The sequence below is a fragment of the Arthrobacter melezitosi genome, assembly GCF_054511055.1.
In genome coordinates this window covers 1-56,452 of the sequence record NZ_JBTNDJ010000006.1, presented here as the reverse complement: position 1 = coordinate 56,452, position 56,452 = coordinate 1, and the positions used below count along the sequence as shown (strand labels likewise).

Sequence of the window (56,452 nt, the reverse complement as noted above, 5' to 3'; positions counted from 1 at the left end):
ATGGCCAGCACCAGGCCGATCGAGCCGACGAGGGTGCGGACCACCTCCTCGGCGAGTTCCCCGCTGGTGAGGGTGTCGATGAGGGCCCGGTCGTAGAGGGACACAAGGATCAGCACGGGCAGGGCCGCACCGGCATACGCGAAGGCGATGGTGTAGACCGTCGAGGCGATGTGGTCGCGGCCGATGCGCATCGCCCCGGCGAACAGCCGCCGGGCCGGGGTGGACGGCGCCAGTTCGTAGAGTTCCCAGACCGCCGAGGATTGGGTGATGGTGACGTCGTTGAGCACGCCCAGGCCCGAGACGATCAGCCCGCACAGGATGATCGAGGAGATGGAGAGCTCATCGGAGGCGTTGACGAGCGCGTAGGCGTTGTCGTCGCCCACCCCCGTCAGGTGGGCCGTCCCGGTGGCCCAGGCCGCCAGCAGCGCGGTGATGCCCAAACCGAAGATCGTGCCGAGCAGTGCCGTTGAGGTGCGGGCGGAGAACCCGTGGGCGAAGTACAGCACCCCGATCATGATGGCCACCGAACCCACGAGGCCCAGCAGCAGGGGCGGTGCGCCCTCCACGAGGCCCGGCAGGATGAACTGGGCCAGGATGAACAGGGCGCCGACCAGCCCCAGCATCGCGCGGAATCCCCGCCAGCGGGCGACGGCGACGACGACGACGGCGTACAGGACGGTCAGGGCAATGATCGGCACGGTGCGGACAAAGTCGACGAACACATACGGCGCCGACCCGCCCTGGATGACGCCCTCGAGGTTCAGGTACCGGATCCGGTCCCCGGCTTCGACGGCGCTGGCCTTGGCCAGTTCCGGGGTCACCTCGACGGGCACCGTCGGGCCGCCGGCGTCGGGCACGGTGAAGGCCACGAGGCAGGTGAGGGCCTTCCCGCCGGCGTCGACGGTGGGCTGGGAGGACGGGCAGTCCTCAAAGGCCGCCCGCTGCACCGTTCCGGTCTCGAAGGCCACGCCCTCGGCCGTCGCATAGGGGTTGGCCACCGAGATCCCCGAGGTGTCGCCCGAGGGCCACAGCAGCCACATCCCGGCGCCCGTCAGCAGCCCCAGGGGGATGAGGATGGCGGCGAGGAGGGTATTTGCGCGGCGCCGGGCGGCAATCATTGGAGCGGTCGGCTCCGAAGAACCGGCAGTCGAGGTGTGGCTGGTACCCACGGACATCCTTCGGTTGGTGCTGGTACGGAAGTTACGGATGAGCAAGCTCTGATACGGAGTCTACGCAGGGTGGACACCGGGCCACGGCCGCCTAGGGTTGAAGTCGAAGCACCGGGCGGGCGGTGGCACGGGGCACCCGGGAGGAAAGAGGGAACCATGGGAGGCGGTGCGGTGGGCGGCAGGAAATCCGGCGGCGGCTCCGGCAGGCCCGGCAGTGGCGGCCGAAGCGGCCGTGCCGGCGTTCCGGCCGACCCGGTCCTGACGGTGCGCGCGCCGCGGGGTCCGGTCACCGCCGTCGCCCTGGTGCTTCACGGCGGCCGGGCCCACAGCTTCGACCCCGTGCGCGGCCGGCACCTCAGCCCCTCCCGGATGATCCCCTTCGTCCAGGTCCTCCACCGCCGGGGCGGTCCGCACGGCCTGGCCGTGATGGCCCTGCGCAACCGGGTGCGCGGCTGGAACGGCCCCGAGATGTCGGCGCTGCAGGACGCCCGGTGGGCCCTCGAGCGCATCCGGCAGCAGCATCCGGGGGTTCCCGTCTACCTGGTGGGTCACTCGATGGGAGGGCTCACCGCGGTCTGCGCGGCGGACGATCCGCAGGTCCGCGCCGTGGCGGCCCTCGCACCGTGGCTCGAGAGCAACACCCCTGTGGCCCCCGTCGCGGACCGGCACCTGCTGATCGTCCATGGCGACGCGGACCGCTGGACCAGCCCCCGGCAGTCCCGCCGGTTCGCCGAACGCGCCCTGCCCCTGGCCGCTTCGGTGCGCTACGTCAGCGTCCGCAGCGCCGGGCACTTCATGTTCCGCAAGGTCGGCCGCTGGCACGGGCTCACTGCCTCGTTCATCCTGGGCCGGTTCGCGGCGGACACCGGAGCCCGCGTCGATCCGGCCCATCTGCGCCTCGCCGAGACCGTGCTGGCCGCCGATGAACCACTGGCCATCCGGGTGTGAGGCGCGCTGTGCCGGCACTGTCCGTGCGGCGGCATGCATTCCGGGGTGGCGCCGCCATCCCGCCAACGAAGGGAACAGGGTAGGAACACGATGGTCTGGAAACCAGAGCAGAGCGACCGGATGTACCGCGCGGTGGTGCGGGCCGGGCTGCTGACCTTCGCGGCGCTGCGGCTGCGGATTGACGTTACGGGCACCGGGAACCTTCCGGCTCCGGACCCCCTTCAGGGCCGGTCCCGCCGCGCGGTGCCCGGGAAGGGCGCCGTCGTGGCCATCACCCACTTCGGGTACCTCGACTTCGCCTTCGCCGAGCTCGTCCTGTGGAAGCACGCGAGGGTCCAGCTGCGCTACCTGATCACCAAGGCGGCGGCGTCCCATCCGGTGGCGGGTCCGCTCGTCCACGGCCTGGGGCACGTCGTCACCGACCGCAGCGCCGGGGCCGAGGCCTACGCCGACGCGCTGGCGAAGCTGCGCGCCGGAGAGTACATCGCCATCCTGCCCGAGGCCGGGGTCAGCCGCAGCTACACCGTGCGCGGGCTCAAGACCGGTGCGGTGCGGCTTGCCGCGGAGGCGGGCGTCCCGATTCTCCCGGTGTCGGTCTGGGGATCGCACCGCCTGATGACCCGCGGCAGGGGGTTTTCCCTGAAGCGGGCGTGGCGCTCACCGGTGCGGGTGCACGTCGGCGAACCCCTCTGGTGCGGCCCCGGCGCTGACGTGGCCGCCGAAACGGAGAGACTGCGCGCCGCGCTGCAGGAGGGCATCGACCGGGGCATCGAATCCTTCCCGCTCGTGCCCGCACCGGGTGAGTGGTGGCAGCCGGCCCACCTCGGCGGCGGTGCGATGACGGAGGCCGAGCGGGCGGAAGCCGACGCCCACGACCTCGCCACCGGGAGGCACAGCAGGGGCTGAGCCGCGGGCGGCCGCTCCCCCGGGCGCCGGGCGCTACCCGGCGACGACGAGCGTGGCCGGGGCGGCCTCCACCGCGGCTCCGGCGGCCAGCAGCGGCTCGACGACGTTCACCAGCGCCGTCATCGAATCGTCGACCTCAAGCTGGACCGGGTAGGTGTGGACGAGCATGGCGAGCAGGGTGGCCACCGCCGCTTCCTGCTCCGATGCCGGAAGGGTCGTGTCGTACCCGAGCAGGACGTCCGCCGGTTCGTCGGTGCGCGCCGAGGTGTAGCTGACGGCGAACGCCGCGATGGCCCCGCCGTCGGCCTTGGGCCGATCCCGCAGCACCACCGCGCCCCCGGCTCCGGCCGCATCCGCAAGGAGCAGCTGCTGGGCCCGGCCGAGCGTCATCTCCGCCCGGTCCCAGCCGTGCACGGCCGTATAGAAGGCGGCGACGGCCCGGGTGAGCTCCACCGAACCGGTCGCGGCCTCCTCCAGCTGCGGCCCGGAGGCGTCCTCGAAGCGCGGCGCCGCCAGGGCGCCCGGCTTCACGACGACGACCCGGGAGCGCTGGATGGGGGCGAAACCGGTGGCCTCCGCGAAGGCCGCACCCGAGGTGCCCGGCTGGACCTTGCTGCGCAGCGCCGTGACGCCCGACGGCGACGCGGCGACCTCGTGGCGCAGCATCGTGAGCAGGGTCGATCCGACGCCGGCGCGGCGGTGGTCGGGCGCCACCTCGACGTAGCACCAGAGCCGGTCGGGGTGGAGGGCGGTCTCATAGGCGAACCCCGCCGCCACCGGGACGCCCTGGTCGAGCGCGGTGATGCACCGGTTCCAGGGTTCCTCGGAGGAGGGGCGGAAGGATCCGCGGAACTGCTCCGACGGGGTGGACTCGGGCCCGCCCCACAACTGGAGCAGTTCAAGGTCGTCGCCGTCCTGCCAGGCGCGGTACTCGAGGGCCATCAGGCGCCCAGCATCCGCTCGGCGAGGTATCCCTGCACCTTGTCCAGGGAGACGCGTTCCTGCGCCATGGTGTCGCGTTCGCGGATCGTGACGGCCTGGTCGTCGAGGGTGTCGAAGTCGATGGTGATGCAGAACGGGGTGCCGATCTCGTCCTGGCGGCGGTAGCGGCGTCCGATCGCCCCGGCGTCGTCGAAGTCGATGTTCCAGTTCCGCCGCAGCTGCGCCGCGAGCTCCTTCGCCTTGGGCGAGAGGTCCTCGTTGCGGCTCAGCGGCAGCACGGCCGCCTTGACCGGGGCGAGGCGCGGGTCGAGCCGAAGCAGGGTGCGCTTGTCCACGCCGCCCTTGGCGTTGGGCGCCTCGTCCTCGGTGTAGGCATCGACGAGGAAGGCCATGAAGGAGCGGGTCAGGCCGGCGGCGGGCTCGATCACGTACGGCGTGTAGCGCTCGTTGGTGGCCTGGTTGAAGTAGCTCAGGTCGGTGCCGGAGTGCTTCGAGTGGGTTGAAAGGTCGAAGTCGGTACGGTTGGCGATGCCCTCGAGCTCGCCCCACTCCGAGCCCTGGAACCCGAAGCGGTATTCGATGTCCGTGGTGCCCTTCGAGTAGTGGCTGAGCTTGTCCAGCGGGTGCTCGAACAGGCGCAGGTTCTCGGGCCGGATGCCGAGGTCGGTGTACCAGTCGTAGCGGGTGGAGATCCAGTACTTGTGCCACTCATCGTCGGTGCCCGGCTCGACGAAGAACTCCATTTCCATCTGCTCGAACTCGCGGGTGCGGAAGATGAAGTTGCCCGGGGTGATCTCGTTCCGGAAGCTCTTGCCGATCTGGCCGATGCCGAACGGCGGTTTCCGCCGGGAGGTGGTGAGCACGTTGTTGAAGTTCACGAAGATGCCCTGGGCGGTCTCGGGGCGCAGGTAGTGCAGCCCCTCCTCGCTGGCGACGGGGCCCAAATAGGTCTTCATCAGCCCGGAGAAGCTCTGGGGCTCGGTCCAGCGGCCCTTGGTGCCGCAGTTGGCGCAGGTGATGTCGAGCAGCCCGTTCTCGGCCGGGCGGCCCTTCTTCTCCTCGAACTCCTCCTCGAGGTGGTCCTGCCGGTAGCGCTTGTGGCAGTTGAGGCACTCGACGAGCGGGTCGCTGAAGACCTCGACGTGGCCCGAGGCCTCCCAGACGTGGCGGGGAAGGATCACCGCGGAGTCGAGGCCGACGACGTCCTCGCGGCCGCGCACCATCGCCTGCCACCACTGGCGCTTGATGTTCTCCTTGAGTTCGACGCCGAGCGGCCCGTAGTCCCACGCGGACCGTGAACCGCCGTAGATCTCCCCGGACTGGAAGACGAAGCCCCTCCGCTTGGAGAGGGAGATGATTGGGTCAAGTGCTGATTTGGGTGCCGCCATGGGGTTCTCCGGTCGTCGGCAGGCCGCTGGGTGCGGTCCGCGGGATGGTGGGTGCGAAAGGTGCGGGTCGTTCCGGAAATCGACGTCGATCCGGAAGCTACAGTCCGGATCCAAGCCTACCGGCAGCGGGGCCGAACCTGCCCTAGGGGCGGGCGGTGGGGGCCCTCAGCTGCCGTCGCCGTCCGGCCGTGGCCCCGGGGCGCCGCGGCCACGGCAGGGTGGTCAGCACGATGGCGACAAGGGTCAGGAGGGTGCCCGCCACGGTGGCGAAGGCCACGACGGATCCGGGGGCCGGGACGAACAGGTCAAGGGCCAGCGACCCCACCAGCTGGCCGCCGATCAGGCCCAGTCCGGTGAGCAGGACCCCGAGGCTGCGCACGAGCAGCGTCCCCAGGCCGATGAAGACACAGCCCATGGGCCCGCCCAGGTAGTACCACCACTCCGACGGCAGGGCGTTGCCGGGGCCGGCGAGCGCCACCTTGATCAGCCAGGCCGCCAGCAGCACCACCGCCCCGGAGACGAAGTTCACGAGGGTGGCGGTGATGGGGGTTCCGTAGTGGTGCGCCGCCGTCCCGTTCATCGCCTGCTGGAAGCTCAGCAGGATGCCCGCGGCGACCGGCAGCAGCACCGGCAGGAGCCAGGACGACGGTTCCCCAGCGGCGTCGAACCGGGGCGAGACCGCCCAGAGCACCGAGATCACCGTCAGCACGACGCCGATGATCCGCATCGGCGTCGCGGACCGCTTGCCCGCCGGGCCGAGGCCGAGGCGGTCGACGACGAGCCCGCTCAGGGACTGGCCCATGACCGCCGCCACGGAAAACAGGGCGACGCCGATGATGCCGATCGTGAACGACTGCGTGAAGACGAAGAACGCCCCGATTCCCCCGGCCGCCAGGTACAGCGGCGGGAACCTGCGTTCCCGCACGGCCGGGAAGATTGAGCGGAAGCCGGACCGGCCGCGGGGCAGGGCCACGGAGATCAGGATCATCACCACCAGCCCGGTGCCGAAGCTCACCAGGGCGGCGGCCAGGCCGTCGTCGAGCCGGGCCCCCAGCGCGCCGTTGATGCGCCCCTGGATGGGGATGGCCAGCCCGGCGACGAGCGCCACCGGGATGCCGATCAGGGGCGAAAGCGGTGCTTTGGAAGTCACCGGTCAAGTTTAGTGGACGCCGGGCTTCAACCGGTCGGGCAGAATTGGACCATGAGCAGCGAACCGAGGGCCGCGTCGGCCGGCGCCAGTGAACTTCCGATCTCCGATGGCATGATCCGGCTGGGCCAGCTGCTGAAGCTTGCCTCGCTGGCCGAGGACGGAGCCGAGGCGAAGACCCTGATCGACAACGGGCTGGTGCAGGTGAACGGCGACATCGAGGAGCGCCGGGGGCGCCAGCTCCACCCCGGCGACGTCGTGAGCGTCAACGGGCAGAGCGTGCGGATCGTCGCCGGCTGAGGCCCGGGTCCAGCGCCGGGCCTCAGCTCCGTTCCGCCGCCCGGGACGGCGCGCGGAGGACTGTCAGGGTGAGGAACTCCCGGACGTGGGCGAGCTCCTGCTGGCTGATGCTGTGCCACATGTTCGAGTAGAGCACCTTGGTCAGGCGGGTGCTCGAGGTGGCCCAGCCGTGCGTGTACTCGATCATCGAGGGCGCGATCACCTCGTCCTCCTGGTCGCGCCCCCAGAAGAAGGGCACCATGTGCTCGGCCAGCGCCTCGTCCTGAAAGAAGGGGTGGCCTTCAGGCGGAACGGCGAAGCCCGACAGTCCAACCACGGCGGCGAAGTCGCCCGGGCGGTGGCGCAGCAGGGACGTGGCGACGCCCATGCCCATGGAGAACCCGAGGAGGCTCACACTGGAGTGCGGGGCCCGCACTGTATCGATCCACTCCGCCAGCGGCGTCAGCGCCTCCACCACGGCCTCCACCGAGTAGTCGGCGCCACGGGACAGCGGGAACCACGAATAGCCCTGCTCCTCGGCGTGCGGAGCGCGGACCGAGACCACCGTGAATTCCTCAGGCAGGTGATCGGCCAGGCCCATCAGGTCGAGTTCGTCGGCCATATAGCCGTGGAAAAGCACAAGGAGCGGGGTTCCGGCCCGCTCGTGCTCCGGCCGGGACCAGAGTGCCACCGGTTCCCAGGCAGGTACGGACAGGGGTGCGGAGCCGCTTGCAGTCATCCCCCAATTCTGGCATGCACGGCGCCCCGGCACGCCCGCCGGGGCACCGGCGGACCGTCGTAACGGGGCAACCTACGTTCGCGTAGGCGGTGCCCGGCTTGGCAGGATGAACGGGTGAGTGAAAAACAGGCAGGCCCGTCGATCGACAATTCGCTGCATATCGAGGGGGTGGCGGTCCCCCACCCGTGGCGGCGGTATGTGGCACTGGGTGATTCGTTCACCGAGGGGATCGGCGACCCCAACCCCGACAGCGTTGGCGGAAACCGGGGCTGGGCCGACCGGGTCGCCGAGGAGCTGAGCCGTGGCTGCGGCAGTTTCTCCTACGCCAACCTTGCAGTGCGGGGGCGCCTGCTCCAGCAGATCGTGGACCAGCAGGTGGAGCCGGCACTGACACTGAAGCCCGACCTCGTGAGCATCTCCGCGGGGGGCAACGACCTGCTGCGGCCCGGGGCCGACCCCGACCAGCTGGCGGCCCGGCTCGACTCCGCCGTCCAGAGCCTGGGCCGTGACGGCGCGACGGTAGTCCTGTTCACCGGGCCCGATGTGCGGGACACGGTGCTGGGCAGGGTCCGCCTGAAAACCGCCGTCTACAACGAGAACCTGCGGGTCATCGCGGCCCGGCACGACGCCGTCATCGCCGACATGTGGGCGCTGCGGGAGCTGTCCGAGCCCCAGATGTGGGCCGGGGACCGCCTCCACTTCTCACCCCTGGGACACCACACCGTGGCGATGATGGTGCTCGACACCCTGGCGGTGAGCCACACCCTCGAACCGATGCACGTCAAGCCGCTCCCGCCGAAGAACTGGCGCCTCGCGCGCACCGAGGACGCCGTGTGGGCCCGGGAGTACTTCGTCCCCTGGGTGCTGCGGCGACTGCGCCACCGTTCCTCCGGCGACGGGATCCTCCCCAAACGCCCGGAGGCCTCCACGATCTTTGGCCCGGCCATGCCGCCCGGGTCGGGCCTCTAGCGGTCCGGGCGAGGGAGGCGGAGGGTCCTACCCGCCGAGGGAGACCTCTCCATTGGCCACCGCGTCAGCACACGCGCTGAGGTCCGGACCGGGCTGGAAGTCGACGAACTGCGGCTGGAGCTTGGCGAAGAGGAATTCGTAGACCTCCTCCCTGCTGCGCCCGCCCAGGGTCTCCACCGCCTCCTTCACCGCCTCCTGCAGCGCCCGGTCCGCATCCAGCAGGATTTTCCCGCGTGCTTCCTCGTTCCAGCCGATGCTGCCCAGATCCATAAGCTTTCCTTTCCTCGGGGAGCCCGCCGGCCGGCCCCGGCCGCCGGGCGCTGGCACCACTGTAGGGTCATCCGGGCCCGCGGGCCCAGCGTTTTTCGGGCCCGCTACCCGGGGTAGAAACGGGCACGCAGGTGTGCGTCGAGCTGGCCGATCTGCGTCAGGAAGGCGTCGTGGCCGATGGGCGAGGAAATGGTGGAGACGGGCACCCGGCCGGGAAGTTCGGCGGCGAGGAGTCCTGCCTGCTCCGGAAGGTACAGCCGGTCCGAGTCCACGGCGGCGATAAGGAACTCGGCGGTTGCCACGCTCAGCGCCTGCCGCAGGCTGCCCCGGCCGCGCGCCGCGTCGTGGCTCATCAACGCCTCGGTCAGGACGACGTAACTGTTGGCGTCGAAGCGCTCCACGAGCTTCGCCGCCTGGTGGTCGAGGTAGCTTTCGACCGAGTAGCGCCCCCGCTCCCCGGGGCGCAGCCCTCCGAAGGGAGATTCGGCGCCCTGGGCGTTCCGGCCGAAGCGGACGGCGAGTTCGCCCTCGGACCGGTAGGTGATGTGGGCGATCCGGCGGGCGAGCCCGAGCCCGGCCGCCGGCGGCGGAGAGCCGTAGTAGTCCCCGCCGGCAAAATGCGGGTCGAGGCGGATCGCCTGCAGCTGCGCCTGCGCAAAGGCGATCTGTTCGGCCGAGCTCGCTGCCGAGCAGGCGATGACGGCGCACCGCTCGACCCGCTCCGGGAACATCAGCGCCCATTCGAGGGCCCGCGCCCCGCCCATCGAGCCGCCGAGCACCGAGTGCCACCGGCGGATGCCGAGGAGGTCGGCGAGCCGCGCCTCGACGCGGACCGAGTCGCGGATCGTGACGAAGGGGAACCGGGAGCCCCATGGCCGGCCGTCGGGGGCCGGCGTGGCCGGCCCGGTCGACCCGTAGCACCCGCCGAGCATATTGGCCGCGACGACGAAGTACCGCTCGGTGTCGATCGTGCGGCCGGGCCCGACGAGGGCGTCCCACCACCCGTCCTCGCCGGATCCGCCCCGGGCCACGTGGGAGCTGCCGGTCAGGGCGTGTTCGATGAGGACAGCGTTCGAGGCATCGGCGTCGAGCACGCCCCAGGTCTCGTAGGCGAGCTCGACCCCGGGCAGCACGCCGCCGGTCTCGAGCGTGAGGGGGCCAAGGCCGGCGGTCCGCAGCACGCCGTCACCCGCGGGCAGGCCCGCCGATGGAGCCCGGCCGGGGTAGGCGGGAAGGTAGGCGGTCACGGGCCGCTAGCTCCCCTTTGCGGCGCGGAATCCGGCGTCGAGGTCGGCGAGGATGTCCTGCAGGTTCTCCAGCCCGACGGCGAGGCGAACGAGTCCCGGGCGGACGCCGGCGGCGAGCTGCGCCTCGGCGCCGAGCTGGCTGTGCGTCGTCGAGGCGGGGTGGATGACCAGCGAGCGGACGTCGCCGACGTTGGCCACGTGTGAATGGAGCTCGAGTCCGTCGACGAAGCGCCTGCCCGCCTCGATGCCGCCGGCGATGTCGAAGGAGACAATGGCCCCGGTGCCGTTCGGCCCGTACTTCAGCCCGCGCTCGTACCAGGGGCTCGACGGCAGGCCCGCATAGGCGACCGATTCGACGTCCTGGTGCATTTCAAGCCACTCGGCGACGCCGCGGGCGTTGGCGATATGGCGCTCCATGCGCAGGCTGAGCGTCTCAAGGCCCTGTGCGATCAGGAAGGCGTTGAACGGGGAGATCGCCGAGCCGAGGTCGCGCAGGAGCTGCACGCGCGCCTTAAGGATGAAGGCGAGGTTCGCCCCGAGGGCACTTCCCACGCCGAGGTCCCGGGCGTAGACCAGCCCGGAATAGCTCTCGTCCGGGGTGTTGAAGCCCGGAAACTTTTCCGGGTCGCGGCCGTAGTCGAAGCGGCCCGAGTCGACGATGACGCCGCCGATGGCCGTGCCGTGGCCGCCGAGGTACTTCGTGGCCGAGTGCACCACGATGTCGGCGCCCCACTCGATGGGCCGGATGAGGTACGGGGTGGACACCGTCGCGTCGGCGATCAACGGGATGCCGTTGTCGTGGGCGATGGCGCTGATTCCCTCAAGGTCGAGCACGTCCTGGCGGGGATTGGAGACGACCTCGCCGAAGAACGCCTTGGTGTTGGGCCGGACCGCGGCGCGCCACTGGTCGAGGTTGTCGGGGTCCTCGACGAAGGTGGTTTCAATCCCGAACTTCTTCAGCGTGTGCCGGAAGAGGTTGTAGGTGCCCCCGTAGAGGCTGGGGCTCGCGACGATGTGGTCGCCCGCCTCGGCGAGGTTGAGGATGGCGTAGGTTTCGGCCGCCTGCCCCGAGGCGAGCAGGAGGGCGCCGACACCGCCGTCGAGCGAGGCGATGCGGTTCTCCACCACCTCCTGGGTGGGGTTGCCGATGCGGGTGTAGATCGGGGCGAGTTCGGTCAGCGCAAACCGGTCCGCCGCGCTCTGGGCACTCGGGAAGACGAAGGAGGTGCTCTGGTAGATGGGCAGGGCCCGGGCGCCGGTGGCGGCGTCCGGCGTCTGCCCTGCGTGGATCTGGCGGGTTTCAAAGGACCAGTGATTGGACATGGCGCTCCCTGTTCGAAAGAGGGGCCCTGCCGCCGCCGTTCCCGACGGCGGGGACCCGCGCTTGCGCAACGCCGACCGGCGCTCCGCCAGGTCTTCACCCGGGGCACCCCGCCGCGGTGGAGGGTTGCCGGCCAGCAAGCCGGGGCTGTGTGCTGGCACTCATGACCTTTTCCCATAAAAGCCGAAAGGTGCGCCCGTGGGCAATTTGTGACTCCGCGTTAAGTAAGGAGACCCTAAGTCGAGACGCGGATCACAAAGTGCCACTATGTAGCCATGCGCTTGGACCATGTATCTTATGCCTGCGAACCCGACGGACTGGCTGCCACCGCGGACCGGATTTCGTCCTCCCTGGGCGTCGAAGCCGTCAAGGGTGGAGTCCACCCCCGCTTCGGGACCCGGAACATGATCGTGCCGCTGGCCAACGGCCAGTACGTCGAGGTGGTCGAGGTGCTCGACCACCCCGCCTCCATCAAGGCCCCCTTCGGCCAGGCCGTCCGTGCGCGCTCCGAAGCCGGCGGCGGCTGGATGGGCTGGGTCGTGGCGGTCAACGACCTCACACCCTTCGAAGAGCGGCTCGGGCGCCAGTCGGTCCCCGGCAACCGGAAGTTCCCCGACGGCCAGGAGCTCACCTGGCAGCAGATCGGCATCAAGGGCCTGATCGCCGACCCGCAGGTGCCCTACCTGCTGCGGTGGGACGACGGGACCGAGGCGCTCCACCCCTCCAACGCCCGCCCGTCGACGGTGCGGCTTGACTCCCTGACCATCGCCGGGTCGCGTGCGCGGGTCACCGAATGGCTCGGCATGCCCGTTGAGGCGCCGCTGGGGGATGTCTCCGTGAAGTGGACCGCCCCCAACGGAACGCCCGGGCTCATGTCGGTCACCTTCGACACCGCCAACGGCAAGGTCGAGATCTAGCCCGCCCCGCGAAGGACAGCCGGGGGAAACCAGTGGATGCGGGACTCGCTGTGGTGGTCCCGGTGTTCAACGAGCCGTCCATCGGCCGGACCCTCGAGGGCCTCTACCGCCAGCACCACCGTGCCGGCGTGCACACCTACGTGGTGGACAACGGATCGACCGACGGCACCCGGGCCCGGATCGCCGAATTCCTTGCCGGCCGCGGCGATTTTCCCCTGACGGTGCTGACCGAGCCCGCCAAGGGCACGGGGGCGGCCTGCGACACCGGGTTCCGCCGCGCCATCGAGGACGGCTTCCCGCTGATCGCCCGAACCGACGGTGACAGCGTTCCCCGGCCGGACTGGACCGGCCGGATCCTCGGGAACTTCGGTGCCCGGCCCGGCCTGGCGCTGCTGGGCGGAACGAGCGTCCCGCTCGATGACGCCTACCGCCGGGCCGGGGACCGGCTGTTCATCCCCACGGCCTTCTTCGTGCTGCGTGCGTCGCTGGCCGCGGGCCACCTCGACAGAAACTACCTGAGGCTCGTCGTCGGCCACAACCTTGCCACCCGCGCCGCCGCCTATGAGCGGGTCGGGGGCTTCCCCCGCACCTCGATCACCGAACGGGACGAGGACATCGAGTACACGCTGCGGGTGGCCAGGGGGCTGGGCCGGGGGGCGGTCCACATCGACCCGGACCTGGTGGTGGCGACGTCGATGCGCCGGATCCGCGCTTACGGCGCCGCGGGGGCGGCCCTGCACCATCTGCTGCCCGGCCTCCGGGGCAGGCTCGGCCGGGACGCCGACGTCCGCTGAGGACCCGGCGACGCCGGGGCGGCGTCCGCGCTTCGTGCGGATGCCCCCGGCGGGCGGTGCGCCCGGCCCGCGGACAGTGCGCCCCTCCCCCTGCCGCATGTCAAGACAACCGGGGCTGGGAAGTATCCGCCCCGATTGATGCCGGAACTGGTTTAGTAGGACGTGGCGCCGAAGTTGTCAAGAAGCGAGCAGTCTGCGGGGTCGGGAGTGGTTGCAGGGCGGAGCCCTGCAACCGTTCTCCGTTAAGGCAGGACCCTGCACGACGGGTCGGCCAGGAGTCCGCGGTGCTGAAGGCGCCGCCCGGGCGCCGGCCGCCTGTCAGCGGCCGCCGGCGCCGCCCGGGCGCCGGCCGCCTGTCAGCGGCCGCCGGCGCCGCCCGGGCGCCGGCCGCCTGTCAGCGGCCGATGCCGATCGCCGGGCCCAGCAGGGCGAAGCCAACAAAGCCGGCGATATCCAGGGCGGCATGGGCGATGACCAGCGGCATCACCCGCCGGGTCCGCAGGTAGGCGTAGCCGAAGACCAGGCCCAGGATCACGTTGCCGATGAACGGCCCGATGCCCTGGTAGAGGTGGTAGCTGCCGCGCAGCACCGCACTGGTCACCAGGACCGCCGGAACGGACCAGCCCAGCCGGCGCAGCCGCTCGAACAGGTACCCCACCACGAGCACCTCCTCGAGCACCGCGTGGCGCAGCGCCGACAGCACGAGCACCGGTACCGTCCACCAGTAGTCGTCGAGGGCCGCCGGGACGATCGCCGTCGTGATGCCAAGGGCCCGCCCGGCCGCGTAGACCCCGAGGGTGCCCACCCCCATGGCGGCCGCCAGCCCGAGCCCCAGCCCGAAGTCCAGGGCGGGGCGCTCGAAGGTGAAGCCGATGCGGCGGAAGGCCGAGGCGCCGCCGGCGCTGAGCAGGAACAGGGCGAGGGCAACCGGGACGAGGGCGAAGAAGATGCCGAGCAGCTGGTAGGCGAGGTCGAAGTACTGCCGGTCGTTGAGCACGGGGTTCAGGGTGGTGGTCTGGCCGGCGAGCGGACCGGAGGTCGCCTTGTCCAGCAGCCGGACGGCCGCGTACACACCGGCCTGCCCGAGGGACAGTCCCATCACGATCAGGACTTCCGCGGTGATCCGCCGCCGTTCCCGCTGGGCCGGCGGGGAGACGCTGGGTGAAAGTGAGCGCATGGGGTTATCTTTCCAGCGCCCGCCCGGGATTCCCAGCGGACCTAGCCGAGCCTTCCTCCGGCGCGCCACACGGCGCCGGTCAGCGGGATTCCGGGGCGGTAAGCGAGGTGCGTGGCCGAGGGGGCGTTGAGCAGCTGCAGGTCGGCCCGGTGCCCGACGGCGAGGGAGCCAACCGCGCGGAGGCCGTCGGCGTCGGTCCCCGCGGCGCGGTCGAGGGACAGGGCGCCGCCGTAGGTCGCGGCCCGGACCGCTTCCTGGACGCTCAGGCCCATCTGCAGCACCGCGGTGGTGACGCAGAACGCCATGGAGGTCGTGTAGGAGGTTCCGGGGTTGCAGTTGCTCGCGAGGGCGAGCTGCACCCCGGCGTCGAGCAGGCGGCGGGCCGGCGGAAAGGGCTGCCGGGTGGAGAGGTCGCACGCGGGCAGGCAGGTGGCCACCGTGCCCGGGGCCGACGCCGGCGGGGCGGCCCCGCCGGACGCCCCGGGCTCCACGGCGCCGGTGGGGTCCCAGCCGGACCAGGAGGAGGCGAGCGCGTCGATGTCGGCGTCGCTGAGGTGGTTGACGTGGTCCACGCTGGCGGCGCCGAACTCGACGGCCAGCGCCGTCCCCTCCCCCGGGCCGAGCTGGTTGCCGTGCACCCGCAGCCCGAGCCCGGCATCCCGGCAGGCGCCCAGTACGGCGCGGCTCTGGTCGGGGGTGAACGCGCCCCGCTCGCAGAAGACATCGGCCCAGCGGACGTAGGGGCGGACGGCGTCGAGCATCGGCCCGCAGACCAGCGCCGTGTACTCGTCGGCGTCGATGCCAGCCGGCACGAGGTGGGCACCGAGGTAGGTCACCTCGTCCACGACGCCGGCGGCGATCCGGGCGCTGCGCGCCTCGTGTTCGACGTCGAGCCCGTAGCCGGTCTTGGTTTCGAGGTAGGTGGTGCCTCCGGCGGCGGCCTCGGCGGCCCGGCCCAGGAGCAGCCGCGTCAGCTCGTAGTCCCCGGCCGCCCGGGTGGCGCCGGTGGTGACCGCGATGCCGCCGGCCTGGTATTCAGCCCCCGCCATCCGGGCCTCGAACTCGGCGGTGCGGTCGCCGGCGAAGACGAGGTGGGTGTGGCTGTCGACCCAGCCGGGCAGGCCCGCCCGGCCCTCGGCGTCGTGCACGGTGTCGGCCGCCGGGGCGTGGGCCGCCGGCCCGATCCAGCTGATCCGCTCCCCCTCGAAGACGACAGCGGCGTCCGTGAGGACCCGCTGGTCCGCATCGCAGGTCGAGAGTTCACCGATATTGGTGATGAGGGTCGAGCTCACTGGATTCCTCCTGCGTTGATGCTGCGGTCGGTGCTGTGGTCGGCGCCGGTGCGGCCGCCGTCCATCCGCTCCAGCACGGCGGTCAGGAGGGCCGCCGGGTCCCCCAGGCGCAGGTGCCGCCCGCGGCGGGCGGCGGGAACCCCGCCGATGACGACGTCGGTGACGTCCTGCGCGGTGGCCGAATACACGAGCTGCTCCGGGTCGCTGCCCAGGGTGCGCACCGAGCCGGGGTCCACCGCCACGAGGTCGCAGACCTCGCCGGGCGCCAGGCCGGCCGGTGGGCGGGCCTGGGAGACGAGCCCGCCCCGGGTCCCGGCGGCGAGCAGCTGGGCGGGGGTGAACTCCGGACGGCGCCCGGAGGCGAGGCGTTCGCCGTGCTCGAGCGCCCGCATCTCGAGCCAGGGGTCGATCACGGCGTGCTGGTCGGTGCCCAGCGCGATCCGGGCCCCGGCGCGCTGCAGCGCCCGGGCGGGGCCGATGCCGTCGGCGAGGTCGGCCTCGGTGGTGGGGCACATGACCACCGTCGCTCCGGCGCCGCCGAGCAGGTCGATGTCCGCGGCGGTGAGGTGGGTGGCGTGCACCGCCGACAGGCGGCAACCCAGCAGGCCGGTGGAGGAGAGCAGGCCGGTCGGGGTCAGCCCGGTCGCCGCGAGGCAGGCCTCGTTCTCGGCGGGCTGTTCGGAGAGGTGGATGTGGACCGGGACCTCCGGCGGCAGGGCGGCGGCGATCTCAGCGAGCGCCTCCGGGGGGACGGCGCGCACCGAATGGACGGCCGCGCCGACGGTCACCGCGGAGGCCGGGAAGCGTTCGGCCACCGCCTCCCGCAGCGAGGCGAAACGCCGCAGCCAGTCCCCGGCGGATGAGTCGGCGAACCGGGCCTGGTCCGGTCCGGGGGGAAGCCCGAAGCCACCGCTGAGGTAACAGGTGTCGAGAAGGGTCAGCCGGATGCCCGCGCGGACGGCCGCGCGGGCCAGGGCCAGCTCCATGGCGTGCGGGCCGTCGGCTCCGACGGCGGGGCTGCCCGTCCCGGTGCCCGTGCCAGGACCGTTGCCAGTGCCGTAGGGGGTTCCGTCGGGGCGGTGGTGGACGTAGTGGAACTCGGCGACGCTGCTCCAGCCCGCCGTGACCATCTCCGCGAAGACGGCGGTGGCCAGCTCCTCGTACAGCTCCGGCGTCAGCTGCCGCGCCGCGGCGTACATCGATTCGCGCCAGGTCCAGAAACTTCCGGGAGCGCCCCCGTGGGTGCGCCCGCGCAGCACCCGGTGGAAGGCATGGGAGTGGGCGTTCGCGGCGGCCGGGAAGACCACCCCGGCAAGCACCGTGTCACCGTCCCGTGCCGGCACCCCGGTCTCGAGGGAGGCCACCGTCCCGTCGGCGGCGGGCACCACCCGGACCCGTTCCACGACGCCGCGGCCCCCGAGCCAGGCCGCCGCGCACCAGAGCGGTCCGGGGGCGGGCTGGTCCGCGGACGCGGGGGCCCGAAGGCCGGTCACAGCAGGTCCTCGAGCACGTCGGCGAGCGCGGCGGCGCCGGCCTCGGCGTCGTCGCGCTCGACGTGTTCCTCCGGGGAGTGGCTGATCCCGGTGGGATTGCGGACGTAGAGCATGGCCGAGGGCACGACGCCGGCGAGCACCGCGGCATCGTGGCCGGCGCCGGTGGGCAGGGACGGCACCCCGCCGAGGGAGTTCGCGAGGCCCCGCTGCAGGGCGCCGTCGAAGGCGACGGTGCCGCTGAAGGATTCCTCGGTGAGGGTGACCGTGCAGCCCTCGAAGGCCGCCGCCTTCTGCGCCTTGCCGTGGATGGCCTCCACCAGGGCGGCGGTGACGGCGTCGTCGGGGTGGCGCACGTCGAGCCAGAGGTCGACGCGGGAGGCAATCACATTGGTGCCTCCGGGCACCGGCGTGAGGCGGCCCACGGTGGCGCGGGCGCCGTCCGTGCGGCGTGCCGCCTCCCGCACCGCCAGCACGATCTGGGCGGCAGCGACCATCGGGTCGGCCCGGTCGGCCATCAGGGTGGTGCCGGCGTGGTTGCCCTGGCCGCGCACCGAGATCCGCCACCGGCCGTGGCCGAGGACGAAGGAGCCGACGGCGACGGCGGCGTCCTGGTCGACCAGGCCGCGGCCCTGCTCGACGTGGAGTTCGATGAAGTCCCCGATGTTCGCCAGCGCCTCCTCGTCGCGGCCCATCCGGGCCGGGTCGAGGCCGGCGGCCCGGGAGGCCTCGGCGAAGGTGGTGCCGTCGGCGTCGGTGAGGCTGCGGGCCCGGTCCGCGTCGAGGGTGCCGGTGAGCAGGCGCGAACCAAGGCAGGCCACCCCGAACCGCGAGCCCTCCTCCTCCGGGAAGACGGCGACGGCGAGGGCGCGGTTGGGCTTGACGCCGCGACCGCGCAGGAGATCCACGGCGGCCAGCGCCGAGGCGACCCCGAGGGGCCCGTCGAAGGCGCCGCCGCCGGGCACCGAGTCGAGGTGGCTGCCGGTGACCAGTGATCCCTTCCGGACCGCACCGGGAACGTCCCACCAGGCCCAGAGGATGCCGTTTCCGTCGGTCTCCACCGCCAGGTCCCGGCGCCGGGCCTCGGCGGTGAACCACTCGCGCAGTTCGCTCTCCGCGCTTGAGTACACGGGACGGGAGTACCCGCCGCGGCGGGCGTCGCGGCCGACGCCGTCGATCGAGTCGAGCAGGGTTGAGACGGATTCCATGGAGCCTCCGGGGCGGGGCGGGGTCGAGGGGGCGGGGTGGAGGGGGTGTGGAGGGGCCGGGGTCGAGGGCGGCAGGGCGCGGCGGACCCCGCCGGAAGGTCGGCAGCGGGGAGCCTGACTGGCGGGCTGCCCGCCGCGTTAGTCCTGCATCGGGATCCGCACGCCGCGCTCGGCGGCGACCTCGACCGCCCGGGGGTAGCCGGCGTCGACGTGGCGGATCACGCCCATGCCCGGGTCGTTGGTCAGCAGCCGCTCGAGCTTCTGGGCCGCGAGGTCGGTGCCGTCGGCCACCGAGACCTGCCCGGCGTGGATGGAGCGGCCGATGCCGACCCCGCCGCCGTGGTGGATCGAAACCCAGGTGGCGCCGGAGGAGGTGTTGAGCAGGGCGTTGAGCAGCGGCCAGTCGGCGACGGCGTCCGAGCCGTCGGCCATGGCTTCGGTCTCCCGGTAGGGCGAGGCGACCGAGCCCGAGTCGAGGTGGTCCCGGCCGATGACGATCGGCGCCGACACCTTCCCCTCTGCGACGAGGCGGTTGAAGAGCAGCCCGGCCTTGGCGCGGTCGCCGTAGCCGAGCCAGCAGATGCGCGCCGGCAGGCCCTCGAACTCGACGTGCTTGGCGGCGGCGTCGAGCCAGCGGTGAAGGTGCGTGTTGTCCGGGAAGAGCTCCTTCAGGGCCGCGTCGGTGACCGCGATGTCGGCCGGGTCGCCGGAGAGGGCGACCCAGCGGAACGGCCCGAGGCCCTCGCAGAACAGGGGGCGGATGTAGGCGGGGACGAAGCCGGGGAAATCGAACGCGCGGGCGTAGCCGCCGGTGCGGGCCTCGTCGCGGATCGAGTTGCCGTAGTCGAAGACCTCGGCGCCGGCGTCCAGGAACCCGACCATCGCCTCGACGTGGCGGGCCATCGAGGCCTGCGCCTTCTTGGTGAAGCCCACCGGATCGGCGTCGGCCTCCCGGGCCCAGTCCGCGAGGGCTACCCCTTCGGGTAGGTAGCTCAGCGGGTCGTGGGCGGAGGTCTGGTCGGTGACGATGTCGATGGCTGTGCCGCGCCGGAGCAGCTCCGGGAAGACCTCGGCGGCGTTGCCTACCACCCCGACGGACAGCGCGCGCTTCTCTTCCTTGGCGGCGAGGACCTGTGCGACGGCGTCGTCCAGCGAGTCCGCGACGGTGTCGAGGTAGCGCTTGGCGACGCGGCGGCGCAGGCGCGATTCATCGACGTCGACGATCAGCACCGCTCCCCCGTTGAGGGTGACGGCCAGCGGCTGGGCCCCGCCCATGCCGCCGCACCCGGCGGTGAGGGTGAGGGTCCCGGCGAGGGTTCCGCCGAAGCGCTTGGCGGCGATGGCGGCGAAGGTCTCGAAGGTGCCCTGCAGGATGCCCTGGGTGCCGATGTAGATCCAGGAGCCGGCGGTCATCTGCCCGTACATCATGAGCCCTTCGGCCTCGAGCCGGCGGAACTCCGGCCAGGTGGCCCAGTCGCCGACGAGGTTGGAGTTCGCCAGCAGCACCCGCGGGGCCCAGGGGTTGGTGTGGAAGATGCCCACGGGCTTGCCCGACTGCACCAGCAGGGTTTCGTCGTCCTCGAGGTCCTCCAGGGAGGCCACGATGGCGTCGTAGGCCTCCCAGCTGCGGGCCGCGCGCCCCGTGCCGCCGTAGACGACGAGGTCCTCGGGGCGTTCGGCCACCTCCGGGTCCAGGTTGTTCATGAGCATGCGCAGCGGCGCCTCGGTCTGCCAGCTCTTGGCCGTGCGTGCCGTGCCGCGGGCGGCGCGGATCTCGCGGGAGGGGTCGGAGGTGGTGGCGCGGGGAGTCGGGGCAGTGGCCTCGGGTGTGCTCATGCTGTTTCTCCTTCGGTTGTTCGGGCGGTGCCGGGGAGGATGGCCGCGGCCTCGCGGGCCACCTGCTTCCCGATTCCGGCGGCTTCGTCTTCGCTGATGCGGTAGCTGGGGACGACGACGCTGAGCGCGGCGGCGATCCGGCCGCCGGCGTGCACCGGGGCGGCGATGGCGGTGACGTCGGCCTCGACGCCGTCACGCACCACGACGAACCCGGCCGGCGGCGTCGCTCCGGAGAGCACTGCGCCAACGGCGGTCCCCTTGAGGGGAATGCTGCGGCCGACCCAGCTCGCGTGCCGGACCGAGTGGGTGCCCTCCCGGACGGCGAGGTAGATGCCGTGTGCGTCGTGGGAGGGCACGCTGAGGTAGGCCGACTCACCGGTGAGGCGGACCAGCCGGTCGAGGGAACCCTCGGCGAGGGAGACCAGCGACTCGGAGCTCAGGGCCTGGGCGCCGAGCTGTACGACCCGCAGGCCCGGTCGGTAGCCTCCGGCGTCGTCCCGGCGGACGAATCCCGTCGACTCGAGGGTCCGCAGCAGGCGCAGGGCGGTGGAGGCGGAGAGTCCCGCGTCCCGGGCGGCCTCCGCCAGGGTGAGAGTGCCCCGTTCGCAGACGGCGCCCAGGAGCTGCAGCGCCCGCTCGACGGTCCGGGTCGAAGTATCGGCCACCGGTATCCCCTTGCGTCCAGGTCGGATGTGTATTTCACTTATTGAAACTCCATTTTCACTCAATGGCAATACTCAGGAGCAATCCCTTGAGTGCCACGCAAAGCGAGGCCACCGAATGACTGCAGAGCACTCCGCCACCGGCACCCTTCCCGCAGGCACCGCCTCCACCGGCGCTGCTCCGACGGGCACCGTCCTCCTCGGCACCGGCCCGCTGGCGCCGTCGGAGGTCGTCTCCATCGCCCGGCACGGCGCACCGGTGGCCCTCACCTCCGGGGCGCTGGAGGCCATGGCCGCCTCCCGGCAGGTCGTGGAGCAGCTCGCCGGGGACACCACCCCGCACTACGGGGTCTCAACGGGGTTCGGTGCCCTTGCCACGAAGCACATCCCCCCGGCCCAGCGCACGCAGCTGCAGCGCAGCCTCATCCGCAGCCACGCCGCCTCCTCCGGCGCGGAGGTCGACCGGGAGGTGGTGCGCGGGCTGATGCTCGGGCGCCTCTCCACGATGGCCACCGGGCGCACCGGCGTCCGGCCCGTCGTCGCCGAGACCTATGCGGCGATGCTCAACGCGGGCATCACCCCGGTGATCGGCGAGTACGGCTCCCTCGGCTGCTCGGGGGACCTCGCCCCGCTTTCCCACGTGGCGCTGGCCCTGATGGGCGAGGGATCGGTGCGCACCCGCGGGGGGGTCCTCACCACCGCCGCCGAGGCCCTCGCCGCTGCCGGCATCGCGCCGGTCGAACTGCGGGAGAAGGAGGGCCTGGCCCTGATCAACGGCACCGACGGCATGCTGGGCATGCTGGTGCTCGCCTCGGCCGACCTGCACCGGCTGCTGAAGACGGCCGACCTCGCCGCCGCCATGAGCGTTGAGGGCCTGCTGTGCACCGACGCCGTCTTCGCCGCCGACCTGCACGACCTGCGCCCGCACCCCGGCCAGCGCGACTCCGCCGCGAACATCCGAGCCCTCCTTGCGGACTCGGCACTGATCGCCGGGGAACTGACCGCCGAAACCGGACGCCACCGCTTCACCCGGGTCCAGGACGCCTACTCGCTGCGGTGCGCCCCGCAGGTCCACGGCGCCGCACGGGCCACCCTCGCCCACGGCGAGTACGTGGCCGGCATCGAGCTCGGGTCGGCCATCGACAACCCCGTGATCACGCCGGACGGCAGGATCGAGTCCAACGGCAACTTCCATGGCGCACCGGTCGGCTACGTCCTCGACTTCCTCGCCATCGCCGTCGCCGACGTCGCCTCGATGAGCGAACGCCGCACCGACCGGTTCCTCGACAAGGCCCGCAACCACGGCCTGAATGCGTTCCTCGCCGACGACCCCGGCGTCGACTCGGGCCACATGATCGCCCAGTACACCCAGGCCGGCATCGTCTCGGAACTCAAGCGGCTCGCCAACCCGGCGTCGGTCGACTCCATCCCCTCCTCGGCCATGCAGGAGGACCATGTTTCCATGGGCTGGTCCGCCGGACTGAAGCTGCGCCGCTCCCTCGACGGGCTCACCCGGGTCCTGGCCATCGAAATCCTCACCGCGGCCCGCGCCCTCGACCTGCGCGACGGCGGCCTCGCCACGGCACGCAGCTCCGCGGCCATCACCGCCGCGCGCCAGGTGCTGCGCCGGGACATCGAAGGCCCGGGCACCGACCGCTACCTTGCGCCGGAGATCGAGGCGGCACGCGTGCTCGTCGACAACGGATCGCTGATCGCCGCCGTCGAGGAAACGATCGGGGCCGCACTGGCGTAGACCCGGGAACGGCGGCGGGCTGCGGGCGGCGGGTTTGTTAGGGTTGGCTTACCAATCCCTCCCGGAAGCGAGCCGTACCCCATGAGCGCACCCGCCATTCGAAAGCCCCGCCCCCAGGTGGTGCTCAGCGTCCTTGAGACGATCCGGCTCGGCCCGCATCTGGTCCGCGTCATCGCCGGCGGCGAGGCCTTTCCCAAGCTCCTCGAGAACGATCACACCGACCGGTACGTCAAGCTGCTCTTCGCACGCCCGGAGCTTGGGCTCGTTCCCCCCTACGACCTCGAGGCGCTCGCTGGGCAGCTTCCGCCCGGGGACCTGCCCGTCAAGCGGACCTACACCGTGCGGTGGATGGACCGGGAGCGGCAACTGCTCGCCATCGACTTCGTCGTCCACGGCGACGAGGGAATCGCCGGACCGTGGGCGGCCCGCGCCCGGCCCGGGGACCCGCTGGTGCTGATGGGCCCCTCGGGGGCGTGGACGCCGAAGCCAGACGCCGACTGGTACCTCTTCGCCGGCGACGAGGCGGCCCTTCCCGCCATCGCCGCGGGCCTCGAGGCGCTCCCGGAGACCGCCACCGGCATCGCGTGGCTCGAGGTGGACGACGAGGCGGACATCCTCCCGCTCCAGGCCCCGGCCGGCGTCGACCTGCGCTGGCTGTTCCGGCGCGGCCGGCCGGCCGGGACGACGTCGCTGCTCGCCGACGCGGTCGCCGACGCCCGGTGGCCCGAGGGCCGGGTCGAGGCGTTCGTCCACGGTGAGCGCGGGGCCATGAAGGCGCTGCGCGATGTCCTGTTCACCCAGCGCGGCCTCGAGCGCGCCCAGGTCTCCCTCTCGGGCTACTGGGCCTACGGCCGGGCCGAGGACCGGTTCCAGGCCGAGAAGCGGGAACCGATCGGCAGAATCTTCGACTGAGGGCGGGCCCGCCGGGCGCGAGGGGTCAGCGGCCGGCCGGGATCCCATCGGCACGGCCGGTTTTCGGATCCGTGCGGCGCATCAGCCGGTCCATCACCGGCTCGGCCAGCCGGGCCAGGACCGGCCCGAGGATCGCCATGATCAGCACGTAGGTCGTTGCCAGCGCGGCGATCTCCGGAACCACCGCGCCGGAGGCCACGGCCAGCCCGGCGATCACGATGGAGAACTCGCCGCGGGCCACCAGCGCCGTCCCCGCCCGTGCCCGGCCCCGGGGCTTGATGCCGCGGCGGGCCGCGGCCCACCAGCCGGTGGCGATCTTCGTCGCGGCCGTGACAACCGCCAGCACGACGGCCCACCCCAGGACGGGCGGGATCGATGACGGATCGGTGTTCAGGCCGAAGACCACGAAGAAGATCGCGGCGAAGAGGTCGCGCAGGGGCTCAAGCACGCGTGAGGCGTTTTCGGCCGTCGCCCCCGAAATGGCGATGCCCAGCAGGAAGGCGCCCACGGCGGCCGACACCTGCAGGGTCGAGGCGAGGCCGGCTACGAGCAGTGCGGCCCCGATGAGGGTCAGCAGGAAGACCTCGCGGTCTTTGCTGTCGACGATCGCCGAAACCACGTTGCCCCAGCGCAGGGCGACGACCAGGACGAGGGTCACCACCACCAGGGAGATCCCCACGGCCTGGAGCCCGCCGGCAAAGCTGAGTCCGGCGAGCACCGCGGTGAGCACCGGCAGGTAGATCGCCATGGCGAGGTCCTCGAACACGAGGATCGCCAGGACCGTCGGGGTTTCCCTGTTGCCGAGGCGGCCGAGGTCGGAGATCACCTTCGCCGCGATGCCCGAGGAGGAAATATAGGTCACCCCGCCCATCACCAGGGCGCCGACCGGGCCCCAGCCAAGCAGGAGCGCGACTGCGGCCCCGGGGACGGCGTTCAGGACAATATCGAGGACGCCGGCCATCCAGGACTGCCGCATCCCGGTGACGAGTTCCTTCGCCGAGTACTCAAGGCCCAGCATCAGCAGCAGAAGCACCACCCCGATTTCGCTGGCCACCTCACTGAAGCGTTCGAGGCCCTCGAGGGCAAGGAACCCGCCCTGGCCGAAGAAGAGTCCCCCGACCAGGTACAGCGGGATCGGCGACAGTCCGAAGCGTGCGGCCAGGCGGCCGAGGGCGCCAAGGCACAGCAGGACAGCGCCGAGTTCAATCAGCGTTATTGCGGTTGTGTGCACCGATCAGCCGTGCCGGAGAATTTTCGCGGCGGTGTCCAAGCCTTCGGAGGTGCCGACAACGACCAGGAGGTCGCCGGCGGCGAGGACGAAATCCGGAGTCGGCGAGGCCTGGACCTCACCGGAACTGAGCACCGCCACCACCGACGCGCCGGACCGCGAGCGCATGCGCGTCTCGCCGAGGGATCGCCCGTCGAAGGGCGAGCCGCGCTCCACCAGGAACTGGCGGGTGGTGACCCCGGGCAGGTCGCGGTGTTCCTCGGTCAGCCGGGCCACGAGCTGCCGTGCGCCCAGCAGGTTCCCGATTGTCGCGGCCTCATCGGGGGTCAGGGGGATCGAGGCGACGCAGGCGTCGGGGTCGTTGGCCGCCGAGATAATGAGGTCAAGGCTCCCCTCGCGGTGCGCGACAATGCCGATCCGGCGGCCTGACGAGGTTTCGATATCCCTGCGGACCCCGATCCCGGGCAGTGGGACTTCATCAACGTTCATTCGACAATCCTATGCCTGTGCCGCGGTGCCGCCGCCCGGCCCGGAACCCCGATGGCGAGGTCGGCAGCCAGCGCCGCAACGATGGCTGTGGTCCCGCCGCTTGAAGACATGATTCGATCCCGTTCCCTCGAATGCTGAGGCCCGTGCCGGCCCACGGTACCAACGGCCGGACCGCCGGTACGTCTTGGGGCATTACTTTACGGAACTTTCCGCCGGTCGGGGGGCCCATCGGGGCTGAGGCGGGCGGGCGCGAGTTCGAGCCCGGCCGGCGCGTCCTCCGGCTCCCGCCCTGTCAGCTGCGCCGCGGCGAGCTCGGCGATGGCCGAGGATGTCTGGAAGCCGTAGCCGCCCTGGCCCGCCAGCCAGAAGAAGCCGTCGGCGTCCGGGTCGAACCCGACCACGGGAACGCCATCGGCCGGGGAGGTCCGCAGCCCGGTCCACGAGCGGAGGACGCCGGCGATGCCGAGGGCCGTGAACCGGTTGAGCCGCCGGATCAGCGCCTCGACCTCCTCCGGGTCGGGGCGGGCATCCTCGGCGGCGCTGGGGACGCTCTCACACGGTGAGATCAGCACGCCGGCGTCGTCCCGGCGGAAGTAGAAGGAGTCATCGGCCGAGGCGACCATCGGCGTGCCCGGCAGCGGCTGCGAGGCCACCCGGACGATCGCCGCGGTGCGCCGGTAGGGCACCAGGCCGCGGGGCTGCGCCCCGCACAGCTCCGCGAGCCCGTCGGCCCAGGCGCCCGCGGCGTTGACCACGACGCCGGCGCTGATGTCCTGCTCCCCCACCCGGACCCGCCACCCCCCTCCGGTCCGGCCGGCCGCCGTGACCCGGGCTCCGGTGAGGATGCCCGCCCCGGCCGAGACGGCGGCAGACCGGTGGTATTCAAGCAGGGCGTCGGTGTCCGTCCCCACGCAGCTGGTGTCGACCGCCGCAGCCTCGAAGGTTTCCGGCAGCAGCTGCGGACACAGCCGCAGGGCCTCGGCGGACGGTATCCGGTGCATCGATCCCCCGGCCCGGGCGGCGACGTCGGTCTCGCTGCCGATCAGCAGGTAGCTCCGCGGCGCGGTGAGCGCGAGGCCGGTCCGCGCCTGGACACCGTCGAGGAGCCCCAGCGTGCGGGCGGTGAGCCGGCGCACCACCGGTGGACCATAGCTGGGGTTCAACTGCCGGGCCGACCTCGACGAGGTGTGGTAGCCGAGCGTCGGTTCCGCCTCCGCCAGCACCACCGTGGGGCCGCCCGTGGTGGCCAGTTCCGACGCCAGCGACAGGCCCGCGATGCCGCCGCCGACAATGAGGACATCGCAGGTAAGGCTCATGGCGCCATCCTAGGCACATCCCGCCGGCGTCCGGGGGCATTCTTCGCCGGCCCGGGCGGGCCCCGACGGTGGGGACCGCCCGGCGGCGGCCGCTAGCCGGCCGCGGCCTCGGAGCGGGCGGCGACGAACGCCCGGACGCAGGCCTCGATGTCCTCGCTGCTGTGCGCCGCGGAAAGCTGCACGCGGATCCGTGCCGCACCCTTGGGCACCACCGGGTAGCTGAAGGCCGTGACGAAGACCCCGTGGGCCAGCATGGCGTCGGCGGTCTTCGCCGCCAGCACGGCGTCGCCGAACATGACCGGAACGATGGCGTGCTCGCCCTCGAGCAGTTCGAAGCCCTCCTCCGTCATGCGGCGGCGGAAGTGGGCGGCGTTGCCGGCGAGGGTGGCGCGCAGTTCGGCGCTGTTCTGGACCAGGTCGAGGGCGGTCAGGGTCGCGGCGACGATGGAGGGCGCCAGCGAGTTGGAGAACAGGTAGGGCCGGGCGCGCTGGCGGAGCACCTCGACGATCTCCCGGCGGGCCGCGACATAACCGCCCGACGCCCCGCCCAGGGCCTTGCCGAAGGTCCCGGTGTAGATGTCGACCCGGTGCCCGACGCCTGCGTGTTCCGGGGTGCCGGCACCGGTGGGGCCCATGAAGCCGACGGCGTGGGAGTCATCGACCATGACCATCGCGTCGTACTTCTCGGCGAGGTCGCAGATGGCCTCCAGCGGTGCGAGGTAGCCGTCCATGGAGAAGATGCCGTCGGTGACGATGAGGCGGCGCCGCGCCGAGGAGGTTTCCTGGAGCTTCGCCTCGAGGTCGGCCATGTCCCGGTTGGCGTACCGGAACCGCTGGGCCTTGCTCAGCCGGATGCCGTCGATGATCGAGGCGTGGTTCAGCGCGTCGGAGATGACGGCGTCCTCGGCCGAGAGCAGGGATTCGAACACTCCCCCGTTGGCGTCGAAGCAGGAGGAGAAGAGGATGGTGTCGTCGGTGCCCAGGAACTGCGACACCCGCCGTTCGAGCTCGAGGTGGAGGTCCTGGGTGCCGCAGATGAAGCGCACCGAGGCCATGCCGAACCCGCGCTCGTCCAGCGCGGTCTTGGCGGCCTCGATGATCCGGGGGTGGTCCGCAAGGCCCAGGTAGTTGTTGGCGCAGAAGTTGAGGACATCGGCGGATCCACCGGTGCGCAGCCCGGCCCGGATGTGGCTGGACTGGGGCGAGGAGATGGTGCGCTCCTGCTTGAACAGCCCCGCGCTGCGGATCTCCTCAAGCTCGCCGGTGAGCTGGTCGCGGATGGAGGTGTACATGTCGCTGCTCCTTGGAGGATGGGACGGCCGGGGACTGGTTGGAATGTCTAGGTTGGGATGGCTGGGTTTGGACGGCTGGCCGGGGTCCGGGCCCGTGGGAGCGCCGCTGCGCCCGCCGGGTCCTGGGCGCCGGCCGGGTTCTAGACGGCGGTCCAGTCGAGGACCACCTTGCCGCTTGCGCCGCGGCGGGCGGTGTCGAACCCTGCCTGCCACTCCGAGGCAGGCAGGGTGTCCGTGACGACGCTGGCGACGGCGTCGCGCAGGGCCGGGTTGGACTGCAGCATGGCGCTCATCGCGTACCAGGTCTCGAACATCTCGCGCCCGTAGATTCCCTTGAGGGTGAGCATGTGGGTGACGACCTTGCCCCAGTCGATGGAGATCGGCGACGACGGAAGCCCGAGCATGGCGATGCGCCCGCCGTGGGTCATGTTGTCGATCATTTCGGGCAGGGCCGAGGGGTGGCCCGACATCTCCATGCCGACATCGAAGCCTTCCTTCATCCCGAGTTCGCCCTGTGCCTCAGCGATGCGCATACGGCCGACGTCGATGGCGATGTCCGCTCCGACCGAGCGGGCAAGCTCCAGCCGGGGTTCGGCGATGTCGGTGATGGCGATCTTCCGCGCGCCGGCGTGGCGGGCCACGGCGACGGCCATCAGTCCGATCGGCCCGGCACCGGTGATGAGGACGTCCTCCCCGACCAGCGGAAAGCTCAGGGCGGTGTGGACGGCATTGCCGAAGGGGTCGAAGACGGCGCCGAGCTCGGGGGTGATTTCGTCGTGGTGCACCCAGACGTTGGTTTCGGGAAGGACCACGTATTCGGCGAATGCGCCGTCGCGCTGGACGCCGACGCTTGAGGTGCGGATGCACATCTGGCGCCGTCCGGCCCGGCAGTTGCGGCAGATGCCGCACACGATGTGGCCCTCGCCCGAGACCCGGTCGCCGATCTTCACGTCGCGCACGCCGCCGCCGAGTTCGACCACCTCACCGTAGAACTCGTGCCCGGGGATGAGGGGGGCGTTGATCATCCCCTGCGCCCAGGGGTCCCAGGACTCGATGTGGAGGTCGGTTCCGCAGATCCCGGTGGTCAGGACCCGGATCTTCACTTCTCCGAGGCCCGCCGTCGGCTCCGGGCGGTCGACCAGTTCGAAACCGGGATGTGCCCCGGACTTATAAAGCGCCTTCACTCCATGTTCCTTCCGCACCCGCCATGCCGGCCCGGCTGGATCTGCCGGCGGGGAGGTGGTGCAACTCGGGTGGCTGTTGTGACAGCCACCGCAAGATTATCAGTGGTCCTTGTCAACGGCCGTCCGCTCCCCGGGGCGGGCCAGCGGGTGCCCGCTACCTCCGGCTGCCGCTGCTCGAGGCACCGACTCTCCTACCCACTGACCAGCACCGGGAGACAAAACTGCCCACCGACAGGGTGCTGTCGGTGGGCAGTTCGGAACGGCTGAAGGGCGGAGCGTCAGCCCTCGACGCCGAGGCGCTGCAGGATCAGCTCGCGCACGCGGCCGGCGTCGGCCTGTCCGCGGGTCGCCTTCATGACGCCGCCCACGATCGCTCCAACGGCCTGGACCTTGCCGCCGCGGATCTTGTCGGCGACGTCCGGCTGGGCCGCCAGGGCCCCGTCGATCGCCTCAAGCAGCGGCCCGTCGTCGGAGACGACCTCAAGTCCGCGTGCCTCGACGACCTCGGCGGGGGTGCCCTCGCCGGCGAGGACGCCGTCGAGCACCTCGCGGGAGAGCTTGTCGTTGATCCTGCCCGACTCGATCAGGGCGTTCAGCTCGACGATCAGCTCGGGCGTGACGCCCAGTTCGGCGGGTTCGACGTCGGCGAGCTTGGCGCGGCGGGAGATCTCGCCCATCCACCACTTGCGCGCGACGGCGGGGGTGACGCCGGCGGCGACCGTGTCCTCGATCGAGGACATCACGCCGGCGTTGACGACGTCGCGGAACTCGGCGTCGGAGTAGCCCCAGTCGGCCTGGAGGCGCTTGCGGCGCTCGGCGGGTGGTTCGGGCAGCTCGGAGCGCAGCTTCTCGATCCAGGCGTCGTTCGTGACGACCGGGACGAGGTCGGGCTCCGGGAAGTAGCGGTAGTCGTCGGCGTCGGACTTGGGCCGGCCGGCGGTCGTGGAGCGGGTGTCCTCGTGCCAGTGGCGGGTCTCCTGCACGATGGCGGCCCCGGAGTCCAGGACGGCGGCGTGGCGCTGGATCTCGTAGGTCACGGCGTGCTCGACCGAACGCAGGGAGTTCACGTTCTTGGTCTCCGTGCGGGTCCCGAGGGTGGTGCTGCCCTTGGGCATCAGGGAGACGTTCGCGTCGCAGCGGACATTGCCGCGCTCCATCCGGGCGTCGGAGACCCCGAGGTTCTTGACGATCTCCCGGATGGCCGCCACGTAGGCCTTTGCCAGCTCCGGTGCGCGCCGGCCCGCGCCCAGGATGGGCTTGGTGACGATCTCCACCAGCGGCACGCCCGCCCGGTTGTAGTCGACGAGGGAGAACTCGGCGCCCTGGATGCGGCCGGTGGCCCCGCCCATGTGGGTCAGCTTCCCGGCGTCCTCCTCCATGTGGGCCCGCTCGATCTCCACGGTGAACACGGTGCCGTCGGCCAGTTCGATGTCGATGGCGCCGTCGTAGGCGATCGGCTCGTCGTACTGGGAGGTCTGGAAGTTCTTCGGGGTGTCGGGGTAGAAGTAGTTCTTCCGGGCGAAGTGGCTGCGCTCGGCGATCTTGCAGCCCAGGGCCAGCCCGATCTTGATCGAGGACTCAACGGCGACCCGGTTGACCACCGGAAGCACCCCGGGCAGGCCGAGGTCCACCGGGGTGATGTTGGTGTTCGGGGTGTCCCCGAAGCCGTTGGGGGCCGAGGAGAACATCTTGGTCCGGGTGTTCAGCTCGACGTGCACCTCGAAGCCGAGCGCCGGGTCGTACTTTTCCATGGCCTCGTCGAAGGACAGGACCTCGTCGTGTACAGCAGTCATTACTTCACTCCCGCAATCTCGGGGGCCTGGGCCAGCAGCGGTCCGCCCCACTTGTCTTCAAGCAGTGATTCGAGCACGGCGCCGACCCGGTAGAGCCGGGCGTCCTGGCGCGCAGGGGCCAGCAGCTGGATGCCGACCGGCAGGTTGTCCTCGTCGGCGAGCCCGTTGGGCAGGGACAGCCCCGGGATGCCCGCCATGTTCGCGGGGATGGTGGCGACGTCGTTGAGGTACATCGCCAGCGGGTCGTCGAGCTTCTCGCCCAGGCGGAACGCTGTGGTGGGCGCCGTCGGGGAGATCAGGACGTCGGCCTGGGTGAAAGCGGCGTCGAAGTCGCGCTGGATCAGGGTGCGCACCTTCTGGGCCGAGCCGTAGTAGGCGTCGTAGTAGCCGGCACTCAGGGCGTAGGTGCCCAGGATGATGCGGCGCTTGACCTCGTCGCCGAAGCCGGCGGCGCGGGTGGCTCCCATGACGCGCTCGATCGTCGGGGCGCCCTCGGGCACCACGCGAAGGCCGAAGCGCACGCCGTCGTACTTGGCGAGGTTGCTCGAAGCCTCCGAGGGCATGATCAGGTAGTAGGCGCCCAGGGCGTACTTGAAGTTCGGGCAGGAGACCTCGACGATCTCGGCGCCGGCGCCGCGGAGCAGCTCAAGGGATTCCGCGAAGCGGTTCAGGACGCCGGTCTGGTAGCCCTCGCCCTGGAGTTCCTTGATGACGCCGACGCGCAGGCCCTTCACCTCGCCGCGGCGGGCGGCCTCGACGAGGGCGCCGACGGGGTCGGTGAGGGAGGTGGAGTCGTGCGGATCGTGGCCGCCGATGACCTCGTGGAGCAGCGCGGAGTCGAGCACGGTGCGCGAGACAGGGCCGATCTGGTCCAGCGAGGACGCCATGGCAATCGCGCCGTAGCGCGAGACGCCGCCGTAGGTCGGCTTGACCCCGACGGTGCCGGTGACGGCGCCGGGCTGGCGGATCGAGCCGCCGGTGTCGGTACCCAGGGCCAGCGGCGCCTCGAAGGCGGCGACGGCGGCGGCGGAGCCTCCACCGGAGCCGCCCGGGATGCGGTCGAGGTCCCAGGGGTTGCGGGTGGGCCCGTACGCGGAGTGCTCGGTGGAGGATCCCATGGCGAACTCGTCGAGGTTGGTCTTGCCCAGGATCGGCATCCGCGCCTCGCGCAGCCGGCGGATCACCGTGGCGTCGTAGGGGCTGTGCCAGCCCTCGAGGATCTTCGAACCGGCGGTGGTGGGCTGGCCCTTGGTGACGATGAGGTCCTTCACCGCGATCGGCACGCCGGCCAGCGGGTGCAGGGTGTCGCCGTCGGCGCGCGCCTTGTCGACCTCGGCGGCCACGAGCAGCGCCTCCTCGGTGTTGACATGGAGGAACGCGTTGATCGAGCCGTCCACGGCGGCGATCCGGTCGAGGTGGGCCTGCGTGGCGTCGACGGCGGAGACCTCGCGCGACTGCAGCTTCTGGGCGAGCGCGGCGGCGCTCAGGCGGAAGATTTCACTCATTGGGTTACTCCCCGTCCAGGATCGCAGGGACCCTAAAGCGGCCGTCGGCGTTGTCGGGGGCGCCGGCGAGGGCCTCCTCGTTGCTGAGCGTCTCCCCCACGACGTCGTCGCGGTAGACGTTGCTCAGCGGAATCGGGTGGCTGGTGGCGGGGACGTCGTCGCCGGCCACCTCGCTGACGCTCTTGATCGAATCCACGATGACGGCCAGCTCGCCGGCCATGCGGTCGAGTTCCTCGGAACTCATGTCGATGTGCGCCAGCCGCGCCAGATGCGCGACGTCCTCACGGTTAATCTCAGCCATGGATCTCCCCTGGAAGTGGATGGGTGTCTGCCTCTAGTCTACGGGCGGACAGGGCCCGGGCGGGCACCGCGGAACCCTCCCGGCAGCCCCTCGGAACACCGGCCCTAGAGCTCCAGGCGGAAGACCCAGAGCAGGATGTCCTCGTTGGGCACGAGCCAGTCGCGCTCGGGGACTCGGTGGAAGCCCATGGACTCGTAGAGCCGGTGCGCGCGCACCATGTTGGATCCGCTGGTGAGGCTGACGGCGTTGATGCCGGGCAGGGTCCGCGCGTGGGCGAGAATCGCCTCGACCATGGCGCGGCCGATGCCGCCGCGCTGCACGGCGGGGTCGACGGCGAGCATGCGGAACTCGAGCTCCCCGGCGATGGCGATGTCGGTGTACCGCTGGCCCTCGAACGTCAGCGCCACCGACCCGACCACCGTGCCGCCGCGCTCGGCGACCCAGATCTCGGCGTGCTCGGCACGGTGCGCGACGTCCGAGAGTACCGCCATGTAGGGGTGGTCCTCGTCGGCGAAGTAGCCGGCCTCGAGGTAGGCCGTGCGTGTGATGCGTGCGACGTCGTCGTAGTCCTGCGGCCGGACCGGGCGGATCGTGAGGGCGTCGGCGGGGAGGCGGTCGGAATTGCGTGCGGTTTCCACTGTGTCCTTTGGTGGGGATAAAAGGATAATTTTACGCCCGGCGCCAGTGCACCACGCCGGACGGGGGTGTGTCATCCCGCACTTCGCGGGCGGGCGCCGGACCCGCCACGCGGCGCGGTTGGAAACCAGTTACGTTGACTTAGCGCGTGATGAAGATTACTTTCAGCCTAGAGGCCGTGGCGTATGCCACCGCCCCAGCCGCGATGGAGGGGACAGTACCAAGTGAGAAGACTCAAGCGTTCGATGGCCGTAACCGCAGTGGCAGCACTGGCGCTCACGGCGTGTGGAAATGGCGGCTCCGACGCCGAAGGCGAGACGCTCAGCGTCTGGATTATGGAGGGGACCAACCCCGACGCCGAAAGCTTCTTCGAGGACGTGAAGTCCGAGTTCAAGGAAGAGACCGGCGCGACCCTCGACGTCCAGTTCGTCCAGTGGGCCGAGGCCCACGACAAGTTTGTCACCTCGATCGCCGGCAACACCACGCCCGACGTCGCCGAAACCGGAAGCACCTGGACCGCCGAGTTCGCCGAGGCGGGCGCCCTGGCCCCGCTCGATCGGCAGGTCGAGGACGCCGGGTTGAAGGACGACCTCGTCGAGGGCCTCAAGGAGGCCGGCACGCTCGAGGACAGCCTCTACGGCATGCCCTGGTACGCGGGGGTCCGCTCCGTCGTGTACCGCACCGACATCTTCGAAAAGCACGGCCTGACTCCGCCCACCTCCTGGGCGGAGCTGCGGGAGGCGGGCCTTGCCCTGAAGGAGGCGGAGCCCGGGATGACCCCGTTCGCCGTCCCCGGCGACTCCGCCTACCTGGCCTACCCTTTCATCTGGGGTGCGGGCGCCGAACTCGCCGAGCAGGACGGCGACGCCTGGACCTCCGGGCTCGACTCCCCCGAAGCCCGCGAGGGCGTGAAGTTCTACACCGATCTCGCAGTAAAGGACGGGCTGTCCTCCGCCGGGGCCACCACCTGGAACGAGAAGGACGTCCTTGACAACTTCGTCAAGGGCAACCTGTCGATGGCCACCATGGGATCCTGGGCGATGCCGGCGATCCTCGAGAAGAACCCCGACCTCGAGGGCAAGATCGGCGCCTTCCCGATCCCCGCCCCGGAATCCGGCTACAGCCCCTCCTTCCTGGGCGGCTCCCACCTGAGCGTTTTCGAGGGATCCAAGAAGCAGGAGCTGGCCTGGAAGTTCGTCGAGATGATGACCACCGGCGAGACGGCGGCCGAGTGGGCCGAACAGACCAACTACTTCCCGGGCCAGGCCTCGCTGCTCGAGGAAGCCGCCGCGTCCGATGACCCGTTGGTCAAGCCGTTCGCCACCCAGATGGTCGAGGCCGGAACCTCGGTTCCCGTCGCTCCGGGCTGGGGCGCCGTCGAGGCCAAGAAGACTGTCCCGGCAATGATCCAGTCCATCCTCTCGGGCGACAAGAGCGTCGACCAGGCGACCGAAGACGCCGCCGCCGAAATCGAAGAACTGCTGAACGGAAAATAGTTCTTTGACCACCCCCACCACGACAGCGGCCGCACGCCCCGCACCGCGTGCGGCCGCCGGCCCTCCCCCATCCCGCCGCCGCCCCGGCAGGCTGCGCGTCGCGACGATCCGCCCCTGGCTGCTCCTGGCCCCGGCGCTGGCCGTGCTCGCCGTGCTGCTGCTCTGGCCGCTGGCCCGCGTCCTGCTCATTTCCTTCCAGGACTACGGGCTGCGCGAGATAGTCAGCGGACGCTCGAACTACGTCGGCTTCGCCAACTACGCCGAAATCTTCTCGGATCCTCAGCTCTGGACGGTCGTCCTGCCCAACACGGTGGGCTTCGCCGTCGCCGCCGTCGGGGGCACCGTGATCCTTGGCACCCTGGTGGCCCTGCTGCTGGCCAGCCTGAGCCGGCTCTGGCGCACCGTCGTCAGCAGCGCCATCATGGTGGCCTGGGCGATGCCGGCGGTCACCGGCATCTACGTGTGGATCTGGATCTTCGACGCCGACCGCGGCATCGTCAGCCAGGCCCTGCAGGGTGCCGGACTGCTCGACGAGCCCACCAACTGGTTCACCGACCGCTGGTCCTTCTACGCCGTGGTGCTCGTGAACATCATCCACCACGGCTTCCCGTTCGTCGCGATCACGGTGCTGGCGGGCCTGCTCGGGGTCTCCAAGGAGATGCTCGAGGCGGCAACCGTCGACGGCGCCGGCAGCATCCGGCGCTTCTTCTCGATCACCTTCCCCACGCTCCGGCCCGTGTTCGCCGTCGTCGTGATCCTCTCGACGATCTGGGACTTCAAGGTGTTTGCGCAGATCTACCTCATGCCCGGCGGGTCGGGGTCGAACCGTTCGGTGTTCAACCTCGGCGTGTGGTCCTACGTCGAGTCGTTCGCCCAGAACCGGTACGGGTTCGGCTCGGCCATCGCCGTGCTGCTCACCGTGCTGCTGCTGGTCATCAGCGTCGTCTACGTCCGGACGCTGTTCAAGGAGGAAAAGTGAAGGCACCCGCAGCGCCCCCGGCGACGGACATCGCCCGCATCCCGGCCCGCCGGCCGCGCAGCCGCCGGGCGCGGTGGACGCTCGCCTGGAAGGCGGCCGCCGTCGCGGCGCTGCTGCTGTTCACCCTGTTTCCGACCTACTGGATGATCAGCAGCGCCTTCGACGGCCGCGCCTCGGGCGGGGCCCAGTCGCTCTTCCCCGCCGAGCCGACGTTCGAGAATTTCCGCTACGTCCTCACCGAGGCCGGCTTTGGCACCTTCCTGCGCAACTCCGCCCTCGTGGCGGTCTCCACCGTGCTGCTGTCCGGGCTCCTGGCCCTGTTCGCCGCCGTCGCCGTCGCCCGCTTCCGCTTCCGGTTCCGGACCGGCATCCTCATGCTGATCCTGATCATCCAGATGGTGCCGCTGGAGGCCCTGGTGATCCCGCTGTTCATCCAGGTGCGCGACCTGCAGCTGCTCAACTCCTTCCTCGGCCTGATCATCGTCTACGTGGCGTTCTCCCTCCCCTTCGCCATCTGGATGCTCCGCGGCTTCGTGGCGGCGGTGCCAGTGGAGCTCGAGGAGGCAGCGTACATCGACGGCGCCAGCTGGGGCCGGATGTTCTGGTCGGTGCTGCTGCCGCTGGTGGCGCCGGGGCTCGTGGCCACCAGCGTGTTCGCGTTCATCATCGCCTGGAACGAGTTCATCTTCGCCCTGACCTTCATGGACAGCCCCGCCACCTACACCGTGGCCGTGGGCCTCCAGCAGTTCTTCGGGGAGAACTCCAACGAGTGGGGCTACGTGATGGCCGGCTCCACGCTGATCACCCTGCCCGTGATGATCTTCTTCATCCTCGTCCAGCGCAGGCTCAGCGGCGGACTGGTGTCCGGGGCGGTGAAGGGGTGAACGCCGCAGAGCGCCTCCGGCTCGTTCACGGCGTGATCCTGCCCGGCTTCCTGGGCACCGCCCTGCCCGGCTGGCTGGAGGAGGCGCTGCGCGCCGGGCTCGGCGGCGTCGTGTACTTCAGCCAGAACATCGATCCGGACTCTCCCTGCGCGGTGCGCCGGCTGTCGGAGGCGGTCCTGGCGGCCAACCCCGACGCGGTTATCGGCATCGACGAGGAGGGCGGCACGGTGACCCGCCTGCAGGCCGCCACCGGCTCCGATATCCCCGGCGCCGCGGTGCTGGGCGCGCTCGACGATCTCGGGCTCACCGAGGACGCCGGCCGCGACATCGGCGCCCTCGCCCGCTCCGCCGGGGTGAACCTCGTGCTCGCCCCGGTCGCCGATGTGAACACCAATCCACTCAACCCCATCATCGGGGTGCGTTCCTTCGGCGCCGGCACCGGGCGGGTCTCCGCGCACGTCGCGGCGCTGGTCCGGGGCCTGCAGTCCTCGGGCGTGGGCGCCTGCGCCAAGCACTTCCCGGGCCACGGCGATACGAGCACCGATTCCCACCTCGAACTTCCGCGGGTGGAGCTGGGCCTCGAGGAGGTGCGCCGGAGCCACCTGCCGCCGTTCGCCGCCGCCGTCGGGTCCGGGGTGGCCGCGGTGATGAGCGCCCACATCGTGATCCCGGAGCTCGGGGAGCTGCCGGCGACCCTCAACCCCGCGGCCATCGCCCTGCTCCGGGAACTCGGCCATGACGGGCTCCTCGTCACCGACGCCCTCGACATGGCAGCGGTCCGCGCCGGGGTCGGGTCCGGCCCGGGCGCGGTCCTGGCGTTGAAGGCCGGGGCCGACCTGCTCTGCGTCGGCAATCCGTCCAACCTCGGACCGAAGGCCGGTGCCACCTCCGACGAGGACGACTTCCTCGAGGTGCGCGATGCGCTCCTTGCCGCCCTCGACGACGGCACCTTGGCGCCGGCCCACTTCGAGGCCGCGGCGTCCCGCATCCGCCGTTTCGCCGGCTGGTCCCGGCAGGCGCGCGCGGAGACTGCGGGGCGCCCATCGGGCCGGGACTGGGTGGATGCCGCCGGCCGCGCGTTCACCGGCAGGGCACCGTCCTGGGCGGGAGAGGGTGAGGAGGCCCGCCCGGTCGCGATCCTCGATGCCCGCGGCCGTGCCAATATTGCCGCCGGCCCGCTCAGCGACGTGTTCCCGGCCGCCCTCGCCCGGCGCACCGCCGTCCAGCGGCAGGCCCTTACCGATCCGGCCGACGCCGCGGACCTCGTCCGCTCGCTCGGCCCGACGCCGCAGGGCAGGGTCCTGGTGCTCACCGACGACCTTTCCCCCGGCAGCGCCCAGCTCCCCGCCGCGCAGGCGGTTCACCGGCTGCTGCCCGGGGCGGCCTGGGTCCATACCGGAATTGTGCCCGCCGGCGGAGCGGATCTCCCGGTCCTGTACACCCACGGCACCTCCCGGGCCACGGCCGAGGCCCTCGCGCTGCGGCTAACCGGGCACCGCGCCGACCCGGAAGGCCGCTGACAATCCGCACCGGACCGCACGGATGGACTGGTGCGGCGGGAACTGGCGGCTGTTACTCTGATGCCACTTGAGCAGGAAGCGCAGTGAGCCCGGGTTTATCGGCGGCTCGGCTAGGTCACCACGTCCGCGACGACCCGGGAGGCCAGATCCGAAGTGAACTACATCGTTGAGCGTGAGGATGGCTTCGATTTCCTGTCCGCCGAGTACGCCGCCCTTCACGCCGCTGCGGCGTCGACCGCTTTCCAGCATGGCGTTTGGCTGCACCGCCTCTACTCGACGCTGGCTCCGGCGCGAGGCGCCCGGCCGGTCGTGGTGACGGTGCGCCGGGAGGCCGACCGGGAGCTGGTGCTGGTGCTGCCGCTGGTCAGTAGAGGAAGGGTCGTCCGGACATTGACCTTCGCCGATCTCGGGGTGGCGGACTACAACGCCGCGGTCGCCTCAGGGCCGGCGCTGGAGGAGCTCGGCCGCCGGCCCGAGGTCGTGGCCGGGATCCGCCGCGCCCTCGGGCGCTTCGATGTGCTCCGGGTGGATCGGGTCGCGGGTCCTCCGGACGCCCTGGCCGCGCTGCTGGCCGGTGCGCGGGTGCGGCGCCACCACTACGACACCCACCTGATAACGCTGGCCGGCACCCCCGAAGAGTGGCGCAAGACCCTTGACGCAGCCTTCGTGCGCCACCTTGAGCGGGCGTACAAGCGCGTACGCCCCAAGGGGAAGCGGACCCTGCGGGAAGTGACGGCCGTCGCCGAGGTGGATCCCCTGATGCACCGTTTGCGCGCCTTCAGGGCGGCCCGTTTCGCAAAACGGCGTGGGATCGACCTCATGCAGCACGATGCCGAGTTCGCCTTCTACCGGGCCGTCGCCGCTGACAGCATAGGTTCGAAAGGTCCGGCGCGGCTCGTTGCCCTGGAACTCGCTGGGGAGCCGGTCGCGGTCGCCCTCGACCTGGTGGAGCCCGACCGCGAGCTGGTCCTGCTCGTGGGCTACGACGGCGGACGCTTCCGGAACTACTCCCTTGGCCTCCTGCTCGTCGACGTCCTCGCCCATGACGCGATCGGACGGGGCCTGTCCTACTTCGACCTCACGGTGGGAGACGAGCCGTACAAGTCCGACTTCGCTGCACGGTCCCTGCCGCTCCACCAGGTGCGGGTACCCCGAACGGTGCGGGGCCGTGCGGCCCTGGCCGGCGCCGACGGCCTACTTGCCGCTCGGCGCCTCGCCAAGCGGGCACTGCTGGCCCGGGCGGCGTGGCGTGCGCGGAGGCGTGCGGAGGCACCGGCGGCTCCGCCGCGCTAGGTGTCCCCGGTCCCGCCGAAGGGAGCCGGCGTCCACACTGCCCCGCGGGCACCCTCTCACCCGCCGGCGGCGTCGTCGGGTAGATTAAGGGCACCGGGTGTTTCGGGATCGGCCGTTTCGGAACCGGCAGTTTCGGCATCAGCCGGGCCGGAACCGGCAACACCGTCCGGGCCCCCGGCGAGAAGGCGGACGAAGCCCTCCTCATCGAGCACCGGCACCCCGAGCTGCTCCGCCTTGTCGAGCTTCGTTCCGGCGTTCTCCCCGGCGACGACGTAGCTGGTGTTCTTCGACACCGACCCGGAGGCCTTTCCGCCGCGGGTGATGATCGCCTCCTTCGCCTCGTCCCGGTTGTACCGCTCCAGCGACCCGGTGACGACCACGGTGAGCCCCTCGAGGGTGCGCGGCACCGACTCGTCCTGCTCGTCCTCCATCCGCACCCCGGCCGCGGCCCAGGTATCGACGATCTCGCGGTGCCAGTCCTCCTCGAACCACTCCTTCAGGGCGGCGGCGATGGTCGGTCCGACGCCGTCGACGTGGGCCAGCTCCTCCTCGCTGGCGGCGCGGATGCGGTCCATCGACCCGAAGGCCGTGGCGAGCGCCCGTGAGGCAGTGGGCCCGACGTGCCGGATCGACAGGGCCACGAGGACCCGCCACAGCGCCTGCTTCTTCGCCTTTTCGAGCTCCACGAACAGCTTGCGGGTAGTGGCGCTGGGTTCGGAGGGCTTCTTCGCCGTGCCCTTGGAATAGAAGTAGGGAACCAGTTCGCGCCCCACCACCTCGCCCTTGACCTTCTTGTCCCGTTCGATCTTCACATCGGCGAGCATCTCCGGGGTGAGGTTGAAGATCTGCGCCTCGGTGGTGATGGGGGGCACGGCAGGCTCGGCGGGCCGGGTCAGCGCGATGGCCGCCTCCCAGCCGAGGGCCTCGATGTCGAACGCCCCCCGGCCGGCGAGGTGGAAGACGCGCTCGCGCAGCTGGGAGGGGCAGGAGCGGGCGTTGGGGCAGCGGATGTCGACGTCGCCCTCCTTGGCCGGCTGCAGGGGCGTTCCGCAGGAGGGGCATTCGGTGGGCATGACGAAGTCGCGCACCGGGGGGTCTTGGCTGTCGCGCAGCGCGACGACGGGCCCGACGATCTCGGGGATGACGTCGCCGGCCTTGCGCAGGACCACGATGTCACCGATCTTCACGCCCTTGGCCTTGACCACCTCCTGGTTGTGGAGGGTGGCCATGCTGACCGTCGAGCCGGCCACCTTGACCGGCTCCATCAGGCCGAAGGGCGTCACCCGGCCGGTGCGGCCGACGTTGACGAGGATGTCGAGGAGCTTGGTGTTGACCTCCTCGGGCGGGTACTTGTAGGCCACGCACCACCGCGGGACCCGCGAGGTATGCCCGAGGGCGCGCTGCAGCGCGAAGTCGTCGACCTTCACCACGATGCCGTCGATCTCGTGGCGCAGCGAATGCCGCTTGTCGCCGTAGCGTTCGATGAATCCGACGATCGCTTCCTCGTCCTCGAGCACCTCGGAATAGGGCGAGACCGGCAGGCCCCAGCCCCGCAGCAGCCCGTAGGTCTCGGACTGCGCCTCGGCGGCGAGGCCGGTGCGCGCACCGATGCCGTGCATGTAGGCATCGAGGGGGCGCTCGGCCGTCAGGGCCGGGTCCTTCTGCCGCAGCGAACCGGCGGCGGCGTTGCGCGGGTTGGCGAAGGGCGCCTTGCCGGCGGCGACCATGCGCTCGTTGAGCGCCGCGAAGTCCTTGGAGGGAATGAACACCTCACCGCGCACCTCGACCTCTTCGGGCACGTCGTCCCCAGTGAGGCGCCGCGGGATGGAGGCGATGGTGAGGACGTTGTGGGTGATGTCCTCCCCGGTGACGCCGTCCCCGCGGGTTGCGGCACGCACCAGTTCCCCGTTGCGGTAGAGCAGGTTCACCGCCAGGCCGTCGATCTTCAGCTCGGTGAGCCAGCGGACGCTGCTGCCGGGGCTGCGCTGCTCGATGCCGGCCAGGGCGCGCCGCAGCCAGACGGTGAGTTCCTCCAGCGAGAAAACGTCCTCGATGCTGTACATGCGCTGGAGGTGCTCCACCGGGGCGAAGGCCGAGGAGACGTCCCCGCCGACCTCCTGCGTCGGGGAATCGTTCGAGACAAGTTCGGGGTGCAGGGCCTCGATGGTTTCGAGGCGGCGGAACAGCGCGTCGAACTCGGCGTCGGACACCGTCGGTGCGTTCTCCTGGTAGTACGCATACCGGTGGGCGCGGATGGCGTCGGCGAGGTTCTGGTATTCCTCGCGGAGGTCCCCGCTAGGAGTCCCTGCTCCCGGGCTTGGAGTGCTGAGTGCGTCTTCTGTTCCTGAGGTCACCGTCCCATCTTGCCCTAAGGCCGCCGGGCGTTCTAGCGCGGCTCAGGGGGCCGCCGGCACTCCCGTGGCGTCGATGACGATGACCGTGACGTTGTCCCGCGCCCCCGAGCGGAGGGTGGCCTCGATCAGGGTGTCGGCCGCGGCCTGGGGGTCTTCGATGGTGGCCAGCACGTCGCAGATCTCCCCGTCGGTCAGTTCGCCGCTGAGCCCGTCGGAGCAGACGAGGATGCGGTCCCCCTCCTCCACCGGCATCAGCCAGAAGTCCGGCTCGGCGTCGTCCCCGGTGCCCAGGGCGCGGGTGACGACATGCCGGCGCGGGTGGGTCCGGGCCTGCTCCTCGGTGATCTGCCCGGTGTCCACGAGCTCCTGCACCTCGGAGTGGTCGATGGTGATCTGGCCGAACCGGCCGCCGCTGAGGCGGTAGGTGCGGGAGTCTCCGACATTGAAGAACAGCCAGTGGGGGGTGCCGGCGGCCTCGACGAGCACAACGCCGCTGAGGGTGGTTCCGGCCCGCCCGTTGGTCTGCTGCCGGATGCGCGCGTCGGCCTGCTGCACGAGTTCGTCGAGGTCCTCCGCGGCGAGCCGGGGCAGGCGGGTGCCGGCCAGAGGGCTCATGCCGAGTGTCTCCACGCAGAGCCCGCTGGCCACCTCCCCCGCCTCGTGGCCGCCCATGCCGTCGGCGACGGCGTAGAACGGGTCCGCCGCGATGAGTGAGTCCTCGTTGTTGTCGCGGCGCAGCCCCGTGTGCGTCGCGTAGCCGCACACGACGCGCAGGCCCTGTCCTGCGTCCGCGGGGACCTCCACCGGTCCGGTCATCGGCGGGCTCCGGCCGGGGGCCGACCGGTGCAGGGAATGGAGAACGGATGGTTTCCCGCGGGGGTGGTCAGCTGGTAGGTCATCTGTCCATTCTGCACCGGAGTCCAGAACGCCACCAGCGGTGGCTGTCCCGGGCGCCGCGGGTGGGTCAGTCGAGCACCAGCCCGGTCCCGCTCCCCCGCGCCAGGGTGACCGGGTGGACCTCGCCGAAGCCCCGCACGGTGCGGGCCTGCTGCGGGATCAGGATGAACTTCTCATTGCCGCTGAGCGTGGCGGCGGTGGTGGCGTCGATCAGCACGGTGCCGGGCTCGGCGAGGGCCGTCAGGCGTGCGGCGAGGTTCACTGTCGGACCGTAGATGTCCCCGAGCCGGGAGAGGATCCTGCCCCACACCATCGAGACCCGGGCGGAGGGCAGCAGGTCGTCCTCGGTGAAGGCCTTGGCCAGCGCCAGTGAGATCTCGGCGCCGGCCTCCGGTGACTCGGCGATGTAGAGCACTTCGTCGCCGATGGTCTTCACGAGGCGGCCGCCGCCGACCGAGATGATCTCGGCGCACTTGTTCTCGAAGCGCTGCACCAGCTGGGCGAGGGTGCGCTCGTTCATCTGCCGGGAAAGGCTCGTGTAGGACACGAGGTCGGCGAACCCGACGGCACGCGCCAGCGGCAGCGGGGCGTCGTCCTCGTCGCCGTCCCGGCCCTCCTCGCTGGCCCGCAGGCCCGACTCGGCCCGCAGGGCAAGGCGCTGGACGGCGGCGTTCATCTGGCGCCGCCACGCGTACACGAGTGTCTTCTCGAGCGGCTCGATGAGGTCCGGGAGTTCCGCGACCAGCGCCTTCCGGGCGACGGCGTCGGGGATGCCGCGCTGGACGACCATCTCCTCGACGAGGGCCTCGATCTGCCACACGACCATGCGGTCGGTCATCTGGCCGACCGCCCGCGTGATGGAGATGGCGGCGTCCTCGGTGAGCTGCTCCCGGCGGACGAGCTCGATGATCGTCATCAGCGCGTCCTTGTCCTTCTCGGTGAAGGCCACGTCCTCGTCGCCGATGTTCGGGAAGCCCATGGCCCGCCAGAGCTTGCGGGCCGACAGCAGGGAGACCCCGGCGCGGGCCGCCACCTCGCGCCGGCGCAGGGTGCGCTCGGCGCCGAGCAGTTCGATCTCGAGCTGGCGGATCGCTTCGCGGTTCGGCTCCACCGGTGCGGGGTTGGGCGGAAGGGAGGGGGGCTCGGGGGACGGACCGTCCGGGGCCGGGAGGTCCTCGGGCTGCCACACCGCCTTGGGGGACGCGGGGGCGGCGGCGTCCGCATCGGGACGGCTTGCCGTTGTCATACTGCCTCACCCCTCCAGGCCGGCCCTGAGTCGCCCTGGGGGAATCCGGGGTGCTGCGGCCCGCCGGGCCCCGCCGAGCCCATCATGGCCTGGCCGTTGAACTGCGCCGCCGGCGGGAGCTCCCCCACCGCTTCGGCGACATGGTCGCGGAACACGGCGACGCGCGGCACGTCCCGGTAGCCCACGGAGCGGCCGAACCCGAGGTCGAGGGTGAGCGTCCCGCTGCCGAAAATCCGCTGGAGAAGGGACTGGGTCACCCCGACCTGCTGGACGGCGGCCAGGGGAACCTCGTACTCGCTGCGCCGGGTCATGCCGCGGCGGTGGATGAGGCGCAGGTTCGTCAGGATGTAGCGGCCCGCCAGCCACCGCAGCAGCGGACGGAGGAAGATCCGGGCCAGAAGCAGGCCGCCGCCGACCGCCGCGACGGTGACGAGGAGGCTCTGCCACCGCTGGAATTCGAGCGCGACCGCGGCGCGGCTGAGCCAGCCCAGGGCGTAGCCACCGGCGGCGAGCACGACCAGGGCGCCGGCCGACGGCCAGAACAGGACCCGCGGCGCCGGCCGCGTCCGGGTGAGGACCTGCTCCCCGGGGGCGAGCTTCACCTTCATGCCGCCCTCCCGGTGCCGGCTGCGGCGGGCGTTGCTGCCGGCGCCATCAGGCGTCCGGGCCGGCGGGCCGCAGGTGCACGATGTCGCCGACCGAGACCGTGTGCCGCGCGCCGTCGTCGTCGCGCACGACGAGCCCGCCGTGCTCGTCGAGGGCCAGGGCGGAGCCGGTCAGCGCGCGGCCGCCGGGCAGCTCCGCCCGGACGGCCCGCCCTAGGGTGTGCATCCGGGCGGAGACGGCCGCGGTGAGGGTGCTGCCATCCGGGAGGGCGGCGGAGGCGTCGCCGTCGACGGCGCAGAAGGCCGCATAGCGTGCGGCGAAGGTGCGCAGGAAGGACTTGAGGAGGATATTGCGGTCCGTGGTGCCCGCGTACTCGAGCAGCAGGGACGTGGCGGTGGGCACCGGCAGTTCCGAGTCGGTGAGGCTGACATTGAGCCCGACTCCGATGACGAGGGCCGGGGGTGCCCCGTTGGCGCCGGGCACGAACCGGGCCAGCACCCCGGCCAGCTTCCGCGAATCCACGATGACATCGTTGGGCCACTTCAGCTGCGGGCTCACCTCGGTGCGGTCCTCGACACTCTCGGCGAGGGCCAGCGCGGCGAGCAGTGAAAGCCACGAGTAGCTCCCGGTGGGGAGGGGCCGGCCACCGGCGTTGACGGGCCGCAGCAGCAGGCTCACGATCAGCGAGGAGCGCTCGGGGGCCACCCAGCTGCGGCCGAGGCGTCCGCGCCCGGCGCGCTGCACCTCGGCGGTGAGCACCGAGAGGTCGGGCCACCGCTCCGGTTCCCGCTCGGCCAGCTCGGCCAGGTCATCGTTCGTCGAGCCGGTCTCCTGAACCAGCTCAACGCGTGCATACGGTCCGCCCGGGGCGCACAGGGCCACCGTCAGCGCCGCCGCGTCCAAACCGGGTCGCTCCAGGTTTGAGTAGCGGTTGGTCATGCCTTCGATTCTACCCAGCCGGGCAGCGCCCACCGGCTTACAGGAAAATGTCCTGCACCAGCCGGTCCTCGGGCGCGCCCAGGCTGTACGGGGTGAAGTCGCTTACGCCCTCCTCCCGGAGCACCTGCTCGTCGGTGAAGAAGTTGCCGGTGCACCCGCGCGAGTCGCGGGAGAGCACGGCGTGCGCCGCATCGGCGACGATCTCCGGGCTGCGGGCGGCCTGGACGAGGGTTTCGCCGCCGGGCATGTTGCGGATGGCCGCGGTGTCGATCAGCGTGCGCGGCCACAGGGAGTTGACGGCGATGCCCTCCGGGCGCAGTTCCTCGGCCAGGCCGAGGGTCGTCATGCTCATTCCGTACTTGGCCATCGTGTAGGCCAGGTGCGCGCCCGCCCACTTCGGCTCGAGGTTCAGCGGCGGGGACAGGGTCAGGATGTGCGGGTTGTCCGAGCGGCGCAGCGCGTCGAGGGAGAACTTGCTGAGCAGAAAGGTGCCGCGGACGTTGACGTCGGCCATCAGGTCGTAGCGCTTCATGTCGACGTCGGGGGTCCGCGACAGGTCGATCGCTGAGGCGTTGTTGACGACGGCGTCGATCCTTCCGAAGCGTGCGAGCGCGGCATCGACCGCGCCCCGCACGTCCTCGTCCCGGCGGACGTCGCCGACGATGGGCAGCGCAACCCCTCCGGCCTCCTCGATCCGCCGTGCGGCACTTGAGACGGTCCCCTCCAGCCGGGGGTGCGGCGCGCCGGTCTTGGCCAGGAGCACGATGTTCGCCCCGTCGCGGGCGGCCCGCAGGGCGATGGCCAGCCCGATGCCCCTGCTTCCGCCGGACATCAGGAGGGTCCGCCCGCGCAGGGGCGCCTCCGCTGACACCGGGGCCGGGGCTGCGTTTTCGTGTGCGTTGCTCGCGGTCATGGGGCAAGAATACGCAGTCCGGACGGCGGAACCGGGTGCGACGCACCGAATGTTACCGACGGGTAACCCACCGCTTGGGTCTAAGTGTTCGCCCCGGAACCTGTAGGAGTCCTACAGTCGGGAGGTAACCAGCCCTCACTAGACTGGGACGGTCGCTCGTTTTTTTGGAGGATTCCTCACAAGGAATCCTTCGAAGGCGGACCCGCCCAACGCCCGCCCCACCCAGCACCCCCGGAGATTCAATGAAGCAAGACGTGGAACCCGACCTCAAGACGACCGCCGGCAAGCTCGCCGACTTCCGGCGCCGCCAGAGCCAGTCGCTGCTGCCGTCCGGCCCGGAAGCCGTCGAACGCCAGCACGCCCGCGGCAAGAACACGGCCCGCGAGCGCATCGACCTCCTCGTCGATCCCGGGTCCTTCGTCGAGTTCGATGCCCTGGCCGTCCACCGCTCGAACGCCTTCGGCATGGACAGCAAGCGGCCCCTCGGGGACGGCGTGGTGTCCGGCTACGCCACGGTCGACGGTCGGCTGATCGGAATCTACAGCCAGGACTTCACGGTCTTCGGCGGCTCCCTCAGCCAGGTCAACGGCGAGAAGATCGTCAAGGTCCAGGAATTCGCCCTGCGCAACGGCTGCCCGGTGGTGGGCATCAACGACGGCGGGGGCGCCCGCATCCAGGAGGGCGTCGCCTCCCTGGCGATGTTCGCCGACATCTTCCGCAACAACGTCCACGCCTCCGGCGTGGTCCCCCAGATCTCCCTGATCCTCGGGCCGTGCGCCGGCGGCGCCGCGTATTCCCCCGCGCTGACCGACTACGTGGTGATGGTCGACAAGACCTCCCACATGTTCATCACCGGCCCGGACGTCATCAAGGCCGTCACCGGCGAGGACGTCGACATGGAGACCCTCGGCGGTGCGCGGCAGCACAACACCACGACCGGCACCTCGACCTACCTCGCGACCGACGAACAGGACGCCGTCGGCTTCGTGCGCGAACTGCTCGAGTACCTGCCCTCGAACAACCTCGCCGAGGCCCCGCTCGGGGAGTTCACCGAAATGCTCGAGACAACGGTCGAGGACGAGGCCCTCGATTCGCTGATCCCGGACTCCGCGAACCAGCCCTACGACATGCACGCCGTCATCGCCGCGATCGTCGACGACGGCCACTTCCTGGAGATGCAGGCGCTCTACGCGCCGAACGTGCTCATCGGCTACGCCCGCGTGGAGGGCCACACGATCGGCATCGTCGCCAACCAGCCGATGCAGTTCGCCGGGACGCTGGACATCAACGCCTCCGAGAAGGCGGCCCGCTTCGTCCGCCACTGCGACGCCTTCAACATCCCCATCCTGACCCTCGTCGACGTTCCCGGCTTCCTGCCCGGCAAGGACCAGGAGTTCAACGGGATCATCCGCCGCGGCGCCAAGCTCCTCTACGCCTACGCCGAGGCCACCGTCCCGAAGGTGACCGTCATCACGCGCAAGGCCTACGGCGGGGCGTACATCGTGATGGGCTCGAAGAAGCTCGGCGCCGACCTCAACCTGGCCTGGCCCACGGCGCAGATCGGCGTCATGGGCGCCCAGGGCGCGGTGAACATCCTCTACCGCGGCCACCTGAAGGCCGTCGCGGACGCCGGCGGCGACGTCGAGGCGGCACGCGCCGAGGTCGTCGCACAGTACGAGGAGGAGCTGCTCAACCCGTACCAGGCGGCGCAGCTCGGCTACGTCGATGCCGTCATCGCCCCCTCGGACACGCGGGTCCAGGTGGTCCGGGCGCTGCGGGCCCTGCGGGACAAGCGCTCGACCCTGCCGGCCAAGAAGCACGGGAACATCCCGCTGTGAGCGCCGGGACACCGGAGGAGGAACCGCTGCTCCGTGTGGTGGCGGGCAACCCCACCGACGAGGAGGTGGCGGCGCTGACCGCCGTCGTGCTGGCGCTGGCGGACACCGGGGAGTCCTCCGACCGGCGCGGCCCCGGCCGGTCCTGGCTCCGCCGGACGCTGCTGCGGCTGCACCCGCTGCCCGGGCCCGGCTCATGGCGGCGCAGCGGCAGGTAGCCCCGCCTCCGCCCAACCCCGCCGCCGCCGGGACCGGCCGCCCTGCGTGTCCGGCCGCCCTGCGGGTCCCGCCGTCCCGTGCGCCCGGCCGGTGCGGTCCCGGGCGCCCGGGCCGGCCACGCGGTCGGCCGGCGGTACGGTCAGCGCGGGTCGGTGACCGTACCGAGGAACAGCGGCAGGCCCGTGCCTTCATGGACCACCGCGTAGAGGAACGGCCGGTCGACCTCCAGCACCAGCTCCGGATCGACCGGCGCCGAGGTGACCATCACCTCGATCTGGGTCACCGCCGCAGCCACCGTCCCCTTCTCCCCCACGGTGATCGAGGCACCCTGCGCCGCCGCCGAGACGGCCGCGTCCCGCTGGATGGCGTGCAGGTCCGGCGCAGCACCCAGGGTCTCCCTGAGTCCGAGGTCCCGCAGCAGCGGCACGAGGTCGAGGCGGGCCGCGGAGTCCCACCGCGGCAGGCCCAGCCCGAGGAAGACCTCCCCCGCATTCTCCATTTCGGCGGCGACCTCGAGCAGCGCCTCCTCCGTTCGCGCCGGCAGGTCGGGCCTGTTGCCGGATGCGGCGGCGCCGTCATCGAGCACCAGCCGCAGCACGAAGCCCTCGGTGTAGGGCAGGTCCACCGCCAGCCAGCCGGGTCCGGCGCCATACCGGGCCCGGACCCGGCCGTACATCCTGTCGGCCGCCACCACCGAGCCGTCCAGCAGCCGGAACTCCTCCGGGCAGGTCCCGGATGGGTCGAAGGGCTCCGCCCAGGCGGCCGCGAAGTAGGCGGTGCTGAGCAGCGACAGGGTGGTGTCCGGGTCGTACTTCAGCGGTGCCTCCGGGATCCGCCCACCGGTGGAGGCCGCCACCCAGTCGTCGATCACCGCCTTGGTGGCGGGATCCGCGTAGTCCACGGAGTGCACGCCGGCTCCGTGGTGAAGTGCCACGGCCGCCAGGAAGTCCTTCCCGGCGGGAGTCCTCCGGTCGACGAACACGGCGTTGGCCAGGTGCAGCACCGGTGGAGCCGGGGGATCCTCCTCATCGACCGCACCGGGATCGCCGTCGTACCGTGCGAGCTCGGCCATCAGGGACCCGAGCGCCGCGTCGCGGCCCTCCGCCGGCAGGCCCAGGACCCCGTCCAGTTCGGCGGCGGTGGTCGAGCCGGCCCCGGTCCGCAGCAGCAGCAGGGCGTACAGGGCACTGACCGGGCTCGTCACGGGGTTGCTGCCGGGCGCCGCGGCCAGCAGCGCCGCGCCCACCCGGTAGGCGGCCCGGCACATTGCCTCCTCCGCCGGCGGAACGGGCGCCTGCCGGCGGCCCTTCCCGAACTGCCCTCCGTCGTCCAAGGAATAGTTCCGCGGGTCCCCCGCCGTCGTGTCCATGCCCCCACCCTAGGCGCCGGCCGGACCGGCCGTGGGTTTCCCCATGGCGCCATGCGGAAGCGGGCGGGCCGGAGCCGATATTTCAGTCCACCCGTAATCTCGGTCCACCCGTAGCCCGGGGCAACGGACGACGCTAGGCTCGGCCTGTGACCAACGACACTCCTTCAGTCCACGACCCCTCCTCCGACCCGGACGCCGGCGCCGCCGCGCGGCAGCCGACGGCCATCGACGCCGTCGCCGAGACCTACACCGCCACCCTGACCCGGCTCGACCCGGGTTTCGCCACCGTCCTCGGCGTGCCCGGCCGCGAGACCGAATTCCGTGATTTTTCCCCGGCCGGAATCGAGGCCTTCGCCGAGGCGGCCCGCTCCGCCCTTGCCGACCTCGCCGGATTGGAGCCGGTCGACGACGTCGACGCCGTCACCCTCGACGCGATGCGCGAACGCCTCGGGCTTGAACTGGAGATCCATCAGACCGGGGCGAACCTCTCCGAGCTCAACAACCTGGAAAGCCCCGCCCAGACCGTCCGGGCCATCTTCGACCTCATGCCGACGGCCACCGAGGAGCACTGGGCGCACATCGCCGGCCGCCTGTCGAACGTCCCGGCGGCCCTCTCCGGCTACATCACCTCGCTGCGGCGGGGGCGCGAACTCGGCCTCGTGGCCGCCGGCCGCCAGATCTCCATCGTCATCGACCAGGTCACGAAGTACGCCGAGGACGGCGGCTTCTTCGACAGCTTCGCCGCGGGCGCGGCGACGGACGACGGCCCGGTGACCGGCCCGCTCGCCTCGGACCTGCGCAGCGGAGCCGAGGCCGCCCGCAGGGCGTACCGCGGCCTCGCCGCGTTCCTGCAGGAGGAACTGCTGCCGGGCGCCCCGACACGGGACGCCGTCGGCCGCGAACGCTACGCACTGATGTCCCGGCTCTTCCTCGGTTCCGCCGTCGACCTTGAGGAGACGTACCAGTGGGGCGTCGAGGAGCTCGACCGCATCATCGCCGAGCAGGAGGCGGTCGCCTCGGAGATCCGGCCCGGTGCCTCAGTTGAGGAGGCCATCGCGGTCCTCGACGCGGACCCGGCGCGCCAGCTCCAGGGCACCGACGCGCTCCGGGACTGGATGCAGAAGCTCTCCGACGGCGCGGTGGAGGCCCTCGCCGGCGTCCACTTCGACATTCCCGAGATCATGCGCACCCTCGAATGCCGGATCGCCCCCACCCACGAGGGCGGCATCTACTACACGGGCCCGAGCGACGATTTCTCCCGGCCCGGGCGTATGTGGTGGTCGGTGCCCGAGGGCGAGGACTCCTTCACCACCTGGAAGGAGACGACGACGGTCTACCACGAGGGCGTTCCGGGGCACCACCTCCAGGTCGCCACGGCCGTCTACCAGCGGCGGCTGCTGAACTCCTGGCGGCGCAACGCCGTCTGGGTCTCCGGCCAGGGCGAGGGCTGGGCGCTGTACGCCGAGCGCCTGATGCAGGAGCTCGGCTTCCTGGACGACCCGGGCGACCGCCTCGGAATGCTCGATGCCCAGCGGATGCGCGCGGCCCGCGTGGTCTTCGACATCGGCGTCCACCTCGAACTCGAGGTGCCCGGGCGGTGGGGCTCGGGAACCTGGACCCCGGAGAAGGGGTACGAGTTCCTGCGGAAGAACATCGCCATCAGCGAGGGCCAGCTGAACTTCGAGTTCAACCGGTACCTCGGCTGGCCCGGGCAGGCCCCGTCCTACAAGGTGGGTCAGCGGCTGTGGGAGCAGATCCGCGACGAGGTGAGGGAACGCGAGGGCGAGGCCTTCGACCTGCGGGCCTTCCACACCCGGGCCCTGAACCTCGGGTCCGTGGGCCTCGATACGCTGCGCCGGGCCCTGCTGAGCTAGGGATCCGGCCGTTCCCGCCGGAAGGGGGGCCGGGAGCCGCCGCCGGAGCGGCGTGCGGCCCGGTTCCCCGGGCGCCCGCGGCCTGCATAGGGTAGGGGAATGACTCTGCGCCTGATCCTCGCCTCGGCCTCCCCCGCCCGCACCAAACTCCTGCGGGAGGCCGGCATCCGGCACACAACGCTCGTCTCCGACGTCGACGAGGCCGCCGTGGCCGCCGGGTACGGCGAGCTCGACGCTTCCGACACCTCCCTGCTGCTCGCCCGGGCCAAGGCCGAGGCGGTCGCCTCCCTACCCGAGGCCGACGGCGCCCTCGTGGTGGGCTGCGACTCCATCTTCGAATTCGAGGGCGAGGCGCACGGCAAGCCGTACGATCCCGACGTCGCCCGCGCCCGGATCCGGCGCATGAGCGGCTCCTCCGGCGTACTCCACACGGGGCACTGGCTCATCGACAACCGGGAGGACGGTTCGGGCGCCACCATCGGCGGCGTCAACTCCGCCAGCGTCCACTTCGGGGTGATGTCCGACGCCGAGGTGGACGCCTACGTCGCCAGCGGCGAACCGCTGCACTGCGCCGGCTCCTTCACCATCGACGGATTGGGAGGCGCCTTCATCGAACGCATCCAGGGCGACCCCCACACCGTGGTCGGGCTGAGCATCTCGACGCTGCGCGCGCTGCTGGCCTCCGCGGGCGTCCCGGTGACCGACCTGTGGGAATCCGCGGCGCGGGCCTGAGCGGTTTGTAGAACCCCTACAAAGAAGCGGGCCGCAACACGCAACAGCGGCACCGTTTATGGGCGGAATCAACAATTAGACGCTAGGCTCCGATCAGACCCGAAGGAGCATTCCACCCCATGAGCACACCACCGCCAGGCACCGTCCCCGCGCCCCTGCCGCCCGCCGCCACCCCCGATGCCGTGTCCACCTCGGTGACGAAGGTGCTCGTCGCGAACCGCGGCGAGATCGCCGTCCGGGTCATCCGGGCCGCGAAGGACGAGGGCATCGCCTCGGTCGCCGTGTACGCCGATTCGGACCGCGACGCCCTGCACGTGCGGCTCGCCGATGAGGCCTTCGCCCTGGGCGGGACCACCGCCGCCGAGTCATACCTGGTGATGGACCGCATCCTCGATGCCGCCCGGCGCAGCGGCGCCGACGCCATCCACCCCGGCTACGGCTTCCTCTCCGAGAACGCCGACTTCGCACGGCTCGTCCAGGAGGCCGGCCTGACCTGGATCGGCCCGTCCCCGGACGCCATCTCCAAGCTCGGCGACAAGGTCCAGGCCCGCCACATCGCCGACAGGGTCGGCGCACCGCTGGTGCCCGGCACGAAGGACCCCGTCGCCTCGGTGCAGGAAGTGCTCGACTTCGCCGACGAGTTCGGCCTGCCCATCGCCATCAAGGCCGCCTTCGGCGGCGGCGGCCGCGGCATCAAGGTGGTCCGGGAGCGCGGGGACATCCCCGAACTCTACGATTCGGCGGTCCGCGAGGCGACGGCCGCGTTCGGCCGCGGCGAGTGCTTCGTCGAGCGCTTCCTCGATGCCCCGCGGCACGTGGAGACCCAGTGCCTGGCCGATGCGCACGGCAACGTCGTCGTCGTCTCAACCCGCGACTGCTCGCTGCAGCGCCGCAACCAAAAGCTCGTCGAGGAGGCGCCGGCTCCGTTCCTGACGGCCGCCCAGAACGAGCGCCTCTACGAGGCCTCCAAGGCGATCCTGCGCGAGGCCGCCTACCAGGGCGCCGGCACCTGCGAATTCCTCGTCGGCAAGGACGGCACCATCTCCTTCCTGGAGGTCAACACCCGGCTCCAGGTCGAGCACCCGGTCTCCGAGGAGGTCACCGGCATCGACCTCGTGCGCGAACAGTTCCGCATCGCGCGCGGCGAGGCCCTCGGCTACGGCGACCCCGAGGTGCGCGGCCACTCCTTCGAGTTCCGCATCAACGGCGAGGACGCCGGCCGGGGCTTCCTCCCCTCCCCCGGCACCGTCGAAACGCTGAAGCTGCCCACCGGCCCCGGCGTCCGCGTCGATTCCGGCGTTGAGCAGGGCGAGGTGATCGGAGGGAACTTCGACTCGATGCTGGCCAAGCTCATCGTCACCGGCGCCACCCGCGAACAGGCCCTGCAGCGGGCCCGGCGCGCCATCGCCGAAATGGAGGTCGGCGGGATGCCCACGGTGCTTCCCTTCCACGCCGCCGTGGTCGCCGATCCCGCGTTCGCTCCTGCCGAGGGCCCCTTCACGGTCCACACCCGGTGGATCGAAACGGAGTTCGACAACCGGATCGAGCCGTGGACACCCACCGGAACCGACCCGGCTCCCGAGGAATCGCGGCAGCGGGTCACCGTCGAGGTGGGTGGGCGCCGCCTCGAGGTCGTCCTTCCGGCCGGGCTCGGCGCCGGCAACGGCAGGCAGCCCTCGGCGGGCAAGCCCCGGAAGTCCCCGCGTCCCCGGGCCGGGACGGCGGTCGCCAACGGCGATGAGCTGACCTCGCCCATGCAGGGCACCATCGTGAAGGTCGCCGCGTCCGACGGCGACAAGGTGGCCGAGGGCGACCTCATCGTGGTCCTCGAGGCGATGAAGATGGAGCAGCCGCTGACCGCGCACAAGGCGGGAACGCTTACCGGCCTGTCCGCCGCCCCGGGCGACACTGTGTCGGCCGGATCGGTGATCGCCGCCATCCGCTCCTGAGCGGCGGGCGGTCAGTCGTCCTCCTTCGGCTCCTCCGGTTTCCCCTTGCCGGAGTCGTCGTTGCCCTTGCCCGGGTCGTCGTCCTTGTTGCCCTTGCCCTGGTCCTCGGCGTCCTTCGGATCCTCGGGCTTTGGCTCCTCGGGCTCGGGTTCCTGCGGCGCCGGTTCCTCGGGCTCGGGTGCCTCCGTCTCCGGTTCAACCTCGGCCGGTGTGGGTTCAACCGGCGCGGGCTCGACCGGCGCCGGCACCACCGGTGCCGGCGGTGCGGCGGAGGTCGGAACCGGTGCGGGGGGCGTCGCCGACTCCGACGGGTCCGGTTCCTCCCCTTCCTCTCGGATCGCGGCAATAACGGCGTCGATCCTCGCCTCGATCAGCGCCGCGCGCTCCCCGGACACCGTGCCGGCCGCCGCCGCCGACTCAACCTCCTGCCGCAGGGCCTCGGCGCGGTCCACGGCCGCCTGCGTGTTCCCCGCGGCGGTCAGGTCGGCGATCTCGCGCACCGACGCCTGAAGGTCCCGGGCGGCCTCCGCCTCAAGGGCGCCGGTTGTGCCGCAGCCGGACAGGGCAAGCGTCCCGGCCACGGCGGCCGCCAGGACCGGACTGAGCACGCCCCTTCGGATTCTCCGCTTCATGGGTTCACGCTTTCGTAGAGTTCCTCGAGTCTTTCGCCGGGTGTTCCCGGCACCGACGGCAGCGGCTCGGGGCCGGCCCCCGGCCCGGCGGGCCGGTTCAGCACCACCGCGGCCAGCACCGCCAGCGCTGCGAGCACCACCGCCATGGCAATCGCCCAGCCGGGAACGCCCCGGCGTTGCCGGCTAGGTGCCCGGGAGGCGTTCCCCGCCGGTGCCGCCGCGCCGTGCGGACCAGCCGCCCACGCCCCCGCCCCGGCGGGAACCTCCGCCGACGCAGGGCCCCGGCCAGCCGCGGCAGGCGGGGCCGCAGGGGCGGCAGGCACGGCCGCCGTCGGAACCGGCAGTGCCGTCGTGCGTGATGCTGCCGCCGGCAGTGCCGTCGTGGGTGCGGCCGCCGGCAGCGACGTCGTCGGAGCCCCCGCCGCGGGCAGGGCCGCTGTCGGCAGGTCCACCGGGGGGACCGCCGACATCGGAGCCGTTTCGGGCGCGGATCCCGGTCCCGTAGCCGGGGCCGCCGGCAGGGGTACGGCCCGGGTGGGCTCCGGCGGAACCGGCACCGCAGACACGGCGGCACCGGCACCGGCGCCGTCCAACTCGGCGAGGGCCGTCGCCACCGCGCGGGCGTCGGGTCGGGCCGCGGGGTCGTCGAGGGTCATCGCGGCGAGGAGGTCACCCATCCCGGCGCCGGCGCACGACGGAATGGAGGGGCTGCGGTGCAGCCGGGCGAGGGCGCTCTCGACCCCGGTCCCCGGGAAGGCCCGTTCGCCGGTCAGGCACTCGATCAGCACCAGGCCCAGGGAGTAGATGTCCGTGGCGGTGCCCACGACCTCGCCGCGGGCCTGCTCGGGGCTGAAATAGGCGGCGCTGCCGATGACCTGGCCGGTCGCGGTCATTCCGCCGCCGTCGAAGAATCGGGCGATGCCGAAGTCGGTCAGCAGGTAGGTGAATACCCCGCTTCCGGGCTCGGCGTCGCGGGTCAGGATGTTGGAGGGCTTGATGTCCCGGTGGATGACGCCGCGGTGGTGGATATGGTGGAGCGCCCGGGACAGGTCAAGGCCCACATGGCGGGCACCCGCGGGAGGAAGGGGCCCGGTCCGCAGCAGGGCCCCCAGGTCAGGGCCCGGAATGTACTCCATCACGAGGTAGGCGCCGTCGCCGGAGGCGTGTTCGGTGTCCATGTCGAGCACCCGGACCAGCCCCGGGTGGTCGAGCCCGGCGAGGAGCCGGGCTTCGACGGATCCGCGTTCGATTCCGTCGGCGGTGCCCGGCCGGAAGACCTTGATCGCGACGTCGCGCTCCAGGCGGGTGTCCCGGCCCAGGTAGACCTCGGCCATGCCCCCGGCGCCCACGCGCCTGCCCAGCGCATAGCGCCCCCCGGCAAGTGTGTGAACCGTCATTGCTCCCGCATCCAGTAATCGTAAGTACGCTTCCTTTAGTCGATTGTACGGGCATCGCGCCACCGGTGCGGTACCCGGAAAGGGGCCGGTGCCGCACTCGAAAGGGCGGGTGGAGTGCCAAGTGGAGGGGTTAAACGACGCCGGCGGGGGTTTCTTGGGGGGAGGGGCCGTTTTTTTGTTTGGAGGGGGGAGGTCGAGGGGTTGGTTT

General features: G+C 71.5%; 50 protein-coding genes and 1 riboswitch (1 of these 51 cut by a window edge). Of the genes, 18 read left to right on the top strand and 32 right to left on the bottom strand.

Going from position 1 to position 56,452, the window contains the following annotated elements; genetic code table 11:
• Positions 1–1,175, bottom strand: the 5' portion of a protein-coding gene (locus ACX80W_RS08700) for a YibE/F family protein (RefSeq protein ID WP_459282341.1). The gene continues 322 nt to the left of window position 1, outside the view; the window shows 1,175 of its 1,497 coding nt (coding positions 1–1,175); its start codon is at positions 1,173–1,175; the stop codon falls past the left edge of the window.
• Between the two features lie 150 nt (positions 1,176–1,325).
• Between ACX80W_RS08700 and ACX80W_RS08695 the strand changes: the two genes are divergently transcribed.
• Both ACX80W_RS08695 and ACX80W_RS08690 read left to right on the top strand, forming a co-directional pair.
• Positions 1,326–2,117, top strand: coding sequence for an alpha/beta hydrolase (locus ACX80W_RS08695; protein ID WP_459282339.1), 792 nt, complete (start codon positions 1,326–1,328; stop codon positions 2,115–2,117).
• Positions 2,118–2,207: 90 nt separating this feature from the next.
• Positions 2,208–3,023: a lysophospholipid acyltransferase family protein gene (locus ACX80W_RS08690; protein ID WP_459282337.1), complete on the top strand. Its 816-nt coding sequence runs from the start codon at positions 2,208–2,210 to the stop codon at positions 3,021–3,023.
• A 33-nt stretch (positions 3,024–3,056) separates the two neighbouring features.
• Here the strand turns inward: ACX80W_RS08690 and ACX80W_RS08685 are convergent, their stop codons facing one another.
• From ACX80W_RS08685 to ACX80W_RS08675, 3 genes are all read right to left on the bottom strand, one after another.
• Positions 3,057–3,965 carry a GNAT family N-acetyltransferase gene (locus tag ACX80W_RS08685; protein ID WP_459282336.1) on the bottom strand — a complete coding sequence of 303 codons (909 nt, stop codon included), beginning with the start codon at positions 3,963–3,965 and terminating at the stop codon, positions 3,057–3,059.
• Positions 3,965–5,353, bottom strand: a complete 1,389-nt coding sequence (locus ACX80W_RS08680) for a glycine--tRNA ligase (RefSeq protein ID WP_459282334.1) — start codon at positions 5,351–5,353, stop codon at positions 3,965–3,967. Before ACX80W_RS08680 ends, ACX80W_RS08685 begins: the two co-directional genes overlap by 1 nt.
• A gap of 142 nt (positions 5,354–5,495) precedes the next feature.
• A complete protein-coding gene (locus tag ACX80W_RS08675; RefSeq protein ID WP_459282332.1) occupies positions 5,496–6,503 on the bottom strand; it encodes a DMT family transporter in 1,008 nt (335 codons plus the stop codon).
• Positions 6,504–6,554: 51 nt separating this feature from the next.
• Between ACX80W_RS08675 and ACX80W_RS08670 the strand changes: the two genes are divergently transcribed.
• Positions 6,555–6,800, top strand: coding sequence for an RNA-binding S4 domain-containing protein (locus ACX80W_RS08670; RefSeq protein ID WP_459282330.1), 246 nt, complete (start codon positions 6,555–6,557; stop codon positions 6,798–6,800).
• 22 nt (positions 6,801–6,822) lie between these two features.
• On the opposite strand, the gene ACX80W_RS08665 is transcribed toward ACX80W_RS08670, so the two are convergent.
• Entirely contained in the window at positions 6,823–7,518 is a 696-nt protein-coding gene (locus ACX80W_RS08665) for an alpha/beta hydrolase (protein WP_459282328.1), read from the bottom strand.
• Positions 7,519–7,659: 141 nt separating this feature from the next.
• Between ACX80W_RS08665 and ACX80W_RS08660 the strand changes: the two genes are divergently transcribed.
• Positions 7,660–8,487, top strand: a complete 828-nt coding sequence (locus tag ACX80W_RS08660) for an SGNH/GDSL hydrolase family protein (RefSeq protein ID WP_459282607.1) — start codon at positions 7,660–7,662, stop codon at positions 8,485–8,487.
• A 27-nt stretch (positions 8,488–8,514) separates the two neighbouring features.
• Here the strand turns inward: ACX80W_RS08660 and ACX80W_RS08655 are convergent, their stop codons facing one another.
• The 3 genes from ACX80W_RS08655 to ACX80W_RS08645 form a co-directional block, all read right to left on the bottom strand.
• Positions 8,515–8,757 (bottom strand): hypothetical protein, encoded by a 243-nt coding sequence (locus tag ACX80W_RS08655; protein WP_459282326.1) that lies wholly within the window; start codon positions 8,755–8,757, stop codon positions 8,515–8,517.
• Between the two features lie 104 nt (positions 8,758–8,861).
• On the bottom strand, positions 8,862–10,004 hold the full coding sequence (gene metX, locus ACX80W_RS08650) for a homoserine O-acetyltransferase MetX (protein ID WP_459282324.1): 1,143 nt from the start codon (positions 10,002–10,004) through the stop codon (positions 8,862–8,864).
• A gap of 6 nt (positions 10,005–10,010) precedes the next feature.
• Positions 10,011–11,327 (bottom strand): bifunctional o-acetylhomoserine/o-acetylserine sulfhydrylase, encoded by a 1,317-nt coding sequence (locus ACX80W_RS08645; RefSeq protein ID WP_459282323.1) that lies wholly within the window; start codon positions 11,325–11,327, stop codon positions 10,011–10,013.
• A 52-nt stretch (positions 11,328–11,379) separates the two neighbouring features.
• Positions 11,380–11,494, bottom strand: a riboswitch (SAM riboswitch).
• A 106-nt stretch (positions 11,495–11,600) separates the two neighbouring features.
• On the opposite strand from ACX80W_RS08645, the gene ACX80W_RS08640 reads away from it, so the two are divergent.
• Both ACX80W_RS08640 and ACX80W_RS08635 read left to right on the top strand, forming a co-directional pair.
• The gene (locus ACX80W_RS08640; protein ID WP_459282321.1) at positions 11,601–12,242 is read left to right on the top strand and encodes a VOC family protein; all 642 of its coding nucleotides are present in this window, start codon (positions 11,601–11,603) and stop codon (positions 12,240–12,242) included.
• Positions 12,243–12,274: 32 nt separating this feature from the next.
• Positions 12,275–13,036: a glycosyltransferase family 2 protein gene (locus tag ACX80W_RS08635; protein ID WP_459282319.1), complete on the top strand. Its 762-nt coding sequence runs from the start codon at positions 12,275–12,277 to the stop codon at positions 13,034–13,036.
• Positions 13,037–13,430: 394 nt separating this feature from the next.
• Here ACX80W_RS08635 and ACX80W_RS08630 read toward each other — a convergent pair whose 3' ends face one another.
• From ACX80W_RS08630 to ACX80W_RS08605, 6 genes are all read right to left on the bottom strand, one after another.
• On the bottom strand, positions 13,431–14,213 hold the full coding sequence (locus tag ACX80W_RS08630) for a CPBP family intramembrane glutamic endopeptidase (protein ID WP_459282318.1): 783 nt from the start codon (positions 14,211–14,213) through the stop codon (positions 13,431–13,433).
• Between the two features lie 41 nt (positions 14,214–14,254).
• On the bottom strand, positions 14,255–15,505 hold the full coding sequence (locus tag ACX80W_RS08625) for an amidohydrolase family protein (RefSeq protein ID WP_459282316.1): 1,251 nt from the start codon (positions 15,503–15,505) through the stop codon (positions 14,255–14,257).
• The gene (locus ACX80W_RS08620) at positions 15,502–16,998 is read right to left on the bottom strand and encodes a formimidoylglutamate deiminase (protein ID WP_459282315.1); all 1,497 of its coding nucleotides are present in this window, start codon (positions 16,996–16,998) and stop codon (positions 15,502–15,504) included. The genes ACX80W_RS08625 and ACX80W_RS08620 overlap by 4 nt, the downstream gene beginning before the upstream one ends.
• Entirely contained in the window at positions 16,995–18,203 is a 1,209-nt protein-coding gene (locus ACX80W_RS08615) for an allantoate amidohydrolase (RefSeq protein WP_459282313.1), read from the bottom strand. Before ACX80W_RS08615 ends, ACX80W_RS08620 begins: the two co-directional genes overlap by 4 nt.
• Positions 18,204–18,341: 138 nt before the next feature.
• Positions 18,342–20,039, bottom strand: coding sequence for a urocanate hydratase (hutU, locus tag ACX80W_RS08610; RefSeq protein WP_459282311.1), 1,698 nt, complete (start codon positions 20,037–20,039; stop codon positions 18,342–18,344).
• The gene (locus ACX80W_RS08605; RefSeq protein WP_459282309.1) at positions 20,036–20,704 is read right to left on the bottom strand and encodes an IclR family transcriptional regulator; all 669 of its coding nucleotides are present in this window, start codon (positions 20,702–20,704) and stop codon (positions 20,036–20,038) included. Before ACX80W_RS08605 ends, hutU begins: the two co-directional genes overlap by 4 nt.
• Before the next feature lie 115 nt (positions 20,705–20,819).
• On the opposite strand from ACX80W_RS08605, the gene hutH reads away from it, so the two are divergent.
• Both hutH and ACX80W_RS08595 read left to right on the top strand, forming a co-directional pair.
• Entirely contained in the window at positions 20,820–22,454 is a 1,635-nt protein-coding gene (gene hutH, locus ACX80W_RS08600) for a histidine ammonia-lyase (protein WP_459282307.1), read from the top strand.
• Positions 22,455–22,535: 81 nt separating this feature from the next.
• Positions 22,536–23,366 (top strand): siderophore-interacting protein, encoded by an 831-nt coding sequence (locus ACX80W_RS08595; RefSeq protein ID WP_459282305.1) that lies wholly within the window; start codon positions 22,536–22,538, stop codon positions 23,364–23,366.
• 25 nt (positions 23,367–23,391) lie between these two features.
• On the opposite strand, the gene ACX80W_RS08590 is transcribed toward ACX80W_RS08595, so the two are convergent.
• The 9 genes from ACX80W_RS08590 to ACX80W_RS08550 all read right to left on the bottom strand — a co-directional run bounded on the left by ACX80W_RS08590 (position 23,392) and on the right by ACX80W_RS08550 (position 33,112).
• On the bottom strand, positions 23,392–24,597 hold the full coding sequence (locus tag ACX80W_RS08590; RefSeq protein ID WP_459282303.1) for a cation:proton antiporter: 1,206 nt from the start codon (positions 24,595–24,597) through the stop codon (positions 23,392–23,394).
• A gap of 3 nt (positions 24,598–24,600) precedes the next feature.
• Positions 24,601–25,083: a cation:proton antiporter regulatory subunit gene (locus tag ACX80W_RS08585; protein ID WP_120166782.1), complete on the bottom strand. Its 483-nt coding sequence runs from the start codon at positions 25,081–25,083 to the stop codon at positions 24,601–24,603.
• A gap of 197 nt (positions 25,084–25,280) precedes the next feature.
• Entirely contained in the window at positions 25,281–26,399 is a 1,119-nt protein-coding gene (locus ACX80W_RS08580) for an NAD(P)/FAD-dependent oxidoreductase (protein ID WP_459282301.1), read from the bottom strand.
• Between the two features lie 92 nt (positions 26,400–26,491).
• Entirely contained in the window at positions 26,492–27,691 is a 1,200-nt protein-coding gene (gene kbl / locus ACX80W_RS08575) for a glycine C-acetyltransferase (RefSeq protein WP_459282299.1), read from the bottom strand.
• Between the two features lie 140 nt (positions 27,692–27,831).
• A complete protein-coding gene (gene tdh, locus ACX80W_RS08570; RefSeq protein WP_459282297.1) occupies positions 27,832–28,875 on the bottom strand; it encodes an L-threonine 3-dehydrogenase, zinc-binding type in 1,044 nt (347 codons plus the stop codon).
• Positions 28,876–29,153: 278 nt separating this feature from the next.
• Positions 29,154–30,668, bottom strand: a complete 1,515-nt coding sequence (gene gatB / locus ACX80W_RS08565) for an Asp-tRNA(Asn)/Glu-tRNA(Gln) amidotransferase subunit GatB (RefSeq protein ID WP_459282295.1) — start codon at positions 30,666–30,668, stop codon at positions 29,154–29,156.
• Complete coding sequence (gatA, locus tag ACX80W_RS08560) at positions 30,668–32,173, bottom strand: Asp-tRNA(Asn)/Glu-tRNA(Gln) amidotransferase subunit GatA (protein ID WP_459282293.1); 1,506 nt, start codon at positions 32,171–32,173, stop codon at positions 30,668–30,670. Before gatA ends, gatB begins: the two co-directional genes overlap by 1 nt.
• A 4-nt stretch (positions 32,174–32,177) precedes the next feature.
• Positions 32,178–32,474, bottom strand: a complete 297-nt coding sequence (gatC, locus tag ACX80W_RS08555) for an Asp-tRNA(Asn)/Glu-tRNA(Gln) amidotransferase subunit GatC (protein ID WP_120166793.1) — start codon at positions 32,472–32,474, stop codon at positions 32,178–32,180.
• Positions 32,475–32,578: 104 nt separating this feature from the next.
• On the bottom strand, positions 32,579–33,112 hold the full coding sequence (locus tag ACX80W_RS08550; RefSeq protein ID WP_459282290.1) for a GNAT family N-acetyltransferase: 534 nt from the start codon (positions 33,110–33,112) through the stop codon (positions 32,579–32,581).
• 243 nt (positions 33,113–33,355) lie between these two features.
• Between ACX80W_RS08550 and ACX80W_RS08545 the strand changes: the two genes are divergently transcribed.
• The 5 genes from ACX80W_RS08545 (at position 33,356) to ACX80W_RS08525 (ending at position 39,282) form a co-directional block, all read left to right on the top strand.
• Positions 33,356–34,606 carry a sugar ABC transporter substrate-binding protein gene (locus tag ACX80W_RS08545; protein WP_459282288.1) on the top strand — a complete coding sequence of 417 codons (1,251 nt, stop codon included), beginning with the start codon at positions 33,356–33,358 and terminating at the stop codon, positions 34,604–34,606.
• Positions 34,607–34,610: 4 nt separating this feature from the next.
• Positions 34,611–35,585, top strand: a complete 975-nt coding sequence (locus ACX80W_RS08540) for a carbohydrate ABC transporter permease (protein WP_459282286.1) — start codon at positions 34,611–34,613, stop codon at positions 35,583–35,585.
• 38 nt (positions 35,586–35,623) lie between these two features.
• Entirely contained in the window at positions 35,624–36,469 is an 846-nt protein-coding gene (locus ACX80W_RS08535; protein WP_459282605.1) for a carbohydrate ABC transporter permease, read from the top strand.
• Positions 36,466–37,989 carry a glycoside hydrolase family 3 N-terminal domain-containing protein gene (locus tag ACX80W_RS08530; RefSeq protein ID WP_459282284.1) on the top strand — a complete coding sequence of 508 codons (1,524 nt, stop codon included), beginning with the start codon at positions 36,466–36,468 and terminating at the stop codon, positions 37,987–37,989. The genes ACX80W_RS08535 and ACX80W_RS08530 overlap by 4 nt, the downstream gene beginning before the upstream one ends.
• A gap of 153 nt (positions 37,990–38,142) precedes the next feature.
• Positions 38,143–39,282, top strand: coding sequence for a GNAT family N-acetyltransferase (locus ACX80W_RS08525; protein WP_459282283.1), 1,140 nt, complete (start codon positions 38,143–38,145; stop codon positions 39,280–39,282).
• A 56-nt stretch (positions 39,283–39,338) separates the two neighbouring features.
• On the opposite strand, the gene ligA is transcribed toward ACX80W_RS08525, so the two are convergent.
• The 6 genes from ligA to ACX80W_RS08495 form a co-directional block, all read right to left on the bottom strand.
• Positions 39,339–41,636 carry an NAD-dependent DNA ligase LigA gene (ligA, locus tag ACX80W_RS08520; protein ID WP_459282281.1) on the bottom strand — a complete coding sequence of 766 codons (2,298 nt, stop codon included), beginning with the start codon at positions 41,634–41,636 and terminating at the stop codon, positions 39,339–39,341.
• A 42-nt stretch (positions 41,637–41,678) separates the two neighbouring features.
• Complete coding sequence (locus tag ACX80W_RS08515) at positions 41,679–42,452, bottom strand: PP2C family protein-serine/threonine phosphatase (protein ID WP_459282278.1); 774 nt, start codon at positions 42,450–42,452, stop codon at positions 41,679–41,681.
• A gap of 148 nt (positions 42,453–42,600) precedes the next feature.
• On the bottom strand, positions 42,601–43,779 hold the full coding sequence (locus ACX80W_RS08510) for an adenylate/guanylate cyclase domain-containing protein (protein ID WP_459282276.1): 1,179 nt from the start codon (positions 43,777–43,779) through the stop codon (positions 42,601–42,603).
• Positions 43,776–44,387, bottom strand: a complete 612-nt coding sequence (locus ACX80W_RS08505) for a PH domain-containing protein (RefSeq protein ID WP_459282274.1) — start codon at positions 44,385–44,387, stop codon at positions 43,776–43,778. Before ACX80W_RS08505 ends, ACX80W_RS08510 begins: the two co-directional genes overlap by 4 nt.
• A 46-nt stretch (positions 44,388–44,433) precedes the next feature.
• On the bottom strand, positions 44,434–45,324 hold the full coding sequence (locus tag ACX80W_RS08500; protein WP_459282272.1) for a biotin--[acetyl-CoA-carboxylase] ligase: 891 nt from the start codon (positions 45,322–45,324) through the stop codon (positions 44,434–44,436).
• 37 nt (positions 45,325–45,361) lie between these two features.
• The gene (locus ACX80W_RS08495) at positions 45,362–46,237 is read right to left on the bottom strand and encodes an SDR family oxidoreductase (RefSeq protein WP_459282270.1); all 876 of its coding nucleotides are present in this window, start codon (positions 46,235–46,237) and stop codon (positions 45,362–45,364) included.
• A gap of 254 nt (positions 46,238–46,491) precedes the next feature.
• Between ACX80W_RS08495 and ACX80W_RS08490 the strand changes: the two genes are divergently transcribed.
• A complete protein-coding gene (locus tag ACX80W_RS08490; RefSeq protein WP_459282603.1) occupies positions 46,492–48,075 on the top strand; it encodes an acyl-CoA carboxylase subunit beta in 1,584 nt (527 codons plus the stop codon).
• Positions 48,072–48,290 carry an acyl-CoA carboxylase subunit epsilon gene (locus tag ACX80W_RS08485; protein WP_459282268.1) on the top strand — a complete coding sequence of 73 codons (219 nt, stop codon included), beginning with the start codon at positions 48,072–48,074 and terminating at the stop codon, positions 48,288–48,290. Before ACX80W_RS08490 ends, ACX80W_RS08485 begins: the two co-directional genes overlap by 4 nt.
• 140 nt (positions 48,291–48,430) lie before the next feature.
• Here ACX80W_RS08485 and ACX80W_RS08480 read toward each other — a convergent pair whose 3' ends face one another.
• Complete coding sequence (locus tag ACX80W_RS08480; RefSeq protein WP_459282267.1) at positions 48,431–49,660, bottom strand: serpin family protein; 1,230 nt, start codon at positions 49,658–49,660, stop codon at positions 48,431–48,433.
• A gap of 146 nt (positions 49,661–49,806) precedes the next feature.
• Between ACX80W_RS08480 and ACX80W_RS08475 the strand changes: the two genes are divergently transcribed.
• From ACX80W_RS08475 to ACX80W_RS08465, 3 genes are all read left to right on the top strand, one after another.
• A complete protein-coding gene (locus ACX80W_RS08475) occupies positions 49,807–51,534 on the top strand; it encodes a DUF885 domain-containing protein (protein WP_459282265.1) in 1,728 nt (575 codons plus the stop codon).
• Between the two features lie 99 nt (positions 51,535–51,633).
• Positions 51,634–52,266 carry a Maf family protein gene (locus tag ACX80W_RS08470; RefSeq protein ID WP_459282263.1) on the top strand — a complete coding sequence of 211 codons (633 nt, stop codon included), beginning with the start codon at positions 51,634–51,636 and terminating at the stop codon, positions 52,264–52,266.
• A gap of 119 nt (positions 52,267–52,385) precedes the next feature.
• On the top strand, positions 52,386–54,215 hold the full coding sequence (locus ACX80W_RS08465) for an acetyl/propionyl/methylcrotonyl-CoA carboxylase subunit alpha (RefSeq protein WP_459282261.1): 1,830 nt from the start codon (positions 52,386–52,388) through the stop codon (positions 54,213–54,215).
• A gap of 11 nt (positions 54,216–54,226) precedes the next feature.
• On the opposite strand, the gene ACX80W_RS08460 is transcribed toward ACX80W_RS08465, so the two are convergent.
• Positions 54,227–54,847 (bottom strand): hypothetical protein, encoded by a 621-nt coding sequence (locus ACX80W_RS08460; protein WP_459282259.1) that lies wholly within the window; start codon positions 54,845–54,847, stop codon positions 54,227–54,229.
• Positions 54,844–56,244: a serine/threonine-protein kinase gene (locus ACX80W_RS08455; RefSeq protein ID WP_459282257.1), complete on the bottom strand. Its 1,401-nt coding sequence runs from the start codon at positions 56,242–56,244 to the stop codon at positions 54,844–54,846. The genes ACX80W_RS08460 and ACX80W_RS08455 overlap by 4 nt, the downstream gene beginning before the upstream one ends.
• Positions 56,245–56,452: the final 208 nt, after the last annotated feature.

Excerpts from the sequence above, each read along its gene's own strand:
- ACX80W_RS08695 (WP_459282339.1), top strand. The coding sequence starts at position 1,326 with ATGGGAGGCGGTGCGGTGGGCGGCAGGAAATCCGGCGGCGGCTCCGGC.
- ACX80W_RS08690 (WP_459282337.1), top strand. The coding sequence starts at position 2,208 with ATGGTCTGGAAACCAGAGCAGAGCGACCGGATGTACCGCGCGGTGGTG.
- ACX80W_RS08685 (WP_459282336.1), bottom strand. The coding sequence starts at position 3,965 with ATGGCCCTCGAGTACCGCGCCTGGCAGGACGGCGACGACCTTGAACTG.
- ACX80W_RS08680 (WP_459282334.1), bottom strand. The coding sequence starts at position 5,353 with ATGGCGGCACCCAAATCAGCACTTGACCCAATCATCTCCCTCTCCAAG.
- ACX80W_RS08670 (WP_459282330.1), top strand. The coding sequence starts at position 6,555 with ATGAGCAGCGAACCGAGGGCCGCGTCGGCCGGCGCCAGTGAACTTCCG.
- ACX80W_RS08665 (WP_459282328.1), bottom strand. The coding sequence starts at position 7,518 with ATGACTGCAAGCGGCTCCGCACCCCTGTCCGTACCTGCCTGGGAACCG.
- ACX80W_RS08655 (WP_459282326.1), bottom strand. The coding sequence starts at position 8,757 with ATGGATCTGGGCAGCATCGGCTGGAACGAGGAAGCACGCGGGAAAATC.
- ACX80W_RS08645 (WP_459282323.1), bottom strand. The coding sequence starts at position 11,327 with ATGTCCAATCACTGGTCCTTTGAAACCCGCCAGATCCACGCAGGGCAG.
- ACX80W_RS08640 (WP_459282321.1), top strand. The coding sequence starts at position 11,601 with ATGCGCTTGGACCATGTATCTTATGCCTGCGAACCCGACGGACTGGCT.
- ACX80W_RS08630 (WP_459282318.1), bottom strand. The coding sequence starts at position 14,213 with ATGCGCTCACTTTCACCCAGCGTCTCCCCGCCGGCCCAGCGGGAACGG.
- ACX80W_RS08615 (WP_459282313.1), bottom strand. The coding sequence starts at position 18,203 with ATGGAATCCGTCTCAACCCTGCTCGACTCGATCGACGGCGTCGGCCGC.
- hutU (WP_459282311.1), bottom strand. The coding sequence starts at position 20,039 with ATGAGCACACCCGAGGCCACTGCCCCGACTCCCCGCGCCACCACCTCC.
- hutH (WP_459282307.1), top strand. The coding sequence starts at position 20,820 with ATGACTGCAGAGCACTCCGCCACCGGCACCCTTCCCGCAGGCACCGCC.
- ACX80W_RS08595 (WP_459282305.1), top strand. The coding sequence starts at position 22,536 with ATGAGCGCACCCGCCATTCGAAAGCCCCGCCCCCAGGTGGTGCTCAGC.
- ACX80W_RS08585 (WP_120166782.1), bottom strand. The coding sequence starts at position 25,083 with ATGAACGTTGATGAAGTCCCACTGCCCGGGATCGGGGTCCGCAGGGAT.
- ACX80W_RS08580 (WP_459282301.1), bottom strand. The coding sequence starts at position 26,399 with ATGAGCCTTACCTGCGATGTCCTCATTGTCGGCGGCGGCATCGCGGGC.
- kbl (WP_459282299.1), bottom strand. The coding sequence starts at position 27,691 with ATGTACACCTCCATCCGCGACCAGCTCACCGGCGAGCTTGAGGAGATC.
- gatB (WP_459282295.1), bottom strand. The coding sequence starts at position 30,668 with ATGACTGCTGTACACGACGAGGTCCTGTCCTTCGACGAGGCCATGGAA.
- gatA (WP_459282293.1), bottom strand. The coding sequence starts at position 32,173 with ATGAGTGAAATCTTCCGCCTGAGCGCCGCCGCGCTCGCCCAGAAGCTG.
- gatC (WP_120166793.1), bottom strand. The coding sequence starts at position 32,474 with ATGGCTGAGATTAACCGTGAGGACGTCGCGCATCTGGCGCGGCTGGCG.
- ACX80W_RS08545 (WP_459282288.1), top strand. The coding sequence starts at position 33,356 with ATGGCCGTAACCGCAGTGGCAGCACTGGCGCTCACGGCGTGTGGAAAT.
- ACX80W_RS08515 (WP_459282278.1), bottom strand. The coding sequence starts at position 42,452 with ATGACCGGACCGGTGGAGGTCCCCGCGGACGCAGGACAGGGCCTGCGC.
- ACX80W_RS08510 (WP_459282276.1), bottom strand. The coding sequence starts at position 43,779 with ATGACAACGGCAAGCCGTCCCGATGCGGACGCCGCCGCCCCCGCGTCC.
- ACX80W_RS08505 (WP_459282274.1), bottom strand. The coding sequence starts at position 44,387 with ATGAAGGTGAAGCTCGCCCCCGGGGAGCAGGTCCTCACCCGGACGCGG.
- ACX80W_RS08500 (WP_459282272.1), bottom strand. The coding sequence starts at position 45,324 with ATGACCAACCGCTACTCAAACCTGGAGCGACCCGGTTTGGACGCGGCG.
- ACX80W_RS08495 (WP_459282270.1), bottom strand. The coding sequence starts at position 46,237 with ATGACCGCGAGCAACGCACACGAAAACGCAGCCCCGGCCCCGGTGTCA.
- ACX80W_RS08480 (WP_459282267.1), bottom strand. The coding sequence starts at position 49,660 with ATGGACACGACGGCGGGGGACCCGCGGAACTATTCCTTGGACGACGGA.
- ACX80W_RS08470 (WP_459282263.1), top strand. The coding sequence starts at position 51,634 with ATGACTCTGCGCCTGATCCTCGCCTCGGCCTCCCCCGCCCGCACCAAA.
- ACX80W_RS08465 (WP_459282261.1), top strand. The coding sequence starts at position 52,386 with ATGAGCACACCACCGCCAGGCACCGTCCCCGCGCCCCTGCCGCCCGCC.
- ACX80W_RS08460 (WP_459282259.1), bottom strand. The coding sequence starts at position 54,847 with ATGAAGCGGAGAATCCGAAGGGGCGTGCTCAGTCCGGTCCTGGCGGCC.
- ACX80W_RS08455 (WP_459282257.1), bottom strand. The coding sequence starts at position 56,244 with ATGACGGTTCACACACTTGCCGGGGGGCGCTATGCGCTGGGCAGGCGC.